This is a genomic window from Desulforhopalus singaporensis, assembly GCF_900104445.1.
Taxonomy (GTDB): domain Bacteria; phylum Desulfobacterota; class Desulfobulbia; order Desulfobulbales; family Desulfocapsaceae; genus Desulforhopalus_A; species Desulforhopalus_A singaporensis.
The window spans coordinates 112396-170066 of the sequence record NZ_FNJI01000006.1; the positions used below are offsets into that span (position 1 = coordinate 112396).

Annotated in this window: 51 protein-coding genes, 1 tRNA gene and 1 pseudogene (2 of these 53 only partly in view); 31 read left to right on the forward strand and 22 right to left on the reverse strand. The window is 51.0% G+C overall.

Annotated features, from left to right (window positions below; genetic code table 11):
- The 6 genes from hcp to BLQ17_RS05660 form a co-directional block, all read right to left on the reverse strand.
- Positions 1-352, reverse strand: partial view of a hydroxylamine reductase gene (hcp, locus tag BLQ17_RS05635; protein WP_092220662.1) — the 5' end (the start) only. Its footprint begins 1283 nt before the window's first position; the window shows 352 of its 1635 coding nt (coding positions 1-352); it begins with the start codon at positions 350-352; the stop codon falls past the left edge of the window.
- Between the two features lie 141 nt (positions 353-493).
- On the reverse strand, positions 494-1285 hold the full coding sequence (locus BLQ17_RS05640; protein WP_092220664.1) for a class I SAM-dependent methyltransferase: 792 nt from the start codon (positions 1283-1285) through the stop codon (positions 494-496).
- A gap of 102 nt (positions 1286-1387) precedes the next feature.
- Positions 1388-2545 (reverse strand): MBL fold metallo-hydrolase, encoded by a 1158-nt coding sequence (locus BLQ17_RS05645; protein ID WP_092220666.1) that lies wholly within the window; start codon positions 2543-2545, stop codon positions 1388-1390.
- 84 nt (positions 2546-2629) lie between these two features.
- Positions 2630-3439 carry a rhodanese-like domain-containing protein gene (locus tag BLQ17_RS05650; protein WP_092220668.1) on the reverse strand — a complete coding sequence of 270 codons (810 nt, stop codon included), beginning with the start codon at positions 3437-3439 and terminating at the stop codon, positions 2630-2632.
- A gap of 124 nt (positions 3440-3563) precedes the next feature.
- Positions 3564-4046 carry a hypothetical protein gene (locus tag BLQ17_RS05655; protein WP_092220670.1) on the reverse strand — a complete coding sequence of 161 codons (483 nt, stop codon included), beginning with the start codon at positions 4044-4046 and terminating at the stop codon, positions 3564-3566.
- Between the two features lie 9 nt (positions 4047-4055).
- Positions 4056-5258, reverse strand: coding sequence for an FprA family A-type flavoprotein (locus tag BLQ17_RS05660; protein ID WP_092220672.1), 1203 nt, complete (start codon positions 5256-5258; stop codon positions 4056-4058).
- Positions 5259-5544: 286 nt separating this feature from the next.
- Here BLQ17_RS05660 and BLQ17_RS05665 point away from each other — a divergent pair, with 286 nt between their 5' ends.
- The 4 genes from BLQ17_RS05665 (at position 5545) to BLQ17_RS05680 (ending at position 10103) form a co-directional block, all read left to right on the forward strand.
- Positions 5545-5751 carry a ferredoxin gene (locus BLQ17_RS05665; protein ID WP_092220674.1) on the forward strand — a complete coding sequence of 69 codons (207 nt, stop codon included), beginning with the start codon at positions 5545-5547 and terminating at the stop codon, positions 5749-5751.
- A gap of 209 nt (positions 5752-5960) precedes the next feature.
- Positions 5961-7982, forward strand: a complete 2022-nt coding sequence (gene uvrB, locus BLQ17_RS05670) for an excinuclease ABC subunit UvrB (protein WP_092220676.1) — start codon at positions 5961-5963, stop codon at positions 7980-7982.
- 11 nt (positions 7983-7993) lie between these two features.
- The gene (locus BLQ17_RS05675; RefSeq protein ID WP_245695003.1) at positions 7994-8653 is read left to right on the forward strand and encodes a lysophospholipid acyltransferase family protein; all 660 of its coding nucleotides are present in this window, start codon (positions 7994-7996) and stop codon (positions 8651-8653) included.
- A 49-nt stretch (positions 8654-8702) separates the two neighbouring features.
- A complete protein-coding gene (locus BLQ17_RS05680; RefSeq protein ID WP_092220680.1) occupies positions 8703-10103 on the forward strand; it encodes a cobyrinic acid a,c-diamide synthase CobB in 1401 nt (466 codons plus the stop codon).
- Positions 10104-10220: 117 nt separating this feature from the next.
- Here the strand turns inward: BLQ17_RS05680 and BLQ17_RS05685 are convergent, their stop codons facing one another.
- Complete coding sequence (locus tag BLQ17_RS05685; RefSeq protein WP_092220682.1) at positions 10221-10562, reverse strand: hypothetical protein; 342 nt, start codon at positions 10560-10562, stop codon at positions 10221-10223.
- Positions 10563-10919: 357 nt separating this feature from the next.
- On the opposite strand from BLQ17_RS05685, the gene BLQ17_RS05690 reads away from it, so the two are divergent.
- The 6 genes from BLQ17_RS05690 to secA all read left to right on the forward strand — a co-directional run bounded on the left by BLQ17_RS05690 (position 10920) and on the right by secA (position 17359).
- On the forward strand, positions 10920-11105 hold the full coding sequence (locus tag BLQ17_RS05690) for an indolepyruvate ferredoxin oxidoreductase subunit alpha (RefSeq protein ID WP_092220683.1): 186 nt from the start codon (positions 10920-10922) through the stop codon (positions 11103-11105).
- A gap of 83 nt (positions 11106-11188) precedes the next feature.
- The gene (locus tag BLQ17_RS05695) at positions 11189-11623 is read left to right on the forward strand and encodes a hypothetical protein (RefSeq protein ID WP_092220684.1); all 435 of its coding nucleotides are present in this window, start codon (positions 11189-11191) and stop codon (positions 11621-11623) included.
- Between the two features lie 34 nt (positions 11624-11657).
- Positions 11658-12794, forward strand: coding sequence for an alanine racemase (gene alr / locus BLQ17_RS05700; protein ID WP_092220686.1), 1137 nt, complete (start codon positions 11658-11660; stop codon positions 12792-12794).
- A gap of 1 nt (position 12795) precedes the next feature.
- Positions 12796-14454 (forward strand): arginine--tRNA ligase, encoded by a 1659-nt coding sequence (argS, locus tag BLQ17_RS05705; RefSeq protein ID WP_092220688.1) that lies wholly within the window; start codon positions 12796-12798, stop codon positions 14452-14454.
- Between the two features lie 15 nt (positions 14455-14469).
- A complete protein-coding gene (locus BLQ17_RS05710) occupies positions 14470-14718 on the forward strand; it encodes a hypothetical protein (RefSeq protein ID WP_092220690.1) in 249 nt (82 codons plus the stop codon).
- 88 nt (positions 14719-14806) lie between these two features.
- Positions 14807-17359, forward strand: a complete 2553-nt coding sequence (gene secA / locus BLQ17_RS05715) for a preprotein translocase subunit SecA (protein WP_092220692.1) — start codon at positions 14807-14809, stop codon at positions 17357-17359.
- Positions 17360-17432: 73 nt separating this feature from the next.
- Here the strand turns inward: secA and cls are convergent, their stop codons facing one another.
- Positions 17433-18938 carry a cardiolipin synthase gene (cls, locus tag BLQ17_RS05720; RefSeq protein WP_092220694.1) on the reverse strand — a complete coding sequence of 502 codons (1506 nt, stop codon included), beginning with the start codon at positions 18936-18938 and terminating at the stop codon, positions 17433-17435.
- Positions 18939-19270: 332 nt separating this feature from the next.
- Here cls and argJ point away from each other — a divergent pair, with 332 nt between their 5' ends.
- The 7 genes from argJ to BLQ17_RS05755 all read left to right on the forward strand — a co-directional run bounded on the left by argJ (position 19271) and on the right by BLQ17_RS05755 (position 28050).
- The gene (gene argJ, locus BLQ17_RS05725) at positions 19271-20452 is read left to right on the forward strand and encodes a bifunctional glutamate N-acetyltransferase/amino-acid acetyltransferase ArgJ (protein ID WP_092220696.1); all 1182 of its coding nucleotides are present in this window, start codon (positions 19271-19273) and stop codon (positions 20450-20452) included.
- A 79-nt stretch (positions 20453-20531) separates the two neighbouring features.
- Positions 20532-21803, forward strand: a complete 1272-nt coding sequence (locus tag BLQ17_RS05730; protein WP_092220698.1) for a valine--pyruvate transaminase — start codon at positions 20532-20534, stop codon at positions 21801-21803.
- 59 nt (positions 21804-21862) lie between these two features.
- Positions 21863-23635 carry an MORN repeat-containing protein gene (locus BLQ17_RS05735; protein ID WP_143005444.1) on the forward strand — a complete coding sequence of 591 codons (1773 nt, stop codon included), beginning with the start codon at positions 21863-21865 and terminating at the stop codon, positions 23633-23635.
- A 53-nt stretch (positions 23636-23688) separates the two neighbouring features.
- Positions 23689-24141 (forward strand): DUF4177 domain-containing protein, encoded by a 453-nt coding sequence (locus tag BLQ17_RS05740; protein ID WP_092220702.1) that lies wholly within the window; start codon positions 23689-23691, stop codon positions 24139-24141.
- A 17-nt stretch (positions 24142-24158) separates the two neighbouring features.
- Positions 24159-25358, forward strand: coding sequence for a M20 metallopeptidase family protein (locus BLQ17_RS05745; protein ID WP_092220703.1), 1200 nt, complete (start codon positions 24159-24161; stop codon positions 25356-25358).
- Complete coding sequence (locus BLQ17_RS05750; RefSeq protein ID WP_092220704.1) at positions 25355-26512, forward strand: carboxylate-amine ligase; 1158 nt, start codon at positions 25355-25357, stop codon at positions 26510-26512. The genes BLQ17_RS05745 and BLQ17_RS05750 overlap by 4 nt, the downstream gene beginning before the upstream one ends.
- A complete protein-coding gene (locus BLQ17_RS05755; protein WP_092220706.1) occupies positions 26509-28050 on the forward strand; it encodes a gamma-glutamyltransferase family protein in 1542 nt (513 codons plus the stop codon). The genes BLQ17_RS05750 and BLQ17_RS05755 overlap by 4 nt, the downstream gene beginning before the upstream one ends.
- A gap of 51 nt (positions 28051-28101) precedes the next feature.
- Here BLQ17_RS05755 and feoB read toward each other — a convergent pair whose 3' ends face one another.
- The 5 genes from feoB to gltX all read right to left on the reverse strand — a co-directional run bounded on the left by feoB (position 28102) and on the right by gltX (position 34824).
- Positions 28102-30309, reverse strand: coding sequence for a ferrous iron transport protein B (gene feoB, locus BLQ17_RS05760; protein WP_092220707.1), 2208 nt, complete (start codon positions 30307-30309; stop codon positions 28102-28104).
- A gap of 345 nt (positions 30310-30654) precedes the next feature.
- Complete coding sequence (locus BLQ17_RS05770; RefSeq protein WP_092220710.1) at positions 30655-30963, reverse strand: FeoA family protein; 309 nt, start codon at positions 30961-30963, stop codon at positions 30655-30657.
- Positions 30964-31134: 171 nt separating this feature from the next.
- A complete protein-coding gene (locus BLQ17_RS05775) occupies positions 31135-31374 on the reverse strand; it encodes a FeoA family protein (protein ID WP_092220712.1) in 240 nt (79 codons plus the stop codon).
- Positions 31375-31574: 200 nt separating this feature from the next.
- On the reverse strand, positions 31575-33260 hold the full coding sequence (locus BLQ17_RS05780; RefSeq protein ID WP_092220818.1) for a glutamine--tRNA ligase/YqeY domain fusion protein: 1686 nt from the start codon (positions 33258-33260) through the stop codon (positions 31575-31577).
- An 82-nt stretch (positions 33261-33342) separates the two neighbouring features.
- On the reverse strand, positions 33343-34824 hold the full coding sequence (gltX, locus tag BLQ17_RS05785; RefSeq protein WP_092220714.1) for a glutamate--tRNA ligase: 1482 nt from the start codon (positions 34822-34824) through the stop codon (positions 33343-33345).
- 782 nt (positions 34825-35606) lie between these two features.
- On the opposite strand from gltX, the gene BLQ17_RS05790 reads away from it, so the two are divergent.
- The 14 genes and pseudogenes from BLQ17_RS05790 to murA all read left to right on the forward strand — a co-directional run bounded on the left by BLQ17_RS05790 (position 35607) and on the right by murA (position 47186).
- A complete protein-coding gene (locus BLQ17_RS05790; RefSeq protein WP_092220820.1) occupies positions 35607-35933 on the forward strand; it encodes a DUF1844 domain-containing protein in 327 nt (108 codons plus the stop codon).
- A gap of 69 nt (positions 35934-36002) precedes the next feature.
- Positions 36003-36737 (forward strand): annotated as a pseudogene (ispE, locus tag BLQ17_RS23645) (4-(cytidine 5'-diphospho)-2-C-methyl-D-erythritol kinase); the annotation flags it as partial.
- Positions 36738-36832: 95 nt separating this feature from the next.
- A tRNA-Gln gene (locus BLQ17_RS05800) sits at positions 36833-36907 on the forward strand.
- Between the two features lie 39 nt (positions 36908-36946).
- On the forward strand, positions 36947-37885 hold the full coding sequence (locus BLQ17_RS05805) for a ribose-phosphate diphosphokinase (RefSeq protein WP_176761103.1): 939 nt from the start codon (positions 36947-36949) through the stop codon (positions 37883-37885).
- Between the two features lie 92 nt (positions 37886-37977).
- Entirely contained in the window at positions 37978-38607 is a 630-nt protein-coding gene (locus BLQ17_RS05810) for a 50S ribosomal protein L25 (RefSeq protein WP_092220718.1), read from the forward strand.
- Between the two features lie 118 nt (positions 38608-38725).
- Positions 38726-39319: an aminoacyl-tRNA hydrolase gene (pth, locus tag BLQ17_RS05815; RefSeq protein WP_092220720.1), complete on the forward strand. Its 594-nt coding sequence runs from the start codon at positions 38726-38728 to the stop codon at positions 39317-39319.
- A gap of 278 nt (positions 39320-39597) precedes the next feature.
- The gene (locus BLQ17_RS05820) at positions 39598-40077 is read left to right on the forward strand and encodes a CarD family transcriptional regulator (RefSeq protein WP_092220722.1); all 480 of its coding nucleotides are present in this window, start codon (positions 39598-39600) and stop codon (positions 40075-40077) included.
- Positions 40078-40165: 88 nt separating this feature from the next.
- Positions 40166-41098 carry an RluA family pseudouridine synthase gene (locus tag BLQ17_RS05825; RefSeq protein ID WP_092220724.1) on the forward strand — a complete coding sequence of 311 codons (933 nt, stop codon included), beginning with the start codon at positions 40166-40168 and terminating at the stop codon, positions 41096-41098.
- Positions 41095-41691, forward strand: a complete 597-nt coding sequence (gene coaE, locus BLQ17_RS05830) for a dephospho-CoA kinase (RefSeq protein ID WP_092220726.1) — start codon at positions 41095-41097, stop codon at positions 41689-41691. Before BLQ17_RS05825 ends, coaE begins: the two co-directional genes overlap by 4 nt.
- A 440-nt stretch (positions 41692-42131) precedes the next feature.
- Positions 42132-43382 carry a transcription termination factor Rho gene (rho, locus tag BLQ17_RS05835; RefSeq protein WP_092220728.1) on the forward strand — a complete coding sequence of 417 codons (1251 nt, stop codon included), beginning with the start codon at positions 42132-42134 and terminating at the stop codon, positions 43380-43382.
- Positions 43383-43534: 152 nt separating this feature from the next.
- Positions 43535-43762: a 50S ribosomal protein L31 gene (gene rpmE, locus BLQ17_RS05840; RefSeq protein ID WP_092220730.1), complete on the forward strand. Its 228-nt coding sequence runs from the start codon at positions 43535-43537 to the stop codon at positions 43760-43762.
- 112 nt (positions 43763-43874) lie between these two features.
- Complete coding sequence (prfA, locus tag BLQ17_RS05845; RefSeq protein ID WP_092220732.1) at positions 43875-44945, forward strand: peptide chain release factor 1; 1071 nt, start codon at positions 43875-43877, stop codon at positions 44943-44945.
- 49 nt (positions 44946-44994) lie between these two features.
- Positions 44995-45879 carry a peptide chain release factor N(5)-glutamine methyltransferase gene (gene prmC / locus BLQ17_RS05850; RefSeq protein WP_092220734.1) on the forward strand — a complete coding sequence of 295 codons (885 nt, stop codon included), beginning with the start codon at positions 44995-44997 and terminating at the stop codon, positions 45877-45879.
- A gap of 20 nt (positions 45880-45899) precedes the next feature.
- A complete protein-coding gene (gene murA, locus BLQ17_RS05855; protein ID WP_092220735.1) occupies positions 45900-47186 on the forward strand; it encodes a UDP-N-acetylglucosamine 1-carboxyvinyltransferase in 1287 nt (428 codons plus the stop codon).
- A gap of 22 nt (positions 47187-47208) precedes the next feature.
- Here murA and BLQ17_RS05860 read toward each other — a convergent pair whose 3' ends face one another.
- From BLQ17_RS05860 to BLQ17_RS05895, 9 genes are all read right to left on the reverse strand, one after another.
- Complete coding sequence (locus BLQ17_RS05860) at positions 47209-48930, reverse strand: two-component system sensor histidine kinase NtrB (RefSeq protein ID WP_092220737.1); 1722 nt, start codon at positions 48928-48930, stop codon at positions 47209-47211.
- A gap of 5 nt (positions 48931-48935) precedes the next feature.
- Positions 48936-50324 carry a sigma-54-dependent transcriptional regulator gene (locus BLQ17_RS05865; protein WP_092220738.1) on the reverse strand — a complete coding sequence of 463 codons (1389 nt, stop codon included), beginning with the start codon at positions 50322-50324 and terminating at the stop codon, positions 48936-48938.
- A gap of 331 nt (positions 50325-50655) precedes the next feature.
- Positions 50656-51318, reverse strand: a complete 663-nt coding sequence (locus tag BLQ17_RS05870) for a hypothetical protein (RefSeq protein ID WP_092220740.1) — start codon at positions 51316-51318, stop codon at positions 50656-50658.
- Positions 51319-51528: 210 nt separating this feature from the next.
- Complete coding sequence (locus BLQ17_RS05875) at positions 51529-52284, reverse strand: ATP-binding protein (RefSeq protein ID WP_092220742.1); 756 nt, start codon at positions 52282-52284, stop codon at positions 51529-51531.
- A 212-nt stretch (positions 52285-52496) separates the two neighbouring features.
- Complete coding sequence (locus BLQ17_RS05880) at positions 52497-53432, reverse strand: CoB--CoM heterodisulfide reductase iron-sulfur subunit B family protein (protein WP_092220744.1); 936 nt, start codon at positions 53430-53432, stop codon at positions 52497-52499.
- Positions 53429-55150: a 4Fe-4S dicluster domain-containing protein gene (locus tag BLQ17_RS05885; protein WP_092220746.1), complete on the reverse strand. Its 1722-nt coding sequence runs from the start codon at positions 55148-55150 to the stop codon at positions 53429-53431. The genes BLQ17_RS05880 and BLQ17_RS05885 overlap by 4 nt, the downstream gene beginning before the upstream one ends.
- Before the next feature lie 141 nt (positions 55151-55291).
- A complete protein-coding gene (locus tag BLQ17_RS22500; protein ID WP_176761104.1) occupies positions 55292-55432 on the reverse strand; it encodes a hypothetical protein in 141 nt (46 codons plus the stop codon).
- Between the two features lie 142 nt (positions 55433-55574).
- On the reverse strand, positions 55575-57110 hold the full coding sequence (locus BLQ17_RS05890) for a PAS domain-containing sensor histidine kinase (RefSeq protein ID WP_092220748.1): 1536 nt from the start codon (positions 57108-57110) through the stop codon (positions 55575-55577).
- Positions 57111-57186: 76 nt separating this feature from the next.
- Positions 57187-57671 carry the 3' portion of a hypothetical protein gene (locus BLQ17_RS05895; RefSeq protein ID WP_092220750.1) on the reverse strand. Its footprint extends 25 nt past the window's final position, so the window shows 485 of its 510 coding nt (coding positions 26-510); its start codon lies beyond the right edge, outside the window; the stop codon is at positions 57187-57189.

Sequence of the window (57671 nt, forward strand, 5' to 3'; positions counted from 1 at the left end):
CCCCAGGGGTAAAGGATGCGGCTTTGGCGTCGAACTCGCTCTTGCCGCCAGCGGCGGCGACCCTGGTTGTCAGGGTTTCTCTGAAACTTACGGCCTTGCTGATCCATTGTTGAAACCTCTGCGGGTCGAAGTCGACATTGGTCAGGCACGCAAAAATCGCTTCAAGGGCGAACCGGTCAATTTCGTTATCAACGATGCCGACCTTTCGACCTTCAACCGCAACCAGGGACAAACCCTGCATGGCATGGGTGAGAAGATCCTGAAGGGACGCGAGATCATCGTTTTTACCGCATACTCCTATCTTGGTGCAGCCGCTTCCTTTGGCAGTTTGTTCGCATTGATTACAGAACATTTGAACCTCCTAAGAGTTGAATTATCGTTCTTTATTTGTGTTGCAGCCGATAGTGAATTACCACTTTGTTTTTCAAAACTTTAGAAGAAGTCTACGCCACAAGTGTCTCAACGGCCTTGACATAGGTCAAGTAGAAAAAAATTAACTCCGCTTGAGTTGGGCAATGAAGTTCCCGCAATTTCTGGGGTCATAGATGGTACCGTTAAAATCACCAAAGCTGTTGACAACGGTAAAACCGCACCGGGAAAATAGCGTCTGCCATCGTTTGCCGCTAAAGCCAGTTACCCGGTATATTCTTTTTAATTCTCTGTTTTTGCCTTTATTTGGGGTGGGCCTGACGCGGTATCGCTCCTCGATTGTCACCGTATGATCTGCGGTAAACTGCTTGAGGATTTCCTTGATGACCAACCCGCCGCAAGGTTGCCTGAGTAATTGGAATTGAAACGATTTGTTGTTGCTTAGGCAGAAATCTGGCGTCGGGGTGTACAGTTGAAGATGGATTGTGCCGTCCATTTTCAGAGCGTCTCGGCAGCCTGAAAGGCACTGCACCACTTTTTTTTCGGTGGTCAACATATTCAGGGTGTTGTAGCCAATGATGATCGCGTCAAAAAAACCTTGAAACGTCATCATGGTCATATCCATGCAGACAAAAAGGTTTTCCGGGCAGACCGACGTTGCTTTTTTCAGCATCTGCAGACTGTTGTCGGCGCCTATAATTGTGCGTCCCTGGCTGTTGAGGATGGTGGTGAGCCGTCCTGTACCACAGCCGAGGTCAAGAAAATTGCCGTCCCTGCGGAGGATGGAGTCGTAATATCGCCCATCCTCCGTATATGAACCCATTTCGAGATCGTAGAAGGTGCAGTACTCCTGATCTGTCAGCGGCTCAAAAACCGGATCCGGTTCTTCGTCGTAACTGCTGTATATCTTTGCCATACAGGTTGAGTAATTAATGGTTGAACTGAGCCTGGAAGTTTCTTATCCGCATGTCTTGAATTGGTGCGCTACCTGGGGTTGCGACCAGGGTTCGTCTGTCCGTTATTTTTGTGCCTGCTGCGCAGCATAGGCTGAGGCGGCGCATTCGTTTTTACCCAGGTCCAGTTCCTCGGCCCTGTCGTCGTCGACCTGTTCCAGGTTGGCATTGATACGGCGGATGGTGGCATACTCTTCCGGCTGTTCCCGCATGTTAGATTTGATAAAGGCGTGAAAATCGCTGTTGTCGTCAATGTCGTAGATCGATCTGTTAAACGCCTTGGTCTGTGCCAGGGTAGCGGCGAAGGTGAGATCTTTGGTGGCCTCGTTCCATTCCATGTAGTGGGCCGGCAGGACTATGAGATTGTCGTCGAAGCTTTTTATCTTCTGCAGCGTCTCAAAGAGGGTGTCTGACCAGGCGTCAACCTGCCCTCCCAGGTCGGGGCGTCCGACAGAATGGATGAAGATGGTATCGCCGCTCAGCATAAATTTTTCATCGATGATAAAACTCGTGGACCCGGGAGTGTGTCCCGGAGTGAAAACAGACCGGATACTTCCCCCCGACCGGGCAAAGTCGATAACTTCACCGTCGCTCAGTTTCCGGTAATTGATTTTTGCTCCGGAAAAATCATTTTCATTGGCCATAAACCGTGCGCCGCATTTGTCGGCTATGAGTCTGCTGCCGGCAATGTAGTCGGCCTGCAGGTGGGTCTCGAATGTTTTGGTTATGGTACAGTTGTTGGATTGTGCAAAAGCCAGGTAGAAGTCCGTCTGTCTTGAGGGGTCAAAGAGCATCATCTCGTGGCCGTTGATGAGTCCATAGGAACATGATGCCTTCCCGGGGCGAATAAACTGGTAAAGCTGGTACTCTTCATCCGGATTCAGCAGGGAGGGAACGAGCAGATTACCCCACGACTTGATCCCGCCCTCCAGGTACCCGACATCGTCGAACCCATGTCTATTCAGAATTTCCGCTACATATCTGGCCGAACCTTCCTTGGCGCAGACAATGCGGATCGGTTTATCTCTGCCGATCTTGGCGACGCACTCGTCTTCAATCTCCATGAAATCGAAGTAGGAAATGTTCTGCATAATAAACGGATAAGGAGATTCTACCCTGAATCTGGAAAAATCGACCTTGTTCCTGACGTCGAGAACGGTCATCTCTTTTCTGGATGTCAGCCATGAATAGAGCTGATCCGCTGAATACTTGAAGATACTCATGATTGGTCCTGGTTAATGTTTGGTGGTTAGGTGTGACAAGAAGAGACCCGATGCTGCCCATAAACGGCTTAACCGTACTACAGACTACAGAGAGTCAAAAGCTGTGGTCAGCCTGTCGAGGTGTTTTTTCTCCTCCTGTGCCATTTTGTAATAGAATTCCTGCTGTTGTGAGTCGTCTGTGCGACGCATCAGCCTTGTATACAGATCATAGGCCTGGGCCTCAAACATCATGGACAACTGAAAAATTGACTCAATGGTGTCAAGCTGCGCACCGAACGCTTCGCGTACATGGGCGATGGTCAGACCGCCTTCGAGCAGGGTGGGCTGACCTTGAGTCGCAATATTTACCCCTGTTCGCTGAGCTTCGCTGAGCAATCGGTTAATATGACCTTTTTCAAAAGATGCCATCTTCTGCAGTAACTCTATCTGGTCGCGGACAACGCTTCTTTCGGCCAGGATCAGGTAGAACTGCTGCAGGGTCACCTCAAGTCCATAAGCCATCTGTAAGGCGTTGTCGAAATCGCCCTGGAGAAAATAATCAAGACCCGCCTCCTCGGCTCCTCGAGCCGTATGCCCTTCCCAGCTGAGGATGCCTCCGGTCATGTTGTAAACCTGTGAAAAATTTTTAGCTCTGATCAGCTGGCAGGCTGCGTTGGATCTGTTTCCGGACCTGCAGTAGACGATGATTTTTTTTTGGTTCTCAAACTTGTCGATGTTTTCTTCAATCCGGTTGAGCGGTATCAGCAGTGCCCCGGGAAGATGATTTTCGGCGTACTCCCTGGGCTGTCTTACGTCTATCAGCTGATAGGTTTCAGCGGGGTGTGAATTCACTATCTCCCTGGTTTGTGCTGCCGTTAATTCCTTGTTGTTATTGAATATGGTGTTCCAGTTCATATGGTATTTTCGGTAAATCGACTGTTGGGTTCATGGTAATTTTCCAGGCTCTTAACTGAGCAGCAGACGACCGGGAAAACAGAAAAGAAGGCACAGGCGTAGGTGTTCATTTGCGCAAATCGGGTTACAGATGCAAAATTCCGGCTTCTTCAGGGGTTGTCGAGTATCCGTCGACATGGACCAGCCAGAACATCGAACCGTTTTTATCAATTTCCGTACGGGTCTTCTGTGTCAGCCAGTGACTGTCATCTATGAGGTTGTAGAAAGAGGAGTCGATACCGATGAAGCCGTCGATAAAATGACTCAGCACATGGAATGTTTTACTCAGATATCCCTGGGGAATGGTGCCGAGTCCGTCGATGGTGGTGATACCCCCTTTTTTCATTTCGCGCAGCAGACTGTCGATGATCTGCCGGTTGCGATCTTCCGCCAGCTTGATCTCTTCCAGGAAACGGTCATCGAGACCGGAGAAGGAGTGGGCCCTGCTGGTCTCGATGCAGTCGTAGATGACCAGAGAGGTCAGATCGAAAAAACGGTGAACATGATCCGAGCAGTGATCAAAGGAATCTCCGGTCAACAGAATCTTATGCTGGGCAATGAGATTCATCGGTCTCCGTTACTGGTTCTCAAAACTTTCGGCTATGCGTTCACCGATACGGCGGCCCATGGCGGTACACTCACTGAGCTGTTCTTCGTCGGGGACGTATTTCAGGCGCAATCCTTCTTCAATCACATCGATTTTCATCTCTTCCAGGGCGTTGTTCAAAAGTCCTACCGCTTCCCCGCTCCAGCCGAAGGAACCAAAAGATGCCCCGAACTTGTTGGTTGGTTTAAGTCCGCGCATATACATGAGAAAACCGGCCATTCTGGGCAGCAGGCCATTGTTCAGGGTAGACGAGCCGAGGATAACACCCTTGGCGCCAAGGACCTGGGTCATCACGTCGCTGCGGTGGTGCACCTTGAGATTAATCATGGTTACCGGTACTCCGGCCGCCTCTATCCCGCGTCTGATCGCCTCCGCCATCTTTTCCGTGGAGTGCCACATGGAATCGTAAATTATCAGAGCTTTTTTATTCGATTCACTGCGACTCCACTGGTCATAAGCCTCAAGTATCGCATTCTGGTGGGTTCGCCAGATCACTCCATGGTCAGGAGCGATCATCTTGAGATCGAGATTCATTTCTCCTACTGCCTTTAACAGTTTTCTGATAAGCGGGGAATAGAGGTAGAGAATATTGGCATAATATTTGGCGCTTTCCTGCATCACCTCGGAGAACGGAACCTCGTCGTCGAACCGTTCACTGGTTGCGTAGTGCTGGCCGAACGCGTCGCTGGAAAAGAGGATGCCGTCTTCCTTGAGGTAGCTGAACATTGAATCGGGCCAGTGAAGCATTCTGGTCTCAATGAAGTGAACCGTCCTGTTGCCAAGAGAAATTTCTTGCCCTGATTTCACCACCTCAAGCGGCCAATCTTCCCTGTGAAAATGGTCGATCAGTGCTTTTTTGCCCATCGGCGAGCAGAATACCTTCTCCGGTTTGATGATTTCCATGATCTCCGGCATACTTCCGGAGTGGTCCATTTCCACATGATTGACTATCAGGTAATCGATCTTTTCCGGGTCGATGATCGCTTTTATATTGAAAAGAAGATCATCCAGGTGGGACCTTTTGACGGTATCGACGAGGGTCACTTTTTCATCAATGATGAGAAAGGCGTTGTAGGTCGATCCCCTGTAAGTGGAATATCCATGGAAATCTCTGATATTCCAGTCGATGGCACCGACCCAGTAAATTCCTTCAGCAATTTTGCTTTGATTCATTTTTTCTCCAATTGGTGTTGAATGTAAAGTTATATAGTGATCTCCAACAAGGGGGCGGAAGAAACCGAAACCGCCAGTTGTGGAAGATCTTCAGTTTATCGATAGCTGGAATGCTATAATAATTGACAGGTCCCGCTATTACAAGAGTGGTGTCAGGCACGACCGTAAAACAGGTTTATTTTCAATTAGGAATGATTATTATACTCGTTAAAAGGTAAAATGCCATAAAAAATATGGTCTTTAAAAGTAAATGTTTCAACAAATAGGCAGGTTGTGAGGTGTTGACGTGAAATTGATCAGTCTATATCCCGCTATAGATTTAAGTAAATGCAACTGTTGCCAGGGGTGTGTCGAGGTCGCAGGCGAGGTGTTCAGGTACAATCCCTCCACCCTGCTGATGGAAATCGTCGAATTGAAGCATTACCCTGCCCAGCTTGTGGATGAAGCGATTAAAAATTGTCCGAAGGATTGCATATCCTGGGAAAAATCGTAAGATATGGCGGCGAATAGCGGGGATTTTTACCCTATTTTTTCCCGGATAAATCGAAAGCGGCGTATCTTTTTATTGTTGTCCTTGTCGTGAAACGGTTTATTGTTGGTTGTGCTGTAGCCGATTCCAGAGGGGCGGGCTATGTTGATGACAGGATAATGATTTTTTTTTCGGCACCACTGTACAGATGTACTACTGATTGATTGTATCTCATGGATAGACCTTTTCAGCTTGTTTCAGAGTTTACCCCTTCCGGGGATCAGCCGGAGGCTGTTGAAATGCTGGCAGATGGTGTCCTCACCGGGGCCAAAAGCCAGGTGCTGCTCGGGGTGACCGGTTCCGGTAAAACCTTCACCATGGCTCACGTCGTCCAGAAAGTACAGAGACCGACCCTGGTTATTGCGCCGAACAAGACTCTTGCCGCGCAGCTCTTCAGTGAGTTTAAGGAACTTTTTCCCCATAACGCCGTGGAATATTTTGTATCCTATTATGATTATTACCAGCCCGAGGCGTATATCCCCCAGTCGGACAGCTACATTGAAAAAGATTCCTCCATCAACGAAGCGATCGATAAAATGAGGCATTCCGCCACACGCTCCCTCCTGACCAGGCGCGATGTGCTTATAGTTGCCTCGGTCTCCTGCATTTACGGATTAGGATCCCCCGATGAATACAAGAATATGCATCTTTTTCTGCAGGTTGGAGAGCAATACCCCATTGAGGAGGTTCAGCGCAGGTTAGTCTTCATGCAGTATGAACGTAATGACTTTTCTTTTCACCGCGGGACATTCAGGTCTCGCGGTGATGTAATGGACATTTTCCCCGTCCACGAGGAGGACCGTTCGGTCAGGGTCGAATTTTTCGGCGACACCGTTGAGTCGCTAACCATTATCGATCCCCTGCGGGGAGTGGTTCATGAACAGCTCGACGATTATACCGTGTTTCCGGGCAGCCACTTCGTTACCTCCAAGGAGCGGCTGTCACAGGCCTGCCTGTCGATCAAGGAGGAGCTCGTCGCCCGTCTTGATTACCTGCAGAAGGAAAACAGACTGGTGGAGGCCCAGAGGCTTGATCAGCGGACGATGTTTGACCTGGAAATGATCCAGGAGCTCGGTTACTGCACGGGAATTGAAAACTACAGCAGGCATCTCACCGGGAAAAAGCCAGGCGCTCCACCGCCCAACCTGCTCGATTATTTCCCTGAAGACTACCTGCTGTTTATAGATGAAAGTCACATCGCCATAGGCCAGCTCAACGGCATGTATAACGGAGACCGTTCGCGAAAAGAGACTCTGGTCAACTATGGTTTCCGGCTTCCCTCCGCCCTTGACAACCGGCCTTTGAGGTTTGACGAGTTCAGTCGGAGGATCAACCAGATCGTCTACGTTTCCGCAACTCCCGGTCCTTATGAAATCGAGCAAGTTCAGGGCCGGGTGGTGGAGCAGGTGATCAGGCCGACCGGCCTGCTCGATCCGCGAATAGAGGTTCGTCCTGCCGCCGACCAGGTTGACGACCTGCTCGAAGAGATACGAATCCGGACCGGACGGAACGAGGCCGTCCTCGTCACCACCCTGACCAAGCGGATGGCAGAGGACCTGACCGAATATTACGAAAATCTCGGGGTAAAGGTGCGCTATCTGCATTCGGATATCAAGACGCTTGAGAGAATCGAGCTGATCCGGGACTTGCGAAAAGGTGAGTTCAACGTGCTGATAGGAATCAATCTTCTGCGTGAAGGTCTTGATATCCCTGAGGTTTCTCTTGTGGCAATTCTTGATGCCGACAAGGAGGGGTTCCTGCGGTCAGAACGTTCGTTGATTCAGACGTGCGGCCGCGCCGCAAGAAATGCCCAGGGGCTGGTCATCATGTATGGTGACGAGATAACCGGCTCCATGCGGCATACCATTGATGAGACCGAAAGAAGAAGAACGATCCAGCAGGCATTTAACGAGAAAAACAACATTACTCCGACAACGGTGACTTCCGCCTTCAAGGACAACATTCACGACCACCTTAAACACTCCGGATATATCATCGAGGGGGAAAAGGAGGGTGCAGTCGAGACGGCAGAGGAGGATATCCCATATTTTTCTTCCCTTGACGAGTTGCGAACAATTGTTGCAAAGCTCGAAGAGCAGATGCATCTGGCGGCCGGGGAGCTGGCTTTTGAAAAAGCGGCGGAACTGCGTGACAAGATTAAAGAGATGAGACGTTTGGAGATCGAACTGGGATGATCGGCAGCTATATGAAAAAATTAAAACTGCGGCTTGTCCCTCTATTTGCAGGCTGGCTGATACGAATCTGGTTCGGTACCTGCAGAGCAACCGTCCATAACGGGGAGCATTTTTTTCCGCCCGAACAAAGCGGCAACAACACTGTCATAGCCTCGTTCTGGCACTATTCCATCCTCTATATTATCTACTTCATGCGCCACTATCCGGCGACGGTCATGGTGAGCGCCAGCCGGGACGGGGAATATATTGCTCGGCTGGTTAAAAGTCTGGGCTTCAACAGCGTCAGGGGGTCAAGGAATAATCAGGGGGTACAGGCGCTCAAGGGATTGCTGCGGGTTGTCTCGCGTGGTGAAAGCTGCGCGGTGGTGGCGGACGGCTCTCAGGGGCCGCCGATGGTAGCTCAACCGGGATCGATACTGCTGGCTTCAAAGACCGGGGTGCCGGTGTTACCCATGGCCTGGGGGTGTTCCAGTTATATTGCGGTGAATTCCTGGGACAGGCTTTCGATTCCAAAACCATTCTCCAAGATCGATTTCTATTTTGGAGAGCCGCTCAGAGTTCCCCCGAAAATTAAGTCCGAAGAGCTCGAACATTATAGGGTTCTGCTTGAACAAAGACTGAATAAGCTCTATCATCAGGCCTGGGAAAAACACGGAAGACGGGCGCATTGACGCCCACAGCCGATAGCGGATATTTTTTGAACAATACAGGAAACAGTGGATGAAGCACAGTAAAGGGCTGGTCATCGCCGGACTGTCCGGAGGATCGGGTAAAAGTGTCGTTTCAGTTGGCATAACCGCCGCCCTGGCGAAAAGGGCAGACAGGGTCGTTCCTTTCAAGAAGGGACCAGATTATATCGACGCGGGCTGGCTGCAGCTTGCTGCCGGACAACGATGTTACAACCTGGATCCCTACCTGATGAGCAAACAGTCGCTGCTTAGCTCATATGCCAAACACTCTGATGGGGCGGATATGGTGGTTGTTGAGGGCAATCGCGGACTCTATGACGGGGTAAACGCCCAGGGCGGATATTCCACCGCCGAGCTGGCACTCACCCTTGATCTGCCGGTGCTGCTGGTGGTTGACTGTACCAAGACCACCAGGACAGTTGCGGCCATGGTGCTCGGGTGTCAGAAATTTGACAGCAGAATCAGGATATGCGGGGTGGTCCTGAACCAGATCGCCACAGAACGTCAGAGAGCGCTGGTCACCCAGACAGTCGAGCACTATACGTCCCTGCCTGTTATCGGCGCAGTTCCCAGGCTGAAAAAAGATATCTTTCCCATGCGGCATCTGGGAATGGTCCCCCACCAGGAATATGCAGGCAGCAGGGAGGCGGTGGATTATCTCGCCGGCATAGTTGAGGAGAATGTCGATCTTGTGCAGCTGGAAAAAATAATGGCTCCGGTGCGGGTAGCGCCATCTGATACTCAGGAGCCGTCGCCTGTCAGCAGTAAAATAGGAGAGAAGAGGGTTAAAATCGGCGTACTCCAGGATGCCGCTTTTCAGTTTTATTATTCCGAAAATCTTGAGGCGCTGGAATCAAACGGTGCCGAGCTTGTCTATATCAACGCCATGAAGGACAAGGAATTGCCGGAAATTGACGGACTGTACATCGGGGGCGGGTTCCCGGAGACGGGCGCGTGCCGGCTGGCTTTAAACAAAAGTTTTCGGGCATCGGTCAAAAAAGCGGCCGAGTCGGGGCTGCCGATTTACGCCGAGTGCGGCGGATTGATTTATCTTGGAGAGTCGCTTGTGCTGGATGGTGAAGAATTCCCTTTGACCGGTGTGTTTCCAATACGTTTTGGCATGTCGGCGAAACCTCAGGCCCACGGGTATTCCATTTTTAACGTCGAGAAAAAGAACGGATTCTATCCCCAGGGGTTGGAGGTTAAGGGGCATGAGTTCCGCTATTCGACCGTTCTGCACTGGGGAGGCAGCGACACAGACCTCGCGGTAAAGATGACCAGGGGGAAAGGGTTCATCAATGGCCGGGACGGGCTGGTTCGGAACAATGTCTTCGCCCTGTATACCCATGTTCACGCTGAAGGAACTCCGCAGTGGGCGGTTAATTTCGTGGATTTGTGCTGTACGGCTCAAAGAGGAAGAAGTGGGCGGTAATCCGGCAGCGGCATCGTTTCTTTATTGGTAAAATGAGTCCGGAACAGGTCGAGGCCCGGGTGCAGGGCGGAAACTGGTCTGTCCCGGGCGATGTTTTGCGCCGTCTTGGTGCGGTGGTCAATGGGATGTCTGGGTGCCGAGTACTTTCTCGCTGATTATGTTCTGCTGTTCTTCGCTTGGTAAAGGCTCTACCCAGTGGATGAAGGATTCCGTAACCCGCATAAACGCGCCGTTGTCCTCCTTGCATTTGTCACAGATCGATTCAGCCATATCCCGGTACATTATAATTTTGGAGGCGGGTTCACCGTTTTCAGTCACGGCAGCCATCTTGCGACAGCCGCAGTCAAGACGAACCACGACGACTCCGATGCCATCCGGACTACCTTCCAGAATGCCTTCGATCATCGCCAATTCCCTCTTTTCCGCCATCAGTTTTTTCGTTGATTGTTTCTTTTTCATTGGTTTTGATATGGTCAGTATTGTTCATACGAGATTGAAATTGAGAAAAGCAGCACCGTCGCTGCAACGCCGGGAAAGGTGCAGTATATAAAAAATTACCTGCCGGTCAACTTATATCTGCAGGGAGAAAGGTCGGTCGAGTGGAACCTGTGCCGGTTATCTCCCTTAGTTTAAGCGGAAAAAAGAAAATTGCCGGGACCCTTATCACTACAGGGTGGAATCAATCATTTTGCTTGACAAATACCGGACCGTACATTAATGCAATATGACACATGGAAACGGGATCTCAATGATACTCGGGTTGTTGAGTAAGCATTAAAAATGCTTATGTTAAATATCACTTTATGGAGGTGAATCATGTTTGAAGTAATAGTAGACAAAGACAAATGTTCAGGTGATGAAGAATGTGTAGCAGCTTGCCCGGCACAGGTTTTCGAAATGGTTGACGGTAAAGCTGATCCGGTTGAAGCAGACGAATGTCTCGGTTGTGAGACCTGCGTTGAAGTATGTCCGGAGGGAGCTATCGTTGTAAACGAAATGTAAGCTCTATTTACCTGATTTTGTTTGACAAGCCCACTTCTTTACCGAAGGAGTGGGCTTGTTCTATTTAATCGAAGCGAGATTCAATGCTAACCGGCCTGCAGAGATTCAAACCGGGGGGAAGCAGAAAGAGTCATCTCTTTCTGTCATCTCTTCTCTGGACGTTTATCGGCTGTCTACTCCTGACCAGGGGGGTGTTGATGTTTTTTCGCATCGAATCATACGGCTACCAGCTGGCATCTCTGTCCCTGGTGACTGGAACCGTTAAATCTTTTACCATTCTCGACAAAGTGGCCCGTAAATCGGTAGCGCGTATTCTCAGTCTTGAAAACGGGACCTGTCTGGGTGCTGTTTATTCAAAAAAAACCTGGGGCCTGGTTTTATGCATGTCGGTTACGGGAGTAGTGTTGCGAAAATCTTCTCTTCCCATTATGCTGCTGTGTTTCATCTATCTCGCCGTCGGATGGTCGCTTCTTTTGTCAAGCAGGGTGGCGTGGAGAGCCTGGAAAGGAGCGAAATAGAAATGTAACACAGCCAAAGCAGATTTTCATAAATATGACAATTGAAACAGCTCTGAGAAAAATAGTGGTCCGTCCCGCGATTCTGGAGAGAAATTTCAAGAATCTGCAAAAGTTTGTAGGTGCAGGGACGGTGGTTATGGCAATGGTTAAGGGCGACGCGTACGGACACGGCATGGTTGAGGCGGCTCAAGCGTTTGCCAGAGGAGGATGTACGGTTTTCGGAGTGGTCGACACGGTCGAAGCGGTAACGCTCAGGGAAAACGGGGTTGCAGGAAAAATTTTTGTCACCATGGGGTTTGATCCTGAAGAAAGCGGTCAGTTTGTAAAATATGACCTGACCCCGGTGATCTACAGCCTCCAGGCGGCTCAAGCACTTAACGATGTGGCAAAACAGGCAGGTACAACCATAAAAGTGCATGTCAAGGTCGATACAGGCATGACCAGGCTTGGCATTATGCCAGGTGAACTGCCTGCTTTTCTGGAAAAAATCGAGTCGCTGAAAAATTTGCGGGCGGCTGGGATCATGAGCCATTTCCCGGAATCGGACAATCCCCGTTCCGAAGGCACCAAAAAGGCCATTGCCGTTTTTTCATCACTGAATGAACAGTCGCTGAAATCAGGCCAGACCGTAAATCATATCGCCAATTCGGGTGCGGCTCTTCATTTTCCCGAAGCTCGCTTTGGTATGGTGCGTGCAGGCATTGCCCTGTATGGCTACCATCCGGCAGGCAGAGAGGCAACCAAGGTCATGGCCGCCACCCACAGCCTTCTGCCGGCAATGGAGTTCAAGACCGTCGTCCTTCAGGTTAAAGAGGTGGAAAAAGGAGTGGGTGTGAGTTACGGTCACACCTTTGTGACAGGGGGCCGGACAAGGCTTGCAACTATTCCGGTCGGTTATGAAAACGGCTTTTCCAGGAGTCTGTCCAACCGCGGCAGGGTGCTTATCCATAGACAATACGCACCGATCCGGGGAAGAATCTGCATGAATATGTGCATGGTCGACGTGACCGGGATCGCCGGGGTGAAGGCTGGCGATGAAGTCGTTGTCATGGGACGGCAGGGACAAAAAGAAATCAGTGCGGACAACATAGCCGATACGGTGAATACCATCAGCTATGAAATTCTCTGCATGCTGGGCAAGAATAACAAAAAAGAATATCGGTTGGGTTAGGATGATTCGCAAAGAACTGAAAAGAATCCTCGAAGATTGTTTCGAGCAGGGTGTGGCCGACGGGCTGTGGACGGAAAAGGGTGCCGGTAAATTCACCGTAGAGCTCCCAAAGCATGAGGGACAGGGAGATTTTTCCACCAACTTTGCGTTGGTCCTGGCCGGTATTGAAAAAAAGAATCCCAGGGAGATCGCGTCACAGCTGACGACAAAACTGACTGCTGACAAAGCTCTCATAGAGCGCGTAGAGGTGGCCGGGCCTGGTTTTGTCAACATCTTTGTCAATCATGATGCCTGGCGTGCGGTCATTCCCGCGATAATGTCCCGGGGTGAAATGTTCGGCAGGAGCAACGTCGGCAACGGGAGAAGAGTGATGGTCGAGTTCGTCAGCGCCAACCCGACGGGGCCTCTGAGCATCGGTCACGGTCGTCAGGCCATTCTGGGCGACTCCATAGCGCGGCTGCTTGATGCGACCGGGCACGACGTGTTCCGGGAGTACTACTATAACGACGCCGGACGCCAGATGCGGGTGCTCGGAGAATCGACCCGTGCCCGCTATCTTGAACTGCTGGGGGAGGATGCTGTTTTTCCTGAAGATGGATATCAGGGTGAGTATATTCTTGAAATAGCTCAGGAACTGCGCAATGAACACGGTGCGGACCTGAAGGATCATGAACCGGTGGATCCTTTCAAGAAAAAAGCGGAACAGTATATTTTTAACGATATCGCGAACACCCTCGCGAGGATGGACATCAAGTTTGACAATTACTTCAATGAACATTCGCTTTATGAGGACGGTCATATAGACGATGTGGTGAGTAAACTGCGTGAACAGGGGTACGTTTACGAAAAAGACGATGCCGTCTGGTTCAAAACGACCGAATTCGGGCACGAGCAGGACCGGGTTATTATCAAGAGCAGCGGGGAACCGACCTACAGATTGCCGGACATTGCATATCACCGTGAAAAGTTCAAACGAAACTTTGACTGGCTGATTGATATCTTCGGTTCCGATCATATCGCCACCGTCCCCGATGTACTCGCCGGAGTGAAGGCGCTGGGGTATGATCCGGACAAGGTGACGGTTGTGCTGCACCAGTTTGTGACCCTTACAAGGGATGGCAAGCAGGTGAAAATGTCTACCCGGAAAGCCAATTTCGTAACCGTGGACGAGTTGCTTGACGAAGTAGGAGTTGACCCGGTACGGTTTTTCTTCATGATGCGCAAAGCCGACAGCCAGCTGGAATTTGACTTGGCGCTCGCAACCAGGGAGAGCCAGGAAAATCCTGTGTATTACGTGCAGTATGGTTATGCCCGGCTCTGTGCAATCCTGCGTCAGGCCGAGGAAAAAAATGTGCAGCTGGAACCGTTTGACCAGATCGATGCCACACTTCTCAAGGAACCCGAAGAGCTGAAGCTGCTGCAGACCATGTCCGGTTTTCCCGCGGTGATCGAGAATTCGGCGCTGGAGTTGGCGCCGCATAAAGTTATCTTCTATCTTTTGGAGCTTGCCGGACAATTACACAGCTATTACAACAAACACAAGGTGTTGTCCGACGATCCTGCATTGTCAAAGGCACGACTCTGTCTTATCGTAGCTCTGCAGATTGTACTGAAGAACGGACTTGACATCATCGGCTTGAGTGCACCTGAACGGATGTGATTCTGCTGGTATGAGATGGTAACAAAGCGTAAGCCCAAGAAAAAAAAACTGAAGTTCGAGCTTTCCGTCACCGCGGTCGGTGGGATAGGTATTGTGGTTTTTTGCATATTCCTGTGGATGTTTCTGCTCGGAGTATGGGTTGGCCAGTCGCTTCTTCTGCCCTCTTACGAAGCTGATATACACAGCAGCGCCGCCGGGGATGCCTCCTCTTTTGTGCAGGTGATTCAGGCAGAAAAAAAAGCAATTAAAACAACCAAACAGTAACCGGCAGTCCGTCTCTTTCTGCAACCAGAAAGGCTGTCGGAGGTTTTAAAGACGGTTTACAACCCAATTTAGCGATACGGCTCTCATAATGATTAATAAAATACTGACAAAAGTTTTCGGCAGCAGCAATGACAGATACCTCAGGCAGCTCAGGCCGCTGATTTCAAGGATAAACGATCTGGAAAAAGAGATCGGGGTCATGGGCGACGGCGACCTGAAGGCGAAGACTGTTGAGTTCAAGGAAAGAATTGCCAAAGGCGAGTCGTTGGACGACCTTTTGCCGGAAGCGTTTGCCGTAGTACGGGAGGCTGGAAAACGGGTGCTTGGGGAGCGTCATTACGATGTGCAACTGGTGGGCGGCATCGTATTGCACCAGGGCAGGATCGCTGAAATGAAGACAGGTGAGGGCAAGACCCTCACTTCCACCCTGCCGGTATACCTCAACGGGCTTGGTGGGCGTGGAGTGCATGTGGTAACGGTGAACGACTATCTTGCCAAGCGCGACAGCGAATGGATGGGGGAGGTGTATAACTTTCTCGGGATGAGCTGTGGCAAAATTGTCCACGGTCTCGATGACAGGGAACGAAAAGATGCCTATGGTGCGGATATCACCTACGGAACCAATAATGAGTTCGGCTTCGATTATCTCCGGGACAACATGAAGTTTGAAAAGGCAGATTTCTGTCAGAGAGACTTCAATTTCGCCATAGTCGATGAGGTGGACTCAATCCTTATCGACGAGGCACGTACCCCTCTTATCATTTCCGGTCCGGCCGATATCTCGACCGACCTGTATGTCAACGTCGATCGCACCATCCCACAGTTCAAGAACGATCTTCACTACACCGTCGATGAAAAATCGCGGCAGGTCTCGCTGACTGACGAAGGTGTAGCGCTTGGCGAAAAACTGCTCAACGTCGACAACCTCTACGACCCCGCCAATATAGAGAAACTCCACCATCTCAACCAGGCGCTCAAGGCGCATGTCATCTTTAAAAAGGATGTGGACTATATAGTCCATAACAACCAGGTGGTAATTGTCGACGAATTTACCGGCAGGACCATGGAGGGAAGACGCTTCAGCGACGGTCTCCACCAGGCGCTTGAGGCCAAGGAAAAAGTGACCATCGAAAAGGAAAACCAGACCCTTGCCTCGATCACTTTCCAGAACTATTTCCGGATGTATGAAAAACTTGCGGGAATGACCGGTACGGCGGATACCGAAGCCGCTGAATTCAAGAAGATCTATGATCTCGATGTGGTGGTGATGCCGACCAATCAGCCGATGGTTAGGGATGATTATGCCGATGTCATTTACAAGAACGAGGCGGCAAAATATCGTGCGGTCATCAAGGAGATTCTTGAAATGCACAATTCCGGCCGGCCGGTGCTGGTCGGTACCATCTCCATCGACGTGTCGGAAAAGATCTCGAAACTGCTCAAAAAGGAAAAACTGGCCCACGAAGTGCTTAACGCAAAGCACCATGAACGGGAAGCTGAAATCATTGCCGGCGCCGGTCAGCTGGGCAGGGTGACCATTGCCACCAACATGGCCGGGCGCGGTACCGACATCAAGCTCGGGGAAGGGGTTGTTGAGGCGGGAGGTCTCCATATCCTCGGGACTTCGCGGCATGAATCCAGGAGGATAGATAATCAGCTTCGCGGACGTGCAGGGCGTCAGGGGGATCCGGGATCTTCTCGTTTTTTCCTGTCGCTGGAGGATGATCTGCTGCGCATTTTCGGTTCCGACCGCATTACCGGGATAATGGACAAGCTTGGCATGGAGGAAGACGAACCTATTGAACACAGCATGATTTCCCGGGCAATTGAAAATGCCCAGAGAAAGGTAGAAGGACATAACTTCGATATCAGAAAACATCTGCTGGAATATGACGATGTCATGAACAAGCAGCGGGAAATCATCTATCAGCAGCGAAGAGACGTGCTTGCCGGCGAAAGTGTTGCCGAGGTGATACAGGATATGTTCGACGAGCTCGTAGATGAGGTCGCGCAAGAGTTCTACCAGGACCGGATCGATGCAAAAGAGTGGGACTGGGACGGATTTTCAGCAAGGATGGGGGAACTCTTCCATCATGTGCCGGACTGGAGCGAGGAGGAAAGGACCGGCCTCAAGGCCGATACCTTCAGAGAGAAGATTCACGACTTTGTCACCGAAAAATACCGACAGCAGGATGACACGAACGGCGCCGAAACCCAGCGTCAGCTGGAGAAGCTGATCCTGCTCCAGATCGTCGACAGCCACTGGAAAGATCACCTGCTTTCCATGGATCACTTAAAGGAAGGAATCGGGCTTCGCGGCTACGGACAGAAGAATCCGCTCAACGAATACAAAAGAGAGGGGTTCGAGCTCTTCGGCTCCATGATCCACACGGTCAAGGCTCAGACCGTGTCAAGCCTGATGCGTGTACGGATAGTGCATGAAGACGAGGTCGAGCGGCTCGAGCAGGAGCGGCGCCGAAAGCAGGAGGAGGAAAGTAGGCGGATGAGCCAGCTGGGGGCGGACGGCAGGGACGGGGAGTCGCAGCCGATAGTCAGGACAGGGGAAAAGATCGGTCGTAATGCCCCCTGTCCCTGCGGGTCGGGGAAAAAATATAAACGCTGTTGCGGCAAAGAGAACTGATTGTTTCTGTGCGCGGGGGAGGGGGCAGTTTCACTCCATGTGGCCAGAAGACGGTTGTCGCCTGTTGTTCGGGTTACAGCAGCGGTGAAATAAGAAGCAGCAGGTTCTCCTTGAACTTTTCCACTTTTGTTCGCTGCCTGAACTGTTTCAGGTCAAGAAGAGTGGATTCTGCGAGATAGCCCTGCTGGATCGATTTCAGTTCCCGGGTGAATGTTCTGCAATAGATGAACAGGGTTGCCTCGAAGTTGAGCCAGAAACTTCTCATGTCGAGATTGACCGATCCAAACAGGGACAGGTCGCCGTCGACGGTTACGCTCTTCGAGTGAAGCAGGCCGCCGTAAAAGAGGTAGATGGAAACTCCCGAGGCTGCAAGATCTTCATATCGTGCTCTGCTTGCATACTTGACAAGCACCGAGTCGTTGTCTCTGGGAAGGATTATCTTGACATCAACCCCACGCTGAGCCGCCGCTTTCAGGGCCGCAAGCAGAGGTTCGTCGGGAATGAAATAGGGTGTCGTCAGGATCAGTTCCTTGCGTGCTCCGTAGATGGTGGTGAGGAGCAGGTGGTGAATAGCCTCGGGAACGAACCCGGGACCCGAGGGAACAAGCTGTACCGCGCTCTGTCCGACCATGGGACAGGGATGCATATCGCCAGCCTGGCGCACCGAGTCGATGTCTTTTAGCAGCAGTTCCGAGTTCAGTGCCGTCTCCTCGGTTTCCAGGAACCAGTCGCTGATAAAGGTTCCCGCAAGACTTTCCACCACCGGTCCTTCCGCCTTGACCATCACGTCTATCCATTTTCCAACGCCGGAATCAAGTTTGAACACCTCTGGATCAACCATGTTCTGGCTGCCGGTATAGGCGACTTCCCCGTCGATTACCACTATTTTCCTGTGGTTTCTGATGTCAATCCTGGAAAAGAAGACGTTGATAATGCCGGCGGGAAGAGATTCCTCGATTTTGATGCCGGCGTTTCTCATCTGTTTAGCTTTTTCGCTTTTTAAAAATTTCCTGCTGCCTATGGAGTCCAGCAGTATCCTGCAGGTTACTCCCCTGCCGGCGGCCCTGATCAGGGCCTGGGCAACCTGTTCCACATTACCGCCTTCCTCCCAGATGTAGAATTGCAGGTGGCAGCTGGTGTGCGCGTTGTCGATACTGTGGGTTATGGAGGTTATAATGTTGTTGGGATTGGTTATGAGGGTAAGTTTGTTTCCCGACATTGCCGGAATCCCGACAAGGGTCTCCGCCTGTCTCTGCAGGGGCATGCATGTCGGGTTGAGGCTGTGCCAGGAGACCGGAGCTCTTGTTTTCAGGTTCTGCAACCAGCTCATATAGGTTTTGTAAGAGACCTTGGCCCGGGCCATCCGCTTCTCGGGCAGCCTGTTTTCGCCAAACAGCAGATAGGCGCCCCCGCCGATAAAAGGCACCAGAAGGATAACGATGAGCCAGGCAAAGGAGACGCCGTAGGGCCGTTTTCGCATGATGACCCTTACCGAGAGGGTTATCCTGATAAAAAAGTCGGCTAGGAGTACGAGGGTTGAAAAAAGGCTGTATCCCCAGTTGATTTGGTTTATTTCCATGTTGGTATGAGAATTGGCTGTACTGTGAAACAGTAGATAATATTACTTGCTGAGCCTTGTCCTGCTCCGGTTCCGCCTTGTACCCCGGACTCTTCTCCGAGAATATCTCCGGTCAATGCGGTTTTTTTCGGGAAAAATGACAGCCTCAATGGTTGCTGCAATACGGCTCTAAAAGTATCATAACATCATTTATAACTGGTAGATCTATTTTAACTTTTTTGCTATCTTCCATGAAGGTAGATTATTCGCTTACATCCGGAAGCCCGTCGGTTAGCCTGCTACGGCAAATCTCCGCAGGTCGGTTCCGGATAAACATCATAAAAGGAAATATTATGAAGGGATTTACGTTTTCTGCGGTGAAAGCCGGAGTGCGATACAAGGACAGGCTCGATGTCGGGTTGATCTGTTCCGACACCCCCTGTGTAACGGCCGGGGTCTTTACCACCAGCCAGGTCAAGGCCGCACCGGTTGTGATTGACCAGGGACGGCTTGCAAACGGTACGGCCCAGGCAATCCTGGTCAACAGCGGCTGTGCCAATGCATGTACCGGGGATGAGGGGGTTGAAGCCGCGCTCGCGTGCAGTAGGCTGGTTGCTGAACAGATGAAGGTGGATGAAGAGAATGTGTTGCTTTCCTCCACCGGGGTAATCGGCGAACAGTTGAATGTCAGAGCTTTTGAAGATAGCATAAAAGAACTTGTCTCCAGCCTGTCTGCCGATAATTTCGAGCTGGTGGCAAGGGCTATCATGACCACCGACACGTTCCCTAAAGTTGCCGCAAAAACCATCACTATAGATGGCCGGCCGGTTGAGATAAGGGGTATGGCCAAAGGGGCCGGCATGATCATGCCCAACATGGCCACCATGCTCGCCTTTGTGTTTACCGATGCCGATATATCATCGGCGCAGCTGCAACAGGCTCTGAGTGCGGCAAACGAAAGAACGTTTAATCGGATCACCGTCGACGGCGACACCTCCACCAACGACATGGTTGTCGTCATGGCGAACGGAACTGCTCGGAACCGGGTAATCGATGGAACAGGCGATGAAGCCGACTGTAATGCTTTTAGCGCAGGCCTTGAGGCTGTCCTGAAGGATCTGGCGCTGCAGATTGTGAGTGACGGAGAGGGTGCGACCAAAACCATTACCATCAGCGTACGCGGAGCCAACAGCGATGAAGATGCGGAAAAGCTCGGTCGAACCGTGGCGACCTCAAGTCTGGTGAAGACCGCATTTTTCGGTGAGGATGCCAACTGGGGAAGAATTCTCGCGGCCATGGGCCGGGCGGGAGTGGTTTTTCCCCCGGAGAAAGTCGATCTGTCTTTCGGCGACGTGCAACTTGTGAAAAATGGGTTGGGGCTCGGCAGAGAGGCGGAAGAAAAGGCCACGGCGGTACTGAAAGAAAAATGTTTCACCATCGGTATCGACTTGCAGGACGGCGATGGGGGCGCTGAACTGTATACTTGTGATTTTTCACTTGATTATGTGAAAATCAACGCCGATTACCGTTCTTGAGATTGATGATTGTCCCGCACCATGGTGAACAAGGTGCGGGAAACTCGAAGCTACGCTTAACAACAGCAGAAAATTTATAATGGAATTTAGTACGTTTGGCCGCAAACTGACCTGTGATGCGGGGATACTGTCTCTGATGGAGGACCTGGGCAGGGCAAAAGAAAAATATGGCGATGATCTGGTGATGATGGGGGGAGGCAATCCCGGTCAGATTGCTGAGTTCCAGGAACTCATGCGCGGCCATCTCAGCGAGATTTGCAGCGATCCTGCAGAGTTTGGCGAGCTGGTGGGCAGTTACAGTCCGCCTTATGGCAACCGGGAGTTTGTCACCAGCCTGTCGTCGCTGTTTACCGGTGAGTTCGGGTGGAATGTCGGTCCGGACAACATCTGCCTGACCAACGGAAGCCAGACCGGGTTTTTTATGCTGTTCAACCTCCTTGCCGGAAAAATGAGCGATGGGAGCGTGAAAAAAATATGTTTGCCCATGGCCCCGGAATATATCGGCTACGCCGATCTTGGCCTGGAACAGGATCTTTTCGTTTCCAACCGGCCGAACATAGAAATAATAGACGACTGGTTTTTCAAGTATCGTGTCGATTTTGAAAACCTCCATATCGACCACACCATTGGCGCCATCTGCATTTCAAGACCGACCAATCCTACCGGAAATGTCATTGACGACAATGAGATGCAAAAGCTTATGGCAAGGGCCGAGCGATGCAATATCCCGATAATAATCGACAGTGCTTACGGTGCGCCGTTTCCCGGAATGATCTATACCGAGGCGACCCCGGTCTGGAACGAGAATCTGATCCTGAGTCTTTCTCTTTCAAAACTCGGTCTGCCTGCGGTGAGGACCGGGATAGTCATAGCCAGTAAGGAGATTATCGCAGCCCTTACCGCAATGAACGCGATCATGTCACTGTCGCCTACCAATTTCGGCGCCCATCTGGCTAACAGGCTGGTAGCCGACGGCACCATCATTGAGGTAAGCAAGTCGGTAATGCAGCCGTTTTACAGGTCGAAAATGAAAAAGGCGGTAGCGGCGGTGAAGGAAAATTTTGGCGATCTGCCCTGCAGAATGCATGTGCCAGAAGGGGCAATGTTTTTGTGGCTCTGGTTCGAGGGACTACCGATAACCAGCCTGGAATTGTACCAGCGGCTCAAGGAGGAAGGAGCCCTTGTTGTTTCCGGGCACTATTTTTTCCCGGGCCTTGTCGAAGAGTGGCCGCACAAGGATCAATGTCTGAGGGTGACCTATTCCCAGGATGACGGTGATGTGCAAAAGGGGCTGAGGATTATCGCCGAGACAGTGCGCAGGGTCTATGCGGAGGAGAAAAAAGACGATTAGCCCGTATTTTCAAGAAATATTCAGATCTGCAGCTTGAACGGTTTGTATTGGAGGAAGTTTTGAATCTTACAAGATATGTCGGTAGTGTGATGCTGTCTCTTGCCGCTGTGGCGGTTTGGGCCTCCAATTCTCCAGGGGGATGTGTCAAGGGGGATTGTCAAAATGGTGTGGGGACCTATATTTCTGATGATGGCAGAGAGTACATCGGTCAATTCAAGCAGGGGCTGTTGAGCGGCCGTGGGACTCTGAGGTTTCCCGACGGCACCGTTTATGAGGGTGATTTGTGTGACGGCAAGTTTCACGGCCGGGGGCGGCTTACAGGCAGCGACGGCAGGGTCTACGAAGGACAGTTCAAGGATAATGTTATCCATGGTACCGGGACAATGAACCTGTCTGATGGTGCCAGGTATGTTGGTGAGTTCAGCTTTGGCAGGTTTCACGGCAAGGGGGAGCTCTATTTCTCGGACGGACGTAAATATACCGGTGACTTCAGGAACAGTTTTATTGACGGCAAAGGCCGGCTCGATTTTGGTGACGGCAGTTATCATGCAGGCATGTTCCACAACGGAAAACCGGCGGGGTTTGGAGAGCACCGTTACAGCGACGGTTCATTTTATGAAGGAGAGTTTGCCGGGGAAATGCGTCATGGTTACGGAAAATACAGGAGGCCTGACGGAGAACGGTATCAGGGAATGTTCGAAGAGGACAGGTACCACGGTGACGGTAAGCTGACATACCCCGATGGTCGTGTCTATGACGGTGAATTCCGTTATGGCGAGTGCCAGGGTATGGGGGTATTGCAGTATCCCGACGGTTCAAGGTATTCGGGAACCTTTACCGGTGGTCTGCCGGGTGGTCAGGGAACCATGGAATATCCTGATACATCTGTATATACAGGCGGATTTGTTGCGGGCCAAAGAATCGGCCAGGGCGAATTGCGCTATGCCGACGGTACGGTCTATACAGGCGAATTCGCCGACGACCGGATTTATGGCCAGGGCACCATGGCATACAGTGATGGACGGAAATATACCGGTTTTTTTGAAAACGGCCTGCCAAAAAGAGTCGGGCCCCGGGGTGGGCAGCAGACAGTCGCCTTAGGCAATAGTGCCGTGATGGCGAGCCCGCCTGCTGCAGAGGCTGTTTTAGAAAAAGAATCCGCAGGCGGGGGCCAGTCTTTTGGCAGCGGCCAGGATAAAAAACCGACCGGGTTTTTCCCGGTCAAAGACGGGCTGGTGTACGATGCCGCAGGCAACCTGCCTTTTACCGGCAGCGCGATGGTTGGTTTTGATGACGGCAGGGTTTATGACGGCGGTTTTCTCTCCGGGAAAATGGACGGTGAGGGTGTTCTCAAATTCACCAACGGAGATATCTATCGTGGCGAGATGTCTCAGGGAGAAATCAACGGATACGGGATCTATCTCCATGGCGACGGCAGGGAGTATGAAGGGTATTTCAAACAGGGGAAGAAGCACGGTCAGGGAAGGTTTGTCTATCCGGATGGAACGAAATACCGCGGGACTTTCAAAAACGATCTGTTTTCCGGTCAAGGGGAATATCGTTTTGCCGACGGGAGCTTGTACAACGGTAATTTCAGGAACGGATTCTTCAACGGCAAAGGTGAACTCTGGTATAACGACGGAGGACATTATTCAGGGGAGTTCAAGGATGACCTGCTCCATGGGTACGGCGTGCTGAAGTCTGCGGATGGTTCTCTTTTCAAGGGAGAGTTCAAATACGGGCGCAGGGACGGCAAAGGTTCTCTGATCCTGGCCGACGGGAGTTTATACAAGGGTATTTTCCGTAACGACCGGTTGGTGGAAGAACAATGAAAAAGACGGAAATATTCTGCTTTAATAATAAAAGAGCGATGAGGTAAACCAGAATGCGCTGGGGGTATAAGACGGTACATTATGAGCTGAAAAAAGAGGGGCTTCTGGGGTCCGCTTTCCTTGACGAAGCGGAGGTTGAGATGTCGCTTAACGAATACGGCAGGGCCGGATGGGAACTTGTGTCCATGCTTGAAACTCTGGATGGACTGATCGCCGTGTTCAAGCAGCCCCTTGGTGTCGGGGTGAGCAGGGACAATGATTTTAGCCAGGTGCTGTCAATTTCCGGTCGAGACGATGAAGTCGACAGCAGTAGTCCGGGCGAGGAAGAAGACGACAATGATTCCGGCGAGGATGAGAAGCACATTGAATCGGAGCTTGTTGAAGAAAAGGAGCAGGTTGGTGAGCAACCTGTTGCTTTGACCGGTGATGAACAGACGGTCCGGCTGCTTCGTACAAAAGATGAACCTACAGCCAAGAGCGATATAGGTTCGATCCGGATTGAGTAGCCTGCTGGTGAAATGGTATGGAACAAAGACGGCAACTGGTGGTGGACGACAGACTTTTCGAGTGGATGCGTGATATCCGACGGACCATTCACCAACAGCCCGAGTTGAGCTTTCAGGAACATGATACCTCGCTTTACATTCAGAAAAAATTAAAGGAGCTGTCCATCCCTTTCGTCAGCGGATGGGGCGGTACCGGGGTTGTCGGCACCCTGGGAGGCGGGGAGTGTGGCGGGGGGGCGGATCATCACGTCGGCCTGCGCGCCGACATGGATGCTTTGCCGGTCAAGGAGTTGAACCATATCGACTACGCCTCGAAGAATCCGGGAGTGATGCACGCATGCGGCCATGACGGCCATGTCGCCATGCTCCTGGGTGCCGCTGCCCTTTTGTCCAAAATCAATCCTTGCGGTCGCATCTCGCTGATCTTTCAACCCGCGGAAGAATACGGCAACGGTGCCCATAAAATCATTGAGGAAGGAGCCCTCGACGATTCTTTGCAGGCTGTGTTCGCCGGACATATTGATACTCATTATGATACCGGGACGATTACCGTTGACGAAGGAATAATCTGTTCCTTTGCCGATCCGTTCAGAATTACCCTCAAAGGATCGTCCGGCCATGCGGCAAGGCCCCATGAAACCAGGGACGCGATAGTTGCAGGGTGCTATCTGGTCACTGCGCTGCAGACCATTGTCTCAAGAGAGACTGATCCCAATCGTGCCGGGGTGGTGAGTGTCGGGTGTTTCAACGGCGGCAGCGGGCATAACATCATCGGGGATACGGCGGTGCTGGAGGGGACGGTACGGAGTTCTCATCCTCAGGTGCGCAGCGATATCCTTGATGGAATTAACAGGGTTATGGACAGCATCGGCAAGCTGTTCAGGGTCGATGCAAAACTCGACTTCCTGCCTGGTCTGCCGGCTGTTATCAATTCAAAAACAGCAACTGACGTTGCCCGGGCGGCAGCGGTTGCGGTGGTGGGACACGAGGGGGTCATCTCCCAGGGACAGCCCAGTCTGGGGGCCGAGGATTTTTCGTTTTATCAGCAGATCGCCGACGGTTGTATGGTGCGTTTTGGTGCAAGTCCGGGGGCAGAGGCGAGTCCGGCCCACTGCGGCACTTTCAATTTTGACGAGAAGGTTCTGGCTGTTGGTGCCAGCTGGCTCGCAACGGTTGCCCTCAGATGGCTTGGTGAATATGGGGAGCACAGCCCGTGAAAAAAACAGAACAGGGGGGGCTGCCGCTACCCGATGATGGACCATCGCATCGTTTTGCCATCAGTCCCAGGTACACCCTTGGTGTTGAAATCGAGTTCCAGACCCTTGATATGAAATCATGGGACCTGGCGCCAATGGCGCCGATTCTTTTGCAAAACGCCCCATCACTGCTGCGTCCGAGGCTTTCCCCCGAATTTATCCAGTCGATTCTTGAAATTCGAACCGGAGTCTGTTTTTCTCTGCATGACGTGGAAAATGATCTGATGCAGACTATCAGCCTGGCAGAAGAACTGGCCGTAGATAATGGTTGTCGGCTCTTTTCGGCAAGTCTTCATCCCTTTGCCAGTCACAGCGACCAGCTGCTGACCACCAATAAGCGGTATGCGCAGATAATGGATCAACTGCAGATAGTAGGGAGAAGATTTATCGCCCAGGGGCTTCATGTGCATGTTGGAATGCCAGATGGAGACACGGCGGTTAGAGTCAACAACAAAATCCAGGCCTATCTGCCGATCCTGTTATCGCTGTCCACCTCTTCACCGTTTTCCCAGAGCGAGGACACCGGACTTATGTCATATCGGACCAAACTGTTTGAAGCGCTTCCGCTCGCGGGGATCTATACCTACCTTGCAGGCTGGGCCGACCTGGTACGTGAACTGGATCTGCTCAAAGCTGCCGGGGTGATCAACTCGTTTAAGGATCTGTGGTGGGATGCCAGGCCCAACCCGGAGTTTGGTACAGTGGAAATCAGAATATGCGATCTGCCGTTCAGATTCAACGATATCCTGGCGATTACCGCCTTGATACAGGCTCTTGCGGCTACGTTGGCCGAACAGCGTGAACCTGCCGCCCCTCTTGATCATTACATACTGCAGGCCAATAAGTGGCAGGCGGCAAGATATGGGCTTGACGGAGAGTTTCTCGACCCATCCGGTTGGCTTGGCGGGCGACGAATGTCGTTTCGAAGCGCTGTGGTGGCCCTGCTGAGAACAGTGATCCCGATGACGGTGAGGCTGGGGTCGGAGCGATACGCGGGGTTGGTGGAACCGATTTTGAGCAACGGGACCGGTGCCGATTACATGCGAAAGAAATTTACAGAAACTGGTAACCTCAAAGAGGTTATTCGATCTCTTCAGGGGGAGTTCTGGAAGTGAGCCGATATACGAAATCGATAGTGGCCTCCGGACACGCCGAAGTGAGCAGGGCGGCCGGAACGATACTGGAGGAAGGGGGGAATGCTTTTGATGCCGTTGTTGCCGCCGGTTTTGCCTCGGCGGTGGTTGAGCCCGCCCTGACAAGCCTTGGCGGCGGCGGGTTGCTGGTGGGCAGAAGCGAGGAACGAGGGAAAAATGTCTTCTTTGATTTTTTCGTTGATTCACCCGGCAGGGGGAGAAAACCTGATCGCCCGCCTGACGATTTTTTTGCGGTAACCGTTCAATTTTCCGGATCATCCCAGGACTTTAACGTGGGGTGTGGTTCGGTTGCCGTACCCGGAACCCTGAAAGGACTGCTGCACACCCATCGTCGGCTGGGACGGATGGGGTTGGGGGATGTGATCGCTCCGGCCGCAGAACTTGCCAGAAGCCATCTGCTCAACGAGCAGCAGGGACATTTTCTTCAGCTGCTCAGACCCATCATGACGCTGTCTGCAAGAGGGCGCGCCATCTATGAACCCGGAGGGAAATACCTGCAACCGGGGGACCGGTTGTGCAACCCGGAGATCGCCTCTTTTCTCGACCAGCTCGCGACTGAAGGGGATGACAGTTTTTATCGCGGTGAAATCGCAGGCAAAATCGATGCGGAAATGCGCGACAGGGGTGGGTGGCTCAGCTACGAGGATCTTGCCTCCTACAAGGTGCGGGAGAGAAAAGCCTTGAACATACCGTACCGAAACGGTGTGTTGGTGACCCCCGGCGAACCTTCCATGGGAGGTACGCTTATCGGACTCTCTTTGAGCCTAATGGCTGAAATAAAGGTCAAAGACGAGTTGTGGGGAACCGGACTCCAACTGGTAAACAGTGTCGGTCTGATGAACGAGGTGGAACGGTTGCGAAAGCGTGGCATTACCAGTTTTGAAGCGCTGATCGGGTTTATGGAACAAGGGAAGCTGAAAAAAAAATCCATGAACAATATACGGCTTTTTAGTCGGGGGACGACCCATGTATCGGTGGCCGACAGACATGGAAACTGTGCCAGTATGACCTGTTCCAACGGTGAAGGATCCGGCTATTTCGCCCCGACAACAGGGATCATGATCAACAACATGATGGGCGAAGACGATCTCCATCCGGAAGGTTTCCATCTCATGGCGCCGGGGAAAAGAGTCTACTCCATGATGTCGCCATCCCTGTTTATGGAAGGTGACCGTGTCCGGCTTGTTATCGGCAGCGGCGGCTCCAAGCGCATCCGTACCGCGATAACCCAGGTTTTAAGCCAGGTGGTCGACTTTGACCTCCCGTTGCAACGCGCGGTGGATAGTCCGCGACTGTATCTTGACGAGGGATTGCTGCAGATTGAACCGGGATTTGACAGCCAGGCGCTGGACCAGCTCGAAAACTTCGTACCGGTCAACAGGTGGACGCAGCGCGATGTCTATTTCGGCGGGGTGCACGCAGTAATCCCGGGAGTAGAGGGCGCCGGTGATCCCCGGCGGGGCGGGGCGGTCGTGGTCGTCAACCACCCCGCTGCGTAACAAGCCGCGGAAAATAAACGGCTGGCTGCGGGATTACTGGCATCTTCTGGGTTACCCGAGGTTGAGGAAGGTTCCGACCTGGAACACTGCCGTTGCCATCACAAAAGCGAAGATGGTGTTGAATGTGAGGGAAAAAAACGCCCATTTCCAGCTCGATTCCTTGGCGATACAGACGATCGTGACAAAGCAGGGAGCGTAAAACATGATGAATATCAGGGCGGAGATGGCGACGACCCTGTTCCAGTTGTCATCGTTTCGCAGCCGCGCACCGAGGGAGCCGGATTCGTCGGCATCCACTTCGCCCATTGAGTAAGCAGTCCCCAGGGTGGAGACAATCACCTCCTTGGCCGCAAACCCGCCGATGAGCGCGATATTGGTGCGCCAGTCAAATCCGGCCAGTTGGGTAAAGGATTCAAACGCCGTTCCTACCCTCCCGGCGATGGAGTAACGCAGGTTAGCCTGGGTCTGGTGATTGTCGATCAGCGCCAGTTGGTTATGGACGCTCTGCGCATCAGCAGAGAGATCACGTTGGCCGGCGTTGATCTCGTTTCGCACTTGCTGGGTGGTCGAAGCGAGGATTGCTTCTTTTTCCTTGGTGAACTGTTGCTGTTTTTCCATGGGCAACGAGGGAAATGTCATAAGCGCCCACAGGAGAATGGATATGCCGAGAATGACGGTACCCGCCTTTTTTATGTACTGGTAGGTTCTCTCCCAGGTGTGAATAAAGAGACCGCGCAGGGTCGGGAAACGGTAAGGGGGCAGCTCCATTACAAAAGGGGTCGGATCGCCTTTGAGTACCGTGGATCGAAAAATCTTGGCGGCAAAAAGCGCCACCACCCAGGCGAGCAGTGTAAAAAGAAACATGTACTGGGCCTTGTGTTCGTTAAAAAAGGCGCCGATAAGCAGGGCCAGCACCGGGATTTTGGCGCCACAGTTCATGAACGGCACAGTGAGCAGGGTTGCCATTCTCTCCTTGGGAGAGCGCAGGGTCCGGGTGGCCATGATGCCCGGCACGGCACAACCTCCGGCAATTCCTCCCGAGACGATAAATGGCATGACCGATGATCCGTGGAGGCCGAAAATTCTAAATATCCGATCCATCATATAGGCCACCCGGGCAAGATAACCGGAGTCTTCGAGGATCGCGATACCAAAGAACATGAACATGATAAGGGGTACAAAGCCGAGAACCCCGCCGACGCCGTCGATCATTCCCGAGATAAGCATCGATTTCATCATACCATCGGGGAGCAGCGAATCGACAACTCCGCCCAGCCAGCTAAAGAACGACTCGAGAAGAGCGACCGGAAACTCGCTCCAGGAAAAGGTGAACTGGTACAACGAGAAGAGCACCGCCAGCATGATCACCGGTCCGATGAGCCGATTGGTCAGGACCTTGTCAATGCGGTCCGATGTGTAGAGTCGTTCGGTGTCGAATTTGTGGGTGACCACCCCCTGTCTCAGGATTGACTTGATAAAGCCGTAGCGGTGGTCGGCGATTATCGCTTCGGGATAGACGTCGAGGGTGCGTTTACTGTGGTCCGCCACCTCGGTGACAAAGTTTTCCAGGCGGCTGCCGATCTCCTTGTTTTCCGTCTGACCCTTGGCGAGGAGCTGGTCGTCGTTTTCCAGGTACTTGATGGCGGTGTACCGGCTTGGATAAATATCAGACAGAAAATCATTGTCTTCGATAATGGCTACCAGGGAGCTAATGGCATTGTCCAGGTCGTCTCCATAGGAGATGATTCTTGGTTCCCATCTGGCATCTGTTGTCGCAACCCTTATGCACCCTTTGAGCAGCTCTTCCATGCCGGAGCCGGAACGGGCCACGATGGGGACAACCGGGACCATCAACAGTTCCTCGAGCAGCTTCGCCTTTACCTCCATCCCCCTCGCCTTGGCAACATCCATCATGTTCAGGGCGATAAGCACCGGTACGCCGAGCTCGAGCAGCTGGCAGGTCAGGTAGAGGTTCCTCTCGATATTGGAGGCGTCGACGATATTAATCACCACGTCGGGCCGCTCATTGACCAGATGGTCTCTGGCCACCAACTCTTCAGCGGAGTAGGCGGTCATCGAATAGGTGCCGGGCAGATCGGTAATGGTGATTTTGTAGTTTTCGTGTATAAGACATCCTTCTTTGTGATCAACAGTGATTCCTGGATAGTTCCCGACATGTTGCCTGGCGCCTGTCAGTCTGTTGAAAAGGGTCGTCTTTCCGGCGTTCGGATTGCCCGCAAGGGCCATTTTCAGCTGCATTGGTCTTCTGGTAGTCTGGTTTTCAAAGGGTAATGGGAGGTGTTGGCACTGCCCTGGCTGATAAACATAGGTATTGAAGTCGAGATCATGATTTGGAGCTATTGTCGGGACACGATGAGTCCGAACAGCAGGAGCAGCCGGAACAGGAAACTTTGCCACCTTTTTGGCTCGCCATTTTCCACTGGATAAAAAATTTTCTCCCGACATAGATAGCGGCCAAGACGACCACAGCAAGCACGATAATTTTTTCGCTGTACATAATAAATAATTAGATGCGCCTAACTTTGATTGATTAAAAAAAACCCGATTTCCAGATCGGGCTCTACTGCACCAGCACCACGCAGTTTACAGGTTTGTCACATAGATGTTGTCCGATACCTGTTCATCAAGGCTTATGGTGCCGCCATTGACTTTCAGGATGCACTGGCTTCCGGTATGTGCGCAGATTATATCGGCCACTACTCCGGGGTATACTCCCATGGATGCCATTTTTGCGCAGATCTTCCTGTCGCCGGTGACCTTGCACACTCTGACCCGGCCGCACCGTCCGTGTTTCGACAGTTTGGACACCGCCTGAGAGCAATGTTTCAGCCCAAAGCAGTTTTTTACCTTGTCCCTGAAGCAGCAATGATTCTTTTTTTTCTTTCCAATCATTTTCAACCTCTTGATGACTTTTAGGTACACCAAACTATAGTGTTGGTCAACTGTTTTCTCAAGGTCGGTAATTTTTTTTAGCCACTCCTAATAATAGTTCACCACGTTCCTAGAACAGGAATTGTAACGTACTGTCAAGTTTACTGCTTTTCAGGTCTTTTGCCACCGGTGTCAATGGTCGTCAACTTCCACCGTTATATAATCAGCCTCGTTGTTTCGCAGGGTCAGGGTCCCGCCAAGTACCCGCAAGGCCACCGGATCGTTAAGAGGGGCTCTTCCCTGGATGGTTATTTCGGTTCCGGGGACAAGACCCATTTCCCTGATTCTTCGTCCCAGTTCGCCACCGACTTTTACCGATATTATGGTTCCGGACTGTTTTTTGGCCATTTTCCTGAGGTTGATCGCTGCCATACCTGTTACACCACATACCTGTTTAGGATCTTAATTTTTCTTTTCTTTTTCACAGGGTCGGCAAACATCATGTCGTCTCGAACCTGTGCCAGATGAGTTGTAGCGTGTCTTTCATCCGAAGTCAATCAGAAAATTAGGGGTGCCGTACTTTTGGTCCGCATCATCACCGCATCGATTATCCGGTGCGGTGATACTATGCCTTATTTATTGGGGGTCCAGGAATCTTTGAGGGTGACTGTACGGTTGAATACCGGTTTGTCCGTAGTCGACTCGACGGAATCGATACAGAAATAGCCCAACCTTTCGAACTGGACATTCTGGCCAACTGAAAGGTTGACCACATCCGGCTCGGCGATACAGTTTTTCAGGACCACTTTGGACTCGGGGTTGAGGTGTTCAAGAAAATCTACATCCTTGTCCGCTTCCGGATCCTCAACGTTGAACAGTCGGTCGTACATGTTGATGGTCACCGGGACGTTTTTTTCGGCGCTGACCCAGTGGATGGTGCCCTTGACCTTTCTGTTGTCGGGAGCGAAACCGCCTTTGGATTCGGGGTCGTAGGTGCAGCGTATTTCCTCTACCTCACCTGTTTCCGGATTTACCTTGTGGGAAAGGTACTGCACCAGGTAGCCGTATTTGAGGCGGACCTCACGACCGGGGCCGAGGCGAAAATACTTTTTGGGCGGATCGTCCATGAAATCATCGCGTTCAATAAAGATCTCCCTGGTAAATGGTAACGGCCTGATGCCCTTGTCCGGATCCTGCGGGTGGTTTTTCCCCTCGACCATCTCCACCTGATTCTCGGGATAGTTGTCGATTACCAGCTTTACCGGGTCCTGCACACACATGCGGCGCTCGGCGTTGACGTTGAGATCGCTGCGGATCTCGTTTTCAAGAACCGCCATGTCTATGCGGCTGTCGCTTTTGCCGATACCGATGGTCCGGCAGAAGTTCCTGATTGAGCCGGGGGTGTATCCTCTTCTCCTGAGGCCGCTGATGGTCAGCATCCTCGGGTCGTCCCATCCATCTACATGGTCGTTGTCCACCATCCGCAGCAGTTTGCGTTTGCTCATAACGGTATAACTGAGATTAAGCCTTGCAAACTCTATCTGGCGCGGGTGGCACGGTGTCTCCAGGGTGTCGAGGACCCAGTCGTAAAGAGGTCGGTGGTCCTGGAACTCGAGGGTGCAGAGAGAATGGGTTATCTTCTCGAGCATATCTGAGAGGCAATGGGTGTAATCGTACATCGGATAAATCTTCCACGCGTCTTTGGTTCTGTGATGATCCGCGTAGAGAATACGGTAGATTACCGGATCCCTCATATTCAGGTTGGGCGAGTTCATGTCGATTTTTGCCCGGAGCACGTGACTGCCTTCCGTAAACTCCCCGTTTTTCATAGCTGTGAAAAGCTTCAGGTTGTCGGCCACCGACCTGTCCCGGTACGGGCTGTTTTTCCCGGGGGCGGTCAGGGTACCGCGGTATTCGCGGATTTCGTCCGGACTCAGTTCGCAGACATAGGCTTTGCCTCGCTTGATGAGCGAAACGGCAAATTCATAAAGAGTCTGAAAGTAATCTGAAGCGTAGAGTTCTTTTTCTCCCCAGTTAAAACCGAGCCAGCGCACATCCTCCTTGATCGATTCGACATAGCTTATGTCTTCCTTTGATGGGTTGGTGTCGTCAAAGCGCAGGTTGCAGGTTCCTCCGAACTCCTCGGCGACGCCAAAGTTCAGGCATATTGATTTGGCGTGGCCGATGTGGAGATAACCGTTTGGTTCGGGGGGGAACCGGGTAATGGATTTCCGGTGCTTGCCGGTTGCCAGGTCGTCTGCGATAATCTGCCGGATAAAATCGAGCGGTTTATTTTCGGTCTCTGTGTTCTTTTCCATGAGTATCATTGTAAAATGGTTATCTCTTGATCTTCAAGAAAATAGTGCCGGACGATTACTCTTGCCGGCTTTTGCCCCAGGTCTATTGGTCGAACAACCTGTCTATCGCTCTCAGTCTCGAAACAACCTTCTCCCTGCCTACAGCGATCAGGATATCAAACAGGGACGGGCCGGCCAACTGTCCTGTTACCACCGTTCGCATTCCGTTGATGAGGATTCCCGGTTTGATATCGAGTTCGTCGGCAAGTTCCCTGGCGGTTTTTTCGGTTTCTTCAAGGTTCCAGGTGTCAAGTAAGGCGTACCGGTCTGCCAGGACAACAAGCCATTCCCTGAGCCCTTCGTGTTTGAGGATGTTCTTTTTAAGAGGTTTTTCCTCCACCGTAAAATCATCTGCAAAGTAGGCACGGCCAAGTGTGGTGAAATCTTTGAGAGTATGAAAGCGATCGCGTATCATATCGATTGTTTTGAGGTACCACTCCTGTTGTTCCTTTTCATAACTCGTGTCCCACAATCCTTCGCTTACCAGTTCTTTTTTTACAAGCTCTCCAAGCTCGGAGATCTCCATGGTACGAAGGTAATGCTCATTGATGTGGATTGCCTTGGGGTCGGTGAAAAACTTCGGATCGTCCTTGCGATAGTTGAAAACCGCGTTCGCCTTGTTGATCCGTTCCAGGGAAAAATCGCGAATCAACTCCTCCCTGGTGAAGAACTCCTTGTCGTTTCCTGCGGACCAGCCGAGCAGGGCGAGGAAATTATTAAACGCCCAGGGGATGAATCCGTGGTCTCGGTAGAACTGAACCGCTACCACCTCACCGTGGCTCCGTTTGGAGATTTTGGCCTTTTTGGTGTCAAGGGTCAGGGGCATATGAGCAAAAACTGGGAGGGGAGCTTCCAGCGCCTCGTAAAGAAGTATCTGCTTGAGGGTGTTGGTCATATGATCCTGTCCGCGGACAACGTGGGTTATCCGGTCCCTTATGTCGTCAACCACGTTGCACAGAAGATAGAGCGGTTTGCCGTTGGAACGGACAATGACAAAATCATCCACTTCGCTGTAGTTGGCCTGGATACGACCGAGGATCGAGTCGTCATAGCCGAGGGTGCCGGTTCTATCCGGTACTTTGAAACGGATCACGGACGCCAGGCCTGCCTGTTCCTTCTGCTCGATTTCGCTGGCACTGAGGTTGCGGCAGGTACGGTCATAGCCAAGTGCGGTTTTGGCGCTGAGCGCCGCCTCCCGTTTGGCGTCAAGCTCTTCTTTGGTGCAGAAACACTTGTAGGCCGCACCGTTGTCGAGCAGCCGCTGGGCGGCATCACGGTGGTCCTGTTCGAACTCCGTCTGGAAATAAGGCCCCTCGTCATAATCTATTCCTAGCCATTCCAGTCCGTCCAAAATTCCCTGGATTGACTCCTGGGTGGAACGATCAGCGTCGGTGTCTTCAATGCGGAGAATGAGTTTGCCGCCCTGCTGTCTGGCGTAAAGCCAGTTGTAGAGAGCGGTTCTTGCCCCGCCTATGTGGAGATAACCGGTAGGGCTGGGGGGAAATCGCAATCGTGTCTCTGTCATGGAAATACCTCTTGGTTGTGACCTTCGCAAGTTCTGTTCGATAAAATTTATTTGGCAACCGGGCCGTATAGGCGATCTGAAAATTTCGTTTGCTCTCCTGAGAGTAAGCTGTGTAATGCTTTAAGGCAAGTGGTTCCGGTAAAAAGGATATCGCCTGCCTGAGCCAGCTATATATATCTTTTGGCCTTTTTGTTCAATACCATTGCAGTTAAAGGTTAAACAAACCAGCTGTGAAACCGGCAAAAATTATCTGCTGCGGTACAGGTTTTAACCGGGCCACGCACTCTTGGTTGCCCGCCGTAAACCGGACAGGTTTTTGGTTGTTCTCAGACAGGCAACACGGTATAGTTTTGCCAGTTACCCCTCTGGAAAGCAGCGTCAGGACCGTGTGAAAGCATTTCGCGCAATCAGAAGGTTAACGGCTGGTCGCGTAACGTATCTCTGTTTGTTTTCAATATTGACGTACCTGGAGTGATCGGTGCTGTTACAACCGCGCCGGGTAATGCGGGTGTGAATAACTCGAGGATGACGGTCGGCCGTGAAGACAAGAACACTCAGATCATTATTCTACTGAGTACCGATCAGCTGGTGTCACGAGAACTGCTTGCAGAAGTGGAGCTTCTGCATAATGTTACCCGGGCACAGGTACTGGACTTGTCAATTACCCGATGGGATTTATATAATTCCTGTGGGACCGGTAGTTCGTGTAACAGGCCGTGTATGTCAGGGGGAACCCCATGACCCAAAATATAGAGGCAGGTGTCTCAAAAGGAAGGTGTCAAATGAGTGAAGAAAAAGGAAAAACTAAAGGATGCGGCTGCGAGGAAGGCAAGGTACCGAATAAAGCCGGGAAATGCGTAATGCCCGAGGTAACTTTTCCAGCTTTTATCATGTCGCTGAACACGTCGGCCCTGTATCATTTGGGTGAAATTGCCGAACCCGGGACAGGAAAAAAGACGATTGACCTGGATCTTGCAAGACATGCGATCGATACCCTGATGCTTATGCAGGAAAAAACCAAGGGAAACCTTACCGCCGATGAAGAAAATCTGCTGAAAAACATTCTCTACGACATCAAGCTGCGGTTTGTCAGCGTTGCCAAAAAATAAGAGACAGGCGTGAATCTACCTAGGAAGGTTCGGCTGAGTGCTCCGGCAAAGGTTAATTTCTTCCTCCATGTGCTTGGTAAAAGAGAGGACGGATATCATGACCTATGCACCTGGATGCAGAAAATCGACCTGTACGATCAAATAGAGTTGACTGTTGCTGCGGGAAAAGGCAAGGGCGAAGTGGTGTTTTCGTGCAGCGATACATCTGTCCCGGCTGATGATACCAATCTCGCCGTGCGAGCAGCCAAAGCGTTTTTGGCAACAAGTAGCTGTCTCGGTGATTGTCTGGTGACCATCAGTCTGGAAAAAAACATACCGGTTGCAGCAGGACTGGGCGGAGGCAGCAGTGATGCGGGAACGGTGCTGCGCGGACTCAATGGGATTGCCGGCGGGGAGCTGACTGAAAAACAGCTGCTGGTGCTGGCGAAAAAGCTGGGGGCCGACGTCCCTTTTTTTGCGACATCGCACAGCAGTGTCATTGCCGAAGGCATTGGGGATATAATGTATCCTGTTGATTCTGCGGAAAATTGGAGTATAATCCTGATCAACCCGGATTTTTTTGTATCCACGGCGTGGGTTTTTGGAAATTTATCGTTGACAAGCAGAGAGAAAAACTCTAAATTACCACGCTTTCAAAAGCGTAATGCGGATTTCTTGACATTCGACGATATGCACAACGATCTGGAGAAGGTAAGTTGTGCCAGGTATCCGGTAATTGAAAAGATGAAGCAATCGCTGCTGGCGGTTGGAGCCCGCAGGGTTTTGATGTCCGGCAGTGGGCCGACCGTTTTTGGAATATTTCCAGACACTGAAAAGTCGATCGGTGCTGATTTACAACGTATTGTTGGTGGGTTGCGTCAGGAATACGGAGATAAGGTTTATTTGTCAAGAGCATGTACTGGGGCGTCGCCAAGCGGTAAGGCACCGGGTTTTGATCCCGGCATTCGTAGGTTCGAATCCTGCCGCCCCAGCCATCATTAGTACGTAATCAGATTTCCCGAAGAATAGATATCATGAGAGATTTGAAGATTTTTTCCGGTAATTCACACCGGAAAATGGCCGAGGAGATTGCAGAAAACCTGGAGATTCCTCTCAGTAAAGCTGATGTCAGAAAATTCAGTGATGGAGAAATTTTCGTAGAGATCAAGGAAAACGTACGGGGACATGATGTTTTTGTCGTTCAGCCTACCTGTACGCCTGTGAATGATAGCCTGATGGAGTTGGTGATTATGGTGGACGCGCTGCGTCGCGCATCTGCGCGCAGGATTACCGCTGTGGTCCCTTACTACGGTTACGCCAGACAGGACCGGAAGAACGCTCCCCGGGTGCCCATTTCAGCCAAAGTTGTGGCGGAAATGTTTATGGCGGTAGGGGTTCGCAGAGTGCTTTGCATGGATCTGCACGCCGGCCAGATTCAGGGTTTTTTTAATATACCCGTTGATCACCTCTATGCCGCACCGGTGATTCTTGAGTATATTCGAGAGGCGTTTGGTGAAAATGTGATTATGGTCTCCCCCGATGCCGGGGGCGTTGAAAGGACCAGGGCGTTTGCAAAAAGGCTCAACTCAGGGCTGGCGATCATAGATAAAAGGCGTGATAAGCCGAACGAGTGCGAAGCTATGCATGTGATCGGCGATGTAAATGGTAAAACCGCAATCCTCATGGATGACATGGTAGATACTGCGGGTACTCTGTGCGCCGGTGCCGAAACTCTGCTCGCCAATGGTGCCAAAGAGGTGCATGCGTGCTGCTCGCACCCGGTGCTGTCCGGCCCTGCAATTGAACGTTTGAACAAGTCGCCGCTCAAGTCGCTGGTCGTAACGAATTCGATTCCGCTTAGAGAAGAAGCGAAATCCTGTAAGAAAATAAAAGTACTGTCGGTTTCACAGCTGCTTGCTGATGCAATCAATCGAATACACAATGAAGATTCGGTAAGCTCCCTGTTCGTATAATCGGCGGATTATTAAATATAGATTAAGAATCAGAATATTCTGCCAGGCCGCATCTGTGATTGTTGATACGGCTGCCAGGCGAAGGAGGAAATATGCTTCAGGTTGAAATGTCCGCTTCGGTTCGAACCGCTTCCGGGAAGGGGCCGATGCGTCAACTCCGTATGCAGGGGTTCACCCCTGCAGTAGTGTATGGAGCAGGGGCCGAAGCCCAGAAACTTCAGTGTGACACCAAGGATCTTACCGCAAAACTTATCAAGTATGCCAGAAAGAATACGATAGTCACCCTGAAAATAGACAACGGCGTCGAAAAGGACGTGGTCGTTGGCGAGATACAGACCGATCCGGTAAAAGATACCCTGATCCACGTCGATTTTCTTGAAATCGATCTTAAGCAGGAACGTTCCTTCAACGTTCCAGTTAAATACCAGGGTAAGGCTAAAGGCGTCGATCTCGGTGGTATCCTGGTTGTCGGCTGCGATACTGTCGTACTTAAGGGAAAACCTCTTGATATCCCGGAGGAGATAGTGATCTCCGTCAGCGGGCTACTCATCGGAGATAAGATCAAGTGCCGGCATATTGAGCTTCCTGAAAATGTGGAGATGGTCACCGAAGGAAGAACTGTCGCCGTCTCGGTTGTTACTCCGGGCGCGAAGGTCAGCGACGACGATGAGGAAGAAGAAACCGTTGCAGAAGGTTCAGAAGGCGAAGCCTCTGAAGAATAATAGATATATTGTTGGGGCGTGACGGGCGACGAGCAGTTTCGCCGTTAATGGACCAATTTGTAAAGAGGGTTCGGAAAAATTTTTCCGAACCCTTCTTCGTTTTATAAATAGAGCTGTTATGGCAACTGAAGACCTGCTTCTGGCCGGCTTGGGCAACCCGGGGGAAAAATACGCCAATACCAGGCATAATATCGGGTTCTGGGTAATTGAGCAGCTCGCTGAAAAATGGCGGCTGCACAACGTCAAATCCAAGTGGGATGCCGACTACTACAGCGGAGCTTTTTGCGGAAGAAAGGTTCACCTGATTAAACCGCAGACATTCATGAACCGGAGCGGGGATTCGGTCTGCCGCTTTTTTCGCTTCTACAAAAGTAATCCGGGGCAACTGCTGGTTATCCACGACGACCTGGATATGGATTGCGGCCGCATCAAGCTTGTCGTCGGAGGCGGAAGTGGTGGACACAACGGGATCAAGTCGCTGGTGGAAAGGTTGGGCTGCTCCGATTTTTACCGGTTGAAAATAGGGATCGGCCGTCCAGGAAAAGGAGATGTCCATCCGGATTTTCCGGTTGACAGGTTCGTTCTTGGCACGGTGACTCCTGAAGAATCGGCTATATTCGAAAAGAGAAGTCCCGATATTGTCCGCGGCATAGAACTTTTTACCAAGGGAGATGTCAGCAGGGCCACCGGGCTTTTGAATAGTCTTAAATAACACCTTGTTTTCCTCAGAATAACGATCATCGTTTCTAGTACCCCCCCTCTGTGGTGCCGACAATGGACAAAAAGTGCGGCAATTTTATGCGTTTTGTGGTATAATAATTTTTGTGCCTGGAAAAAGGAAATATTTATCTGGTCTCAAGGCAGAAAAAAATCACAAAGCCGAGAAATCTGACTTATTTTCCGTTCCTGTTTGTCAATATTGACAATATGCATAGTAGTTTCTAGATGTTTACGCCTGGTTTAGGCCCCTTTGCAGAAAAGGAGAGATCTGTGTTTTCAGAAGGTGATATGGCTGTCTATCCAGCCCATGGTGTCGGTGTTATAAAAGCTGTCGAAACAAAAACAGTAGGTGGAATTGATCAATCATTTTATGTTCTGGAGATTCTCGACAACAGCATGCGCATAATGATCCCGACTGGCTCCAGCGAAAACGTGGGACTCAGGGCCATTGTCGGAAAAGAGGAAGTCGATGACATAATGGAGATTTTATCTGACAGATCGGTTGAACTGGGAGCCCAGACCTGGAATAGGCGGTATCGCGACTACATGGAGAAGATCAAGACCGGGTCGGTTCATGAAGTCGCCGTAGTGCTAAGAGACTTGTTTCTCCTCAGCGTCGATAAGGACCTCAGCTATGGCGAACGCAAGATGCTTGACACCGCCAAGAATCTCCTGGTAAAGGAGTTGTCTCTTGCTCAAAATGCCAAGGAAGACGATGTCAGTAAAACCATAGAGGCAATCTTTTCCTAACAAATAATCATTTGTCACATGACCATGGCATTGCATAAAAGCCGATAGCTTTAGCCAGCCCGGGTCCGGTTGATCCTGTCACCAGCCGATGGAAGTCAATTACCAGGTACAAGCCAGTCATGCCGGAATGCGTCTCGACCATTTTCTTTCCGCGCATCTTTCTCAATTTTCAAGAAGTCTCATCTCCACCGCTATCCGCAATGGCGACGTGCGCGTTGGCGGAGAACGAAAAAAGAGCAGCTACCGGCTCAAGGAAAACGACCGGATCACCGGGACGGTCGAGGTCCGGAATGAGATTACCGTTGAACCGGAAAAAATTGACTTTACAATAATATACGAAGATCAGTGGATGCTGGCCCTGTCCAAGCCTCCGGGACTGGTGGTGCATCCCGGAAGCGGTAATGACAAGGGAACCCTGGTAAGCGGGTTGCTTTATCACTGTAGCGCCATAGGAGGTGTCGGCGACACCATCCGCCCTGGGATAGTGCATCGTCTGGACAAGGATACTTCAGGGCTGATGGTTGTAGCCAAAACCGACGAAGTGCACCGTAATCTGGTGAGTGGCTTTAAAGAGCGTAATCTTGAAAAGAATTATATCGCGCTGATCCATGCAATCCCGCTGGAAAGGCAGGGCCGCATAGTCGCCCCGATCGGCCGGCATCCGGTCCAGAGACAGAAGATGGCGGTGCGTGAGACAGGCGGCAGATATGCAGCGACAAGCTGGCAGTTGATAGGGGAGATCGCCGGTAAATATGGCCTTGTAAAAGTTACCATAGAAACAGGAAGAACCCACCAGATCAGGGTGCACATGGCCCATTGCGGACACCCCGTTGTCGGTGACCGTGTCTACGGAAGCGGTAGGGACAACAGCGGGTTTTTGCGGCAGCTTCTCCACGCCTGGGAACTTATCATGTGCCATCCGATAACAGGCAGAAAGATGGTGCTCAGGGCACCACTGTGGCCTGATTTTCAGGAAAAGCTGAAGCAGCTCGGCTGCACCTTTGACGAGGAGAATCTGTGAAGATAGCGATAACCGGAAACATCGGCGGTGGCAAATCCACCGTCAGTAGAATTCTGGCCAACATTCTCGGGGCGGCAATGCTCGACAGCGATGGGATATGCCGACATGAAATGCAGCCGGGAAATCAAGGTTTCGTGCAGCTGGTGGAAATCTATGGCGACAGGTTCGTAAAGCATGACGGCGGACTGGACAGAGATGGTCTGCGTTCTGCTGTTTTCAGCGATATGTCCGTTAAAAAAAATCTTGAGGATATACTTCATCCTCTTGTTCTCCAAAAAATCGAGCAGCGAGGGCTTGAGCTTGAAGGAAAAATCCTGATTGTCGAGGTACCGCTTCTTTTTGAAGTAGGATGGCAGGATCAGTTTGATGTCACGGTTGTGGTCCGCGCCGGCGAGGGGAAAATCATTGACAGGGTTGTCGCAAGAGATGACCTTGAAGCCGCCCAGGTAAAAAAAATACTGGATGTGCAGATGCCCTGTGGGGAAAAAGAGATGCTGGCCGATTACACCATTGATAACTCAGGTACCCTGGCGGCCACGTTTGGGCAGCTGCAATGGCTGGCCAGCTCACTAAAAGATAAAGAAAAGAGATGAAATATTGGCAAAAGACTGCTAAAACACTTGACAGTCAATGTAGGAAACCGTATAAAAACACGTAAGAATTACGGCATCAAATCCCTGTCTTAGCTGAATCATCTCATTTGTAACCTGCCATTACATTTCAGCACTTTACAAGTGAACCTGCAGGTAAAAGATTCATTTTCAAGAGTGATTTTTCACAGAACAACTGACCGTTTTCCTATTCTGCTGCTAATCGCAAAAAACAATATAGCGGAACCGCAAAACAACTATATGCCGGGCGTCCGCCAGCAGTTGTTCAGAATTATTACCTTCGAAGCATAGAGTAAGCTCGATAGCATTACCTGATAAACAAGCGGCCGTTTTTGTTTTTGCCTGCTCTGGCAGCAACGGACAAAAGGTCTTTATAATTTTTTTTATTACTGCCAATAATCCGAGAAAGGAGATGTAGATTAATGAATCTGGCGGAACTGAAACTGATGAAAATCGGTGAACTGGTGCAGCTTGCCCGTGAGTTAAAGGTAGAAGGGTACAGTGCCTTGCGCAAGCAGGAACTCATTTTTGCAATACTGAAAGCACAGTCCGTAAAAGATGGCAAAATGCGTGGGAGTGGTGTCCTTGAGATACTGCCCGACGGATTTGGGTTTCTTCGGGCGCCTGATTACAACTACCTGCCGGGGCCGGACGATATCTATGTGTCTCCTTCTCAAATCCGCCGTTTAAGTCTTAGGACCGGAGACACCATTGAAGGGTTGGTGCGTTCACCAAAGGAAGGTGAGAGATACTTCGCTCTGCTTAAAGTGGACAGTGTTAACTTTGATCCTCCAGAGGCTGCGAAACAAAAGACTCTTTTTGGCAACCTGACGCCGTTGCATCCCAACGAGGCGTTTAATCTCGAATGGCAGCCGGATAACATATCCATGCGTGTTATGGATATGTTCGCACCCATCGGCAAAGGGCAGCGTGGTCTTATCGTGGCGCCCCCGAGGACAGGGAAGACCGTGCTTATGCAGAAAATCGCCAATTCGATTGTCAGAAACCATAAGGAAGTGTTTCTGATCGTTCTGCTCATTGACGAAAGGCCCGAGGAGGTAACCGAGATGACAAGGACAGTCCGGACCGCCGAAGTCGTCAGTTCAACCTTCGACGAGCCTCCCCAGCGCCATATCCAGGTTGCCGAAATGGTAATTGAAAAAGCCAAGCGGCTGGTTGAGCATAAAAAGGATGTGGTCATCCTGCTCGACTCTATAACACGGCTTGCACGGGCCTACAATACGGTTACCCCGGCGAGCGGCAAGATTTTATCCGGTGGAGTTGAGGCCAATGCGCTGCACAGGCCGAAGCGCTTTTTCGGTGCAGCTCGGAATATTGAAGAGGGAGGAAGCCTCACCATCCTGGCCACGGCCCTCATTGAGACCGGCAGCCGGATGGACGAGGTTATTTTCGAGGAATTCAAGGGAACCGGAAATATGGAGCTGGTTCTTGACCGAAAGATGGCTGACAAAAGAATATTTCCCGCCATCGATCTCAAGCGCAGTGGAACCCGTAAGGAAGATCTGCTCACTAAACCGGCCGCGCTCAACAGGATATGGATTCTCAGAAAATTGCTCAGCTCTATGAATCCTGCGGACTGCATGGATTTTCTCATTGACAAACTGAAGCACCAGAAGACAAATGCGGATTTCCTGGACTCCATGAACGGCTGAGTCCGGTAACCCAGTAAAGGTTGGTTGGCAACTGTTTTTAGTTGAAAAAAAACGTAATTGGGGTAATATAACGCTCTTGTGTTCTGCCAGATTTGTATTTAACTATATAAAATAAACATCACATAACCCTGTGTGTTGGAGGAATAATAACTATGAAAGAAGGAATTCATCCCGAATATCACAAGATTAAGGCGGTCTGTGCCTGCGGCAACGAGGTGGAGCTCGGTTCCGTTATGAGTGAGATCAAGGTCGAAATCTGTTCTGCATGCCATCCGTTTTTCACAGGCAAGCAGAAACTTGTTGATACCGCCGGTAGGATCGAGAAGTTCAAGCAGCGTTACGCAAAGCACTATGCCAAGATGGAGGAAAAAAAGGGGTAATCTCTTTTTTATCTTCATTCTTCCGGCTCTGTTGTTTTTTTTTGTTATGTCCACAGCGATGCGTGCCATGGTTGTGGACATTTTTCTTTTTTTCCGGTCCTGGTGAACGAAAATGTATGAAAAATTTGCGGATCTAGAAGACAGGATAGCTGATCTGGAAGGACGGTTGTCCGATCCGGCCCTGGTGAGTAATCAAAAGAAATACCAGGAGGTTGTAAGAGAGCACGCGCACCTGTCCAAGATCAACGTCAAATATGTTGCTTACCAGAAAGTGCAGCAGGAAATAAAAGATAATAACGCCATCTTGCGGGATGAAAATGAGGATCCCGAGATTAAGGAACTGGCGCGGGCCGAGCTTGATGAACTTGCACAAAAAAAAGAGCGCCTGGACCATGAACTGAAGATTATTCTGCTGCCCAAGGATCCCAACGATGAGAAGAATATCTTTCTTGAAATAAGAGCGGGAACCGGGGGGGACGAAGCAGCTCTTTTTGCCGGAGACCTGTTTAGAATGTACAGCAGGTTTGCCGAATCGATGGGATGGCGGGTTGAGGTTATGAGTTCCAACCCGATCGGGATCGGTGGCTATAAAGAAATTATCGGTCTTATCAGCGGTGATAAGGTGTACTCCAAGCTCAAGTATGAAAGCGGGGTCCACAGGGTGCAGAGGGTGCCGGAAACCGAAACCCAGGGAAGGGTTCACACCTCGGCGGTGACTGTAGCTATTTTGCCAGAGGCGGACGAGGTCGATTTGGAGATCGACATGAACGAACTCAAGTTCGATGTCTTCCGTTCCTCAGGACCCGGTGGCCAATCGGTAAACACCACCGATTCCGCGGTGCGGGTAACACATCTGCCTACCGGGCTGGTGGTGACATGTCAGGATGAAAAGTCCCAGCATAAAAACAAGGCAAAAGCCTTGACTGTACTCCGTGCCAGACTGCTTGACCAGATAGAACAGGAACGACACGACAAGATCAGTCAGGACCGAAAGAGTCAGGTCGGCAGCGGCGACAGAAGTGAACGGATCAGAACCTACAACTACCCGCAGGGGAGAATCACCGATCACCGGATTAACCTCACTTTGTATAAGCTGGATACGGTTATTGCAGGAAAACTCGACGAGGTTATTTACCCCTTGATCGCGCACGATCAGGCGGAAAAACTTAAAACTCTGCAATGATCGGTGGGCGTTGTCTAGTGTAAGGTTTCGCTGCTGAGCTTAGTCTGAGATGGCCGGAATATGCTTTAACGAGCTTCTTGCAAAAGGAGTGAAAAAACTCTCGCAGGCGGGAATTAAGGAGTCGCTTATCGACGCCAGGCTGCTGCTTGAAGAGGCGTCGGGAAAGAGCTGGACGGAGTTGCTTGTACATGGCACCTCACAGGCCTCCTCAGCCGTGGCTGAGGCCTACCTCACCTTTATCAAGCGCCGCATCCAGAGAGAGCCTGTCGCCTACATTATCGGCGAATGGGAATTCTGGTCCCTGCCTTTTTATGTTTGTCCGGATGTGCTGATTCCGCGCCAGGAAACTGAGTTTCTTCTTGAAACGGTACTGAAGCATAACAGTCACCTGCCAGGGGTTGTTGACGGACCAATCCTCGACCTGTGCTGCGGCAGTGGAATCATAGGGGTTGTCCTGGCCCGGGAACTTCAAAAAAAAATAATCGCGCTGGATATATCGAGAGCTGCGCTGAAGGTTGCAGGGAAAAATGTTACGAGACATAACCTGCAGGACAGAATTCTGCTGGTTCAGGGTGACTTGCTTGAACCCTTCGGGTCGTCTCATCAATTCTCCCTGATCGTTGCCAATCCGCCTTATGTCAGTAACGATGACGTTCGGCACAACCTCCAGCCGGAAGTGTGTCGCTACGAACCGCACCTGGCGCTTGACGGCGGTCACCTGGGAATGGAATTAATCGACAGAATCTTTAGCGGATTGCCCCGTGTCCTGCAGCGTGGTGGCCACTTCTTTATGGAATTCGGGGCCGATCAGGGTGATTTTACCAGGAAACTTTTTAATACCAGGTTGAAGGGAACAGAAGGTTTTGAGACCCTGACCATTCTGCAGGACTACTCAGGCCGGGATCGTGTGGTTCACATCAGCAGGACGACTTAAAAATATTACGGAGCGATGTTATGGAAAAACTCGTCATTGAGGGCGGGATACCTCTTAAGGGTGAAGTAAGGATAAGCGGTGCCAAAAATGCTGCTCTGCCGCTGATGGCAGCAACCCTGCTTGCTCCCGGGCTGCACAGATTAACGAATGTCCCGGATCTTCGCGATACCAGAACTTTTATCCGTTTACTGGAGAACCTCGGGGTCAGGAGCAGCTGGGAGGGGACAACTACTCTGCTCCTCGATACAACATATGTCTCTCAGACCGAGGCGTCCTATGAGCTGGTAAAGACCATGCGGGCCTCCGTTCTTGTTCTCGGCCCGCTGGTGGCAAGGTTCGGCAGGGCGCGTGTTTCACTCCCAGGCGGCTGTGCCATCGGCGCAAGGCCTATTAATTTTCACATCATGGGGCTTGAACGGCTCGGGGTCTCCTGTCGGCTCGAAAGTGGATATGTTGATGCCAGCGTGGATGGACGGATGAACGGAAACGTGATTTATTTTGACGTCCCTTCGGTCACCGGAACAGAAAACCTGCTGATGGCGGCAGTTCTCGCCAAAGGAGTCACCGTACTCAAAAACGCCGCCCGAGAGCCGGAGATCGGCAATCTTGTCGATATGCTGACCACCATGGGGGCTCGGATTGAAGGTCGGGGAAGTGACAGGCTGACGATTTACGGGGTGGACGAACTTTCTCCTGCAGATTGCGCAATTATCCCCGACCGTATTGAAGCAGGTACCTATCTTATAGCCATAGCAGCTTCCGGCGGCAGCGGGACAATTACCAACTGTATTCCGGCCCACCTGCCGTCTCTGCTTGAAAAATTGCGACTGGCGGGGCTTGTGGTGCAGGAGGGGGAGTCTTCGATATCCATACGCTTTCCGGAAAAATTACAAGGGGAACTGCAGCTCAGGGGCGTCGACATCAAGACCATGCCCTATCCCGGTTATCCGACTGATCTGCAGGCGCAGTTCATGGCGCTTATGACCCTTTGCTCCGGGGTGTGCGTCATAAATGAGACCATCTTTGAAAATCGGTTTATGCATATTGCCGAGCTGCAGCGGCTTGGTGCTGATATAAAAATCGACGGCAACTCTGCAGTGGTAACCGGGAAAAACATGAACGGCCTCAGAGGGGCACAGGTCATGGCAACCGATCTTCGCGCAAGCTCCTCCCTGGTTATTGCGGGACTTGCAGCGAGTGGCAGGACCGATATCTCCCGGATTTATCATCTGGAACGGGGGTATGAGAAGTTGGTCGATAAACTAACCGGCCTGGGGGCTCGGGTCTGGAAAGAGCAGGAACAATAACAGCGTTCATAACATATCGGAATCAGGAGTCGATTTCCGGTATCGGCAGTTTCACGGTAAAAAGAGCACCGGAGTTACCCTCTGGGTTCATCAAGCCGTCATTGCTTACCTCAACCGTCCCCTGATGGGCCTCGACAATCTGTCGCACAATGGCCAGACCAAGACCGGTGCCTTCGACCCTGGTGGTCCAGAACGGATCGAAAACCTTGTCCAGTCCGTCGTGTGCTATTCCCGTGCCGTTATCCGCGACCGATATTTCAAGCATCTCGGAGTTGTCGGCAGTTGTTATCTCCTTGCTGCAGACGTGGATTCTTTCGCTACCCTGCGGACAGAACAACATGGAATTCTGCATGAGATGGCTCAGGACAGTGAACAGCTGGTTCTGATCACCCCAGACGTCCAGGGCTGGCTTGAAATTGTGAGAGACCTTGACGGTTTGTGACCAGTTGGGATTGATCTGCAGGACCTCGATAACTTCTTCGAGACATCCGGCAAGGGAGAACCATTGACAGGAGATATTCTCCGGTCTTGAGAATTTCAGAAAATCCCCGATCCTGTTGTTCAACCTTTCCGCTTCACGAACAATTATCTGTGCCAGCTCATGATTGGTGCCGTCTTGTTCCGCCGGTGAGAATTCGTCGACAAGAACCTGCGCCGATCCGGAAATCGCCGTGAGAGGATTGCGGAAATCGTGCGCTATTGATGCGCTCATCATGCCTATTGCTGCGAGTTTTTCCTTCTGTCTTGCCTGCTTTTCCATCGACTCGATTTGGTCGACGTCCCGCAGGTTGATGATCATGTCGGGTCGCGTGGCATTGTCTGATCTATTGTCGCCGGAATGTATTTCTATGCAGGTGTAGCCGATACGGATTATTCCGGTATCTTTAACGAAGTCGATGGTATGGCGTATTTTTTTGGTGTCGAGATCGATCCCGGGAATCACCTGGTAAATATTTTTTCCCGGAAGGGTCGATGGATTTAATCCGGTGATTTTTTCTATGGCGTTGTTGGCCGAGGTGATGACCCCATCACCATCAACGGAAAAAATACCTGACGCGATGTTGTCAATGATCTGCTTGTTGATAGTGGTCAGCCTGTTGAGCTCTTTTTTGGAATCCTTCAGGGCAATTTCTGCCGACTGCAAACGTTTGCCGAATATCCTGCTGAGAAACGCCGCAAGGAAGGCGGTTAACCCGTGAATGGCAAAACCGTTTAATCCCGTTGTGATATCAATTGTCGTATGGCCGCTCTTGGTATCAGGGAGTAAGGGAAGCAACGCATGAAGATCAAGGGCCAGAAGCAACCCGTACTCAAGAGTTACCGCAGCTGCAGCAAAAAGGCCGCCCCGGTAGGGAAGGAGAAGGCCGCCGGCTATGATGGGAAAGAAATAGACCGAGGTGAGTGTCGTGTTTACCGACCCGGAAAAAAAAATCAACAACGAGGCGAAAACGGTATCAAGGAAGATCTGCAAGTAGCAGAATTGAATCAGGTTTTTCTCACCGGAAAGCAGCGAATAGGAAGAGAAACAACTGGCGGTGACCACTATGATAAGGAGGTACAAGAGAAAATCCTGTCTGATAAAGTAAATGGCAGACAGAGGTGACTCCTGGAAAAAAGAGGAAAAAACCAGCAGCAGCGTATAGAGGATGACCCTGAGCAGAAGCACCCACAGCAGCTGGTTGCGAAATAATCTGTCGACGTCTTCGTCCTGCCGACCCTTGTTGTTGAGGAAGGATAAGAGCATTAAGATCAGGGCAGGCCGTATTTTTTGACTTTATAGCGCAACGAGCGGAAACTTATCTTCAGCAGGTCGGCGGCCTTCATCTTCGAGTTGTTGGTCCTTGCAAGAGCATGGGAGATAAGACGTTTTTCAAGATTGGCGATTACTTTTTCAATACCGAGTTCATAGAGCTGTTCTTCGTTGTCGGCGGCCCTAAGCAGAGTCTCATGTTCCCAGGGTTCCGCTGTTCCATGGTTGAGTGTGCTGGAGATATTTCCAGCAAAAGAAAGACTTTCCGGGAGTATGATATTGGAGCTTTCAAGGGCAACCCCTCTTTCAATGATATTTTCCAGTTCCCGGACATTTCCCGGGAAGTCGTAATTCATCAGTACCTGCAAGGCGTATGATGAAATTTCCTGGATTTCCTTTCCCAGCAGTTGTGAATATTTCTTGAGAAAGTATTCGACCAGCAGCGGAACATCGTTTTTTCGTTCGCGAAGCGGAGGGACCCGAAGCGGAACCACCGCCAGTCTATAGAAGAGATCTTTACGGAAATTGCCGTTTTCAATCTCCTCTTCAAGAATTCTGTTTGTCGCCGCGATAATACGGACGTTGATTCTACTGGTCGTTGTTCCTCCCACCGGTTTGATTTCACGTTCCTGCAGCACGCGCAGCAGTTTTGTTTGTATTATCGGCGTAAGCTCACCAATTTCATCAAGGAAGGCGGTGCCGTTGTCCGCCTCGTGAAAAAGTCCGGGTTTGTCGCTTATGGCCCCGGTGAAAGATCCTTTTACATGGCCGAACAATTCGCTTTCCATGAGATCTTCAGGGATTGCGCTGCAGGTTATTGGAATAAATTTTTCTTTGGCGACATTGCTGTTTTTATGGATAGCCTTGGCCACAAGCTCTTTTCCCGTACCGGATTCACCGTAGATAAGCACGTTTGCTGGAGTTGGTGCAACACGCTTTATCATGTCGAAAATTTTTAGCATTTCACGACTCTTGCCGATGATCTCCGGAAAACTGTCGCCAAGCTCAGATGGATTTCTCTCAGGAGCGCACTTGTTGGTAGCGGATCTTATCACCGATTTGATCTCATCGACATTGAAAGGCTTGCTGATATAGTCAAATGCGCCGTTTTTCATCGCCATTACGGCATCGTCGGGAGAGGCAAAGGCGGTAATCATGATAACCGGAAGTTCAGGAGAGCCGAGCTTGATTGCCTCAAGCAGCTCAATACCGTTCATTCCGGGCATTCTGATGTCGCTCACAACAACATCGGGGTGGCGAGAGGTGAGGATATCAAGCGCTTCAGCTCCTTTTGCAGCCGTTATAACTTCGTGCCCTTCCTTTTGCAGAAGAATCTTCAGAAAGTCACGCATACTGCGTTCATCATCGACGACAAGTACTGACGACATAACCACCTTGGCTTAAGTAGAGTGTTGAAGGTAAAACGTATCTCCCCGAAATTTCCGTGAATAATTTTATCGCAAGGGACTGTCTCGTTGAATCACAACGTACAGCGCGGACTATTCGGGTGAAAGGAGCGAAAATATTCCGGTGAAAACCTACAGGCAGATAATATCTTACTCTTGGGCAAGAAACAAGAAAAGGAGTGGAACAAACGGAAATTCAGTACGGTTTTCTCATTGGCCAATGAGAAAAGCGATAAAGACCACCGATACGGAAAAAAGACAACCGCACCGGTGAATGAAACATCGGCTTTCGGTGTTTATGTTAAAGCCAGGATCAGTTGTTCAGCCGCTCGCCACTGATCTCGTCAAAGAGTGCTGCCGCGGTTTGGGTGTGCAGCGACCTCTTGACCTGTTGGCCAGTGTCGCCACCACTGTTTTGTTGATAGTTCGCCAGAGCCAACGCGTCCTGCAACACTGCGGATTCCTGTTGCAGGTTTTCAGCGGCTGATGCCGGTGGCTGCAAAAGGGTGTCAAGGGTGCGGCGCAGTTCGTCGGTTGCCCCGACATTTTTCAAGATGGTTGTTCTTACCTCGCCGGAAAGACCGTGCAGGTAAGCGCCGCAGAGAACGACCGCCATGTTTGCGCCTTCTTTTCTGGCGATATTTTCAGCAAATCTTGCTACGGTGGTGGTTGTTTTTATGCTTTTGAAGTCAGTATGATAATACCGTTTGACTTCCACGGCTACCTTGTCTTTGAGCAGGTCTTCGCGGGAGCCCAGGAAATCTTCCGGCAAAGTGCCGAGGCATTGCTCGGCGAATTGACAATAGGATGCACAGCCGAAATCCATTTTGGGGTTGACGAAACGGTGATCACAACCGGGACATTTTCTGGTGGTGTCATCCTTGTAGAACTCAACGAGTGCCCCGCATTGGGGACACTCTACGTCATAGATGGCGTCGTTGTTCCAGTACTGCATATCTTGCCCGGGACATTTCATTGATAACCTCCTTGGGGTCTGGGGTGCATTTCCTGTGTCTCAGGAGTACTATAAGCTCGATGTATGATAAGTATACCATTGGGTTGGCATCGAAGGTTTGACCTGGGTCAAAAGAGGAAAAATAGTGAAAGGATGGGCGGCACTGGAAAAATAGCAGGAGTACCAAACGGGTTGGTACTCCTGGGAAAACAGGGGACGACGCGGGGTTTATCAGGGACAGTATTGGGTCATAACCTCGGTTACGGCGACCACTGACGGTGAATTGTCGTCAAGCTCCATAAGCGAACGTCTTTCCATGTCAAATTCAAGAAGAGCCGGATCGTTGGGGATGATGCCACCCACGGGCAGACCGATTTCCTCAACTTCTTTAAGGAACTGGTCGCCGAGCTTCTCCGGACCTCGGGTCACGAGTATTGCAAGGTTCTTGACATCGAGCTTGAGGCTCTCGAGCATCGAGTTTATCCTGCGTACAGCGCGTAAACCTCTCAGGGAATAGTCGGTGACAAGAAAAAGCATGTCGACCTTGCCGCTTGTGCGCCGGCTCAGGTGCTCCATCCCCGCTTCGTTGTCGACCACCATGTACGCATAATGCGAGCTGAGCCTGTCGGTGAAGTTGTTCAGGATATTGTTGACCATGCAGTAGCATCCCTGGCCTTCCTGCCTGCCCATGACCAACAGATCGTAAGAAGGAGTTTCTATTATCGCCTGCTCAACCAGGGTCTCGAGATAGTTGACCTTGTCCATGCCGGAGGGGACCCCCTGGGGATCTTTCATGTAGGTTTCACGGATGTCGCCGATCGTGCTGGTAACACTGTGTCCGAGCGTTTCTCCAAGGTTGCTGTTGGGGTCAGCATCGACTGCCAGTATCGGTCCCTTGTCAACCTTGTTCATGTACCGCACCACCAGAGAAGCTACCGTGGTTTTGCCAACCCCGCCCTTTCCTGCAAAAGCAATTACTTTACTCATACAAATCTCCGTGAAAATTACGCTGCTGATCGAAGATCAGGCCGATTATTACATGTTCGTACGTATTCAAGTCTGTCTGAAGTTCTAGACCAATAGTAAACATCCTTTACAAAATGGAAAGAAAAAACCGCCCTGCTTATACATTTGCAGGGCGGCGGTGGATAACGGGTCCGGCCAACAACCGCCGGACAGCTGGTCTCATTGAAAGGTGGTCATGCACTGACGGGTGTCTTTTTTTTGCTCTTCTTTTTTTTCTTTTCCTCAACGGGACCCAGCAGGGCCTGCAGTTTAGTAATATCGGAGAAGTCTATGGTGCTGTTTTCCCTGATTCCCAGGCTCGATTGATCAAGTCCCATGCAGAGCCCAAGAAGCTGCGGATAGAGAAGCACCGGAAGCTGCTTTTTTATCTTTGCATCAGCCAACAGCCTTTGCTGGGCCGTGTCGAACTGGAGGTGACAGTAGGCGCAGACTGGGGTGATATATTCGGCACCGGCCAGCTGCGCTCCGGTTATTTTTTCACAGAGAAGCTTCTGGGAAAGTTCATCGTTGATACCGGCAAGGGCAGCCCCGCAGCATTCCATCCTTCCGGGCCAGTCAAGACTTGTGGCCCCGGTCAGGGCGAGGAGATCTTCTGAGATCCCGGGTACGAACGAATCGTCGAAACGGGTTATCTCCCGCGGACGGAGGATATGACAGCCGTGAATCAGGGATATTTTGAGGTCGGTAAACTGTTTCACCAGATTTTTTTTTATCGTGTCGACCCCGACATCCTGGTGGAGGACGGTGAGAAAATGTTTGACCTGGGTCTTGCCGGAGTAACTGAGTCCTTCCTTGCTGAGGAAAGATGTTAATTTTTCGGCAAGACCGGTGTCGGATTCCATGACGTTTTTGGCTTTTTGCAGACTAGCAAAGCAGCAGTTGCAGACCACCATGATATCCAGACCTCGCTGTTGGGCGATTGCAAGATTGCGCACCGAGGGCAGGATATAAGCCGTTTCGTCTACATTCCTGGCGGGATAACCGCAGCAGTTGAACTGGTCCACAATTTCCAGTTCAACGCCCAGCTTCTGCAGGACTCTCTTGGTGGATTCAGCGTACTGCTTGATTCGTATCGGGATGTTGCATCCTTGGAAAAATGCATATTTCATACGCTCGCTCCTGCTTCGAGTTTGTTGATGGCATCGTTTTTCAGGCCATAGAAAATATCACACAACTGCACTTCATTGGGACAATGCTCCTGGCACAGATAACATGTGGAGCAGCTCCAGATCATTTTTGATCCCATGGCGAGCTCCCTGTTTCCTATGCCAAGACTGTAGATAATCTGGTGGGGTAGCAATCCCAACTCCTCGGACGGGTTGTCAAAGCTCCTGACAACCGGGCAGATGTTGGTGCAGCGCCGGCATGAATAACACCCTCTGTAGGATTCATTGTTACCGCTTCCTGTCTGGCCAAGGTTGAGCGGACCACTGAAATCGGCGAGGCTCTTGAAACAGTCCTTAAACTGGTCGGTCACCTTTTTAAGGGCTTTGAGGTGGTCATCGACGAAATTGCCTGCCAGGGCAAGCGGAAAGGAGAAATGGCTGAGCAGGGCGGTCTCCGGTTTGCCGTTTTCCAGAAGAACGTATCTTGACCTTACGAAAAGTTCTTTAAGGTTGATCCCGGAAGGGCAGACTGTGGTACATCGATCACAGCTGGTGCAGATATACAAACCCTCTTGCAGCCGTTTGAGAGTTTGCCTGTCTATCGGCCTTCCGGCCGCAAGATTCTTGAGGTACTGCACCTTTTCCGACGGCAGTATGAAGTCGTTATCGAAATACTCGTAAAACATCGAGGATGAGCATTCGACGGTACAGGCGCCGCAGTGGGTACAGGCGGAAAGCCCGAGCATCTGAGTATTCAGACCGTTGGCCGGGGATGAGACCGTGTCGTTTGTCACCCGCTTGGTCAGCAGGCTCAGGGGGGCGGCGACAATGTGGAACATTTTGCCGAAAGGGAGCCAGGCAAGCAGGGTGAAGCACGCCAGGATATGCAGATAGTAGAAAAAACTGACCGCAGCGGCGTCACCCACCGACGAGAAAAAACCTCCGACGACTTTTGTTGCGGCAAAACCACCAAACGCCGAGCGGTTTGACGCGTGGCAGTCGATACAGTTGTAGCCGTTCTGCTCTTTGCCCGCGGCAACCAGCTCGGCGGATGGACTTTCGGCAAAGTTGGGAGAAACCAGGCCGTTTTGCGCGACCCAGTAAGCTTCAAGGGCAAGCGTCTCCTCTTCGTCCAGGGAGCCATACTCCTCGGTCATACGGGTAAAGGTAGAATATGAGGACATCTTGGTCCCCTCGAGAAAGAAACCGGATAAGATTATCGCCGCGATAATAACCAGGGCTGCCCAATCACCGGGGTAGTTCCTGAGCCTTTGCGGTTTGCTTGAAAACCTTCTGTAGATTGCGAGCGCAAGACCGGCAAGGACCATCACTCCGAACAGGTTTCGCAGAAAAAGAAATGGGTTCAGTGTGGGCTGGTAGTTAGCGAACAGGGAATCAGAAACAATTGCGCCAAGCGCGTGCATCAACAGCAGCAGGATAAAACCGGTAAAAATAAGAATGTGGGCAACCCAGCGGAGGTAGCTTTTATCAAAGGTGCGTTTTAAAAAGAGGAGATCGGCGAAAAAAGACTTTATGACAAGGAAAATCCTGGGGCCCAGAAGGGTAGACACCACGCCTTTAATCGCCGCACCGACCCTGCTTTCACTGAATGCGGGGGAGCCAGATGGGGCAATACCCTGGGAAAACCACGTTGAGAATCGAATAAATAATCCAATGAGACAGACAATTACAGATAAGCCAAGCAGTATATTGAAATTCATAGCTGTTTTTCTATACCCTCTGTTTTTTCCAATACCAGGAATATTTAGTTCGGTTTTCAGTTTATAGTTATCACGATATCATGGGACCCTCGGCGACGGGCGGTCAGCGATAACCATAAATGAAATTTGTCTTTTGGCCTTTTATCCTCCTGAAGAGCATTGGCGACTTCGCCAGTTGTTGGTGACGAGATGTTCACGGTCAGATTCCGGCGGCGATTCACGCCGGCAACCGACCTTCTGGTTCGGAGAAACGACGTTGTGGTGCAGCGTCGTATATGACATAACACACTCTTTTATCAAAGAGAAATATACCGTTTTTTCCTAACTGCGTCGAGCGATCATTTGCTTTTATATAAAAAAAATTGATTGTATTTATAGATAAAGGACCGGATTGGTGCAAAAAATATAAAGTTAGTAGGAACCTTCATCCGATGGACATGAAGTGAAATTCGTCCGATATCGGTTCTTCGGGAAATTCAAGCAGGATGACTGTGCCCTGGGGACCGGTCTCTTTTATTGAGATCTTGCCGTGGTTCTCTTCCATGATCCCGTAAGCCATGCTGAGGCCAAGTCCCGTACCCTTGCCCAGCTCCTTGGTGGTGAAAAACGGATCGAAAACCTTTGAAAGATGTTCCTCCGGAATTCCGGGGCCGGTGTCGGCTACCTCGATAAAGGCTTTGCCGGCTTGCCGGTCCCGGTAGGTTCTGATGGTGATGGTACCCTGGCCTTCCATGGCATCTATGGCATTGATTATGAGGTTGATAACCACCTGGCAGAGTTGATTCTTATCGGCATTGACCAGGATCTGGTAATCGTCCAGTTCCTTGACCACATCGATATTCATAAAGAGTTTCTGGTCGCGGATCAGTCTCAGGCTCTCGCCGACGAGGTTGTTGAGGTAAAAGACGTCTTTGGTCGGTCTCTTCTGACGACTGTAGGCAAGCAGGTTCTTGACGATTTCCTGACACCGCTCGGCGTCTTCCAGGATATAGTTGAGATTGCTGATCAAGGGGTGCTCATTGCCGAGTTTTTCACGCATGAGGTTGCCGTAGAGCAGAATTGAGGTCAGGGGATTGTTGATCTCATGGGCGACTCCGGCTGCCAGACGGCCCATTGAGGCCAGTTTTTCTGACTGGAAAAGCTGGCTCTCCGCTTCCTCGAGTTTTTTCTGCACCGCCTGTTTTTCGCGAAGATCGTTGTAGATAGCGGCTGATGCGGCCTCTTTGTCCTCTTCGTAGATAATAGCAGCAGTCATCTCAACTGGAATTTCTTCCTGGTTCTTGGTGAGGATCCTCACCTCGGTAGACGGTAACTTGCCTTTTTCCCCGATATTTTCGTCGCGCAGTTTCTTCATGATTTCCCTGGCAACGCCTTTAGGGTAGAAATCCTCTATATTGCAATGTTCGAGGTCGGCGGTGGAGTAGCCGAAAAGTCCCTCGGCAGCTTCGTTCATGAGTATTATCTTGCCGGTTTTGTCAGCTGCGATGATACCGCTGACGGAGCTTTGCACGACCTTGTCGATCATTTCCCTGACGTCGATATATTTTTTTTCCAGGACCTTGACCGCAGTGATATCACGCAAACTCTCGATTATGTACTTAACCTCCCCTTTTTCGTCGAACATGGGTGAGAATACCCGTTCCTCCCAGATATCTTCGCCTTTTCTGCTGATGTTTCTCTGGATAATCGACTGGGATTTCCCGGTGTTCAGCACCTGCTGCAGGGGACAGTCTATTTCATGACAGGAGAGATGCTTGACATTGTCGACCTTTTTAAAGGTCTCTTTACAGGTTTTCCCCAGGATATCATCACGAACGACTTCACTTCTTTCGTAAAATTTGGCATTTGCGGCAATTATGGTGCGGTCGGGGCGGAGCACCAGGGTGGGGAACGACAGGGAATCGAATACTTTCAGGCGCCAGTCTATTTCAATCGGGTCGAAGTTGTCGTTTTTGCTCATATCGGTACATGTGTGGGTGAAAACAAGTTATTCCTAAACTGTCTTTTTGCCGGTCACACGAACAGCTCCAGCAGTTTCATGAACGTTGTCTGTCCATGGGGGTGAGGAAGGTTCGGGTCAGGGTCTTTTTTGCCCTGTCTCCTTCACCGCCACGAAAAACCAGATACATGCTGGTGCCGGCACAACCGGTGATAAGTGGGGTGAGGTTGTGTCGGGCCAGCGAAGTCGCCGCCGCATCGGCGATACCGAAGCGGTCCTGAAAATGAGGGCCGTGCAGGTAGATGAGATCGACAGGCCATGTTTTCCTGCAGTGCAGCGACCGGGTGGCTGCCAAGCGGTTGACGGCCTCATCCAGGGTTTTTGCTGAACCCTTGTCCAGCAGCAGATGGAGGGAAATGACCTCTTCTCCCCTGTGGCAGGCAATAAATTCGAACCGTTTTATCCCGGCCTCCAGTGCAGCTATCTGCTGTCCCCAGAATTCCAGTTCTGACGGATCAAAAGTGAGCGTGGACAGCATAAGGTCGAACTTGTCTGAGATGCCGTAAACCTTGATCTGCTCTT

Coding starts and splice junctions, on each gene's coding strand:
- BLQ17_RS05640 (WP_092220664.1), bottom strand. CDS start 1,285: ATGGCAAAGATATACAGCAGTTACGACGAAGAACCGGATCCGGTTTTT.
- BLQ17_RS05645 (WP_092220666.1), bottom strand. CDS start 2,545: ATGAGTATCTTCAAGTATTCAGCGGATCAGCTCTATTCATGGCTGACA.
- BLQ17_RS05650 (WP_092220668.1), bottom strand. CDS start 3,439: ATGAACTGGAACACCATATTCAATAACAACAAGGAATTAACGGCAGCA.
- BLQ17_RS05655 (WP_092220670.1), bottom strand. CDS start 4,046: ATGAATCTCATTGCCCAGCATAAGATTCTGTTGACCGGAGATTCCTTT.
- BLQ17_RS05660 (WP_092220672.1), bottom strand. CDS start 5,258: ATGAATCAAAGCAAAATTGCTGAAGGAATTTACTGGGTCGGTGCCATC.
- uvrB (WP_092220676.1), top strand. CDS start 5,961: ATGGATAGACCTTTTCAGCTTGTTTCAGAGTTTACCCCTTCCGGGGAT.
- BLQ17_RS05675 (WP_245695003.1), top strand. CDS start 7,994: ATGAAAAAATTAAAACTGCGGCTTGTCCCTCTATTTGCAGGCTGGCTG.
- BLQ17_RS05680 (WP_092220680.1), top strand. CDS start 8,703: ATGAAGCACAGTAAAGGGCTGGTCATCGCCGGACTGTCCGGAGGATCG.
- BLQ17_RS05685 (WP_092220682.1), bottom strand. CDS start 10,562: ATGAAAAAGAAACAATCAACGAAAAAACTGATGGCGGAAAAGAGGGAA.
- BLQ17_RS05690 (WP_092220683.1), top strand. CDS start 10,920: ATGTTTGAAGTAATAGTAGACAAAGACAAATGTTCAGGTGATGAAGAA.
- BLQ17_RS05695 (WP_092220684.1), top strand. CDS start 11,189: ATGCTAACCGGCCTGCAGAGATTCAAACCGGGGGGAAGCAGAAAGAGT.
- alr (WP_092220686.1), top strand. CDS start 11,658: ATGACAATTGAAACAGCTCTGAGAAAAATAGTGGTCCGTCCCGCGATT.
- argS (WP_092220688.1), top strand. CDS start 12,796: ATGATTCGCAAAGAACTGAAAAGAATCCTCGAAGATTGTTTCGAGCAG.
- BLQ17_RS05710 (WP_092220690.1), top strand. CDS start 14,470: ATGGTAACAAAGCGTAAGCCCAAGAAAAAAAAACTGAAGTTCGAGCTT.
- secA (WP_092220692.1), top strand. CDS start 14,807: ATGATTAATAAAATACTGACAAAAGTTTTCGGCAGCAGCAATGACAGA.
- cls (WP_092220694.1), bottom strand. CDS start 18,938: ATGGAAATAAACCAAATCAACTGGGGATACAGCCTTTTTTCAACCCTC.
- argJ (WP_092220696.1), top strand. CDS start 19,271: ATGAAGGGATTTACGTTTTCTGCGGTGAAAGCCGGAGTGCGATACAAG.
- BLQ17_RS05730 (WP_092220698.1), top strand. CDS start 20,532: ATGGAATTTAGTACGTTTGGCCGCAAACTGACCTGTGATGCGGGGATA.
- BLQ17_RS05740 (WP_092220702.1), top strand. CDS start 23,689: ATGCGCTGGGGGTATAAGACGGTACATTATGAGCTGAAAAAAGAGGGG.
- BLQ17_RS05745 (WP_092220703.1), top strand. CDS start 24,159: ATGGAACAAAGACGGCAACTGGTGGTGGACGACAGACTTTTCGAGTGG.
- feoB (WP_092220707.1), bottom strand. CDS start 30,309: ATGCAGCTGAAAATGGCCCTTGCGGGCAATCCGAACGCCGGAAAGACG.
- BLQ17_RS05770 (WP_092220710.1), bottom strand. CDS start 30,963: ATGATTGGAAAGAAAAAAAAGAATCATTGCTGCTTCAGGGACAAGGTA.
- BLQ17_RS05775 (WP_092220712.1), bottom strand. CDS start 31,374: ATGGCAGCGATCAACCTCAGGAAAATGGCCAAAAAACAGTCCGGAACC.
- BLQ17_RS05780 (WP_092220818.1), bottom strand. CDS start 33,260: ATGGAAAAGAACACAGAGACCGAAAATAAACCGCTCGATTTTATCCGG.
- gltX (WP_092220714.1), bottom strand. CDS start 34,824: ATGACAGAGACACGATTGCGATTTCCCCCCAGCCCTACCGGTTATCTC.
- BLQ17_RS05790 (WP_092220820.1), top strand. CDS start 35,607: ATGAGTGAAGAAAAAGGAAAAACTAAAGGATGCGGCTGCGAGGAAGGC.
- BLQ17_RS05805 (WP_176761103.1), top strand. CDS start 36,947: ATGAGAGATTTGAAGATTTTTTCCGGTAATTCACACCGGAAAATGGCC.
- BLQ17_RS05810 (WP_092220718.1), top strand. CDS start 37,978: ATGCTTCAGGTTGAAATGTCCGCTTCGGTTCGAACCGCTTCCGGGAAG.
- pth (WP_092220720.1), top strand. CDS start 38,726: ATGGCAACTGAAGACCTGCTTCTGGCCGGCTTGGGCAACCCGGGGGAA.
- BLQ17_RS05825 (WP_092220724.1), top strand. CDS start 40,166: ATGGAAGTCAATTACCAGGTACAAGCCAGTCATGCCGGAATGCGTCTC.
- rho (WP_092220728.1), top strand. CDS start 42,132: ATGAATCTGGCGGAACTGAAACTGATGAAAATCGGTGAACTGGTGCAG.
- rpmE (WP_092220730.1), top strand. CDS start 43,535: ATGAAAGAAGGAATTCATCCCGAATATCACAAGATTAAGGCGGTCTGT.
- prfA (WP_092220732.1), top strand. CDS start 43,875: ATGTATGAAAAATTTGCGGATCTAGAAGACAGGATAGCTGATCTGGAA.
- prmC (WP_092220734.1), top strand. CDS start 44,995: ATGGCCGGAATATGCTTTAACGAGCTTCTTGCAAAAGGAGTGAAAAAA.
- murA (WP_092220735.1), top strand. CDS start 45,900: ATGGAAAAACTCGTCATTGAGGGCGGGATACCTCTTAAGGGTGAAGTA.
- BLQ17_RS05860 (WP_092220737.1), bottom strand. CDS start 48,930: ATGCTCTTATCCTTCCTCAACAACAAGGGTCGGCAGGACGAAGACGTC.
- BLQ17_RS05865 (WP_092220738.1), bottom strand. CDS start 50,324: ATGTCGTCAGTACTTGTCGTCGATGATGAACGCAGTATGCGTGACTTT.
- BLQ17_RS05870 (WP_092220740.1), bottom strand. CDS start 51,318: ATGAAATGTCCCGGGCAAGATATGCAGTACTGGAACAACGACGCCATC.
- BLQ17_RS05875 (WP_092220742.1), bottom strand. CDS start 52,284: ATGAGTAAAGTAATTGCTTTTGCAGGAAAGGGCGGGGTTGGCAAAACC.
- BLQ17_RS05880 (WP_092220744.1), bottom strand. CDS start 53,432: ATGAAATATGCATTTTTCCAAGGATGCAACATCCCGATACGAATCAAG.
- BLQ17_RS05885 (WP_092220746.1), bottom strand. CDS start 55,150: ATGAATTTCAATATACTGCTTGGCTTATCTGTAATTGTCTGTCTCATT.
- BLQ17_RS22500 (WP_176761104.1), bottom strand. CDS start 55,432: ATGTCATATACGACGCTGCACCACAACGTCGTTTCTCCGAACCAGAAG.
- BLQ17_RS05890 (WP_092220748.1), bottom strand. CDS start 57,110: ATGAGCAAAAACGACAACTTCGACCCGATTGAAATAGACTGGCGCCTG.